The organism is Marinobacterium aestuarii, from assembly GCF_001651805.1.
Taxonomy (GTDB): Bacteria; Pseudomonadota; Gammaproteobacteria; order Pseudomonadales; family Balneatricaceae; genus Marinobacterium_A; species Marinobacterium_A aestuarii.
This window is the reverse complement of sequence record NZ_CP015839.1, coordinates 1,668,006-1,725,676: the sequence shown is the minus strand read 5'-3', so window position 1 is coordinate 1,725,676 and position 57,671 is coordinate 1,668,006. Positions and strand designations below refer to the sequence as shown.

General features: G+C 59.1%; 50 protein-coding genes (1 of these 50 only partly in view). 18 read left to right on the top strand and 32 right to left on the bottom strand.

Annotated elements, in window-relative coordinates; all coding sequences use genetic code 11:
* Positions 1-29: 29 nt before the first annotated feature.
* On the bottom strand, positions 30-815 hold the full coding sequence (locus A8C75_RS07695; protein WP_067380294.1) for a TOBE domain-containing protein: 786 nt from the start codon (positions 813-815) through the stop codon (positions 30-32).
* 227 nt (positions 816-1,042) lie between these two features.
* Here A8C75_RS07695 and modA point away from each other — a divergent pair, with 227 nt between their 5' ends.
* The 3 genes from modA to modC are packed head-to-tail and all read left to right on the top strand — an operon-like array spanning position 1,043 to position 3,591.
* Positions 1,043-1,807: a molybdate ABC transporter substrate-binding protein gene (gene modA, locus A8C75_RS07690; protein WP_067380291.1), complete on the top strand. Its 765-nt coding sequence runs from the start codon at positions 1,043-1,045 to the stop codon at positions 1,805-1,807.
* Positions 1,808-2,500: a molybdate ABC transporter permease subunit gene (gene modB, locus A8C75_RS07685; protein WP_067380289.1), complete on the top strand. Its 693-nt coding sequence runs from the start codon at positions 1,808-1,810 to the stop codon at positions 2,498-2,500. It abuts the gene before it with no gap.
* Positions 2,494-3,591 (top strand): molybdenum ABC transporter ATP-binding protein ModC, encoded by a 1,098-nt coding sequence (gene modC / locus A8C75_RS07680; protein WP_067380286.1) that lies wholly within the window; start codon positions 2,494-2,496, stop codon positions 3,589-3,591. Before modB ends, modC begins: the two co-directional genes overlap by 7 nt.
* A gap of 178 nt (positions 3,592-3,769) precedes the next feature.
* Here modC and gorA read toward each other — a convergent pair whose 3' ends face one another.
* The gene (gene gorA, locus A8C75_RS07675) at positions 3,770-5,125 is read right to left on the bottom strand and encodes a glutathione-disulfide reductase (protein WP_067380284.1); all 1,356 of its coding nucleotides are present in this window, start codon (positions 5,123-5,125) and stop codon (positions 3,770-3,772) included.
* A gap of 178 nt (positions 5,126-5,303) precedes the next feature.
* On the opposite strand from gorA, the gene xthA reads away from it, so the two are divergent.
* Positions 5,304-6,119 (top strand): exodeoxyribonuclease III, encoded by an 816-nt coding sequence (xthA, locus tag A8C75_RS07670; RefSeq protein ID WP_067380281.1) that lies wholly within the window; start codon positions 5,304-5,306, stop codon positions 6,117-6,119.
* Between the two features lie 91 nt (positions 6,120-6,210).
* On the opposite strand, the gene A8C75_RS07665 is transcribed toward xthA, so the two are convergent.
* Positions 6,211-7,137 carry a universal stress protein gene (locus A8C75_RS07665; protein WP_067380278.1) on the bottom strand — a complete coding sequence of 309 codons (927 nt, stop codon included), beginning with the start codon at positions 7,135-7,137 and terminating at the stop codon, positions 6,211-6,213.
* Between the two features lie 250 nt (positions 7,138-7,387).
* On the opposite strand from A8C75_RS07665, the gene A8C75_RS07660 reads away from it, so the two are divergent.
* Both A8C75_RS07660 and A8C75_RS07655 read left to right on the top strand, forming a co-directional pair.
* Positions 7,388-8,689, top strand: a complete 1,302-nt coding sequence (locus A8C75_RS07660; RefSeq protein WP_162272097.1) for a GGDEF domain-containing protein — start codon at positions 7,388-7,390, stop codon at positions 8,687-8,689.
* 74 nt (positions 8,690-8,763) lie between these two features.
* Positions 8,764-9,363: a DUF5610 domain-containing protein gene (locus A8C75_RS07655; RefSeq protein ID WP_067380272.1), complete on the top strand. Its 600-nt coding sequence runs from the start codon at positions 8,764-8,766 to the stop codon at positions 9,361-9,363.
* A gap of 95 nt (positions 9,364-9,458) precedes the next feature.
* Here A8C75_RS07655 and A8C75_RS07650 read toward each other — a convergent pair whose 3' ends face one another.
* Positions 9,459-9,851 carry an MGMT family protein gene (locus tag A8C75_RS07650; RefSeq protein WP_227819857.1) on the bottom strand — a complete coding sequence of 131 codons (393 nt, stop codon included), beginning with the start codon at positions 9,849-9,851 and terminating at the stop codon, positions 9,459-9,461.
* On the bottom strand, positions 9,824-12,559 hold the full coding sequence (locus A8C75_RS07645; RefSeq protein ID WP_067380266.1) for a bifunctional acetate--CoA ligase family protein/GNAT family N-acetyltransferase: 2,736 nt from the start codon (positions 12,557-12,559) through the stop codon (positions 9,824-9,826). The genes A8C75_RS07650 and A8C75_RS07645 overlap by 28 nt, the downstream gene beginning before the upstream one ends.
* 235 nt (positions 12,560-12,794) lie before the next feature.
* Between A8C75_RS07645 and A8C75_RS07640 the strand changes: the two genes are divergently transcribed.
* The 4 genes from A8C75_RS07640 (at position 12,795) to A8C75_RS07625 (ending at position 16,002) form a co-directional block, all read left to right on the top strand.
* Complete coding sequence (locus A8C75_RS07640) at positions 12,795-13,493, top strand: hypothetical protein (protein ID WP_067380264.1); 699 nt, start codon at positions 12,795-12,797, stop codon at positions 13,491-13,493.
* A 236-nt stretch (positions 13,494-13,729) separates the two neighbouring features.
* Complete coding sequence (locus tag A8C75_RS07635; protein ID WP_067380261.1) at positions 13,730-13,924, top strand: PA3496 family putative envelope integrity protein; 195 nt, start codon at positions 13,730-13,732, stop codon at positions 13,922-13,924.
* Between the two features lie 391 nt (positions 13,925-14,315).
* Entirely contained in the window at positions 14,316-14,519 is a 204-nt protein-coding gene (locus A8C75_RS07630) for a PA3496 family putative envelope integrity protein (protein WP_067380258.1), read from the top strand.
* 442 nt (positions 14,520-14,961) lie between these two features.
* On the top strand, positions 14,962-16,002 hold the full coding sequence (locus tag A8C75_RS07625) for a nucleoid-associated protein (protein WP_067380255.1): 1,041 nt from the start codon (positions 14,962-14,964) through the stop codon (positions 16,000-16,002).
* Positions 16,003-16,041: 39 nt separating this feature from the next.
* On the opposite strand, the gene A8C75_RS07620 is transcribed toward A8C75_RS07625, so the two are convergent.
* On the bottom strand, positions 16,042-16,797 hold the full coding sequence (locus A8C75_RS07620) for a GGDEF domain-containing protein (RefSeq protein ID WP_067380252.1): 756 nt from the start codon (positions 16,795-16,797) through the stop codon (positions 16,042-16,044).
* Between the two features lie 262 nt (positions 16,798-17,059).
* Entirely contained in the window at positions 17,060-18,043 is a 984-nt protein-coding gene (gene trhO / locus A8C75_RS07615) for an oxygen-dependent tRNA uridine(34) hydroxylase TrhO (RefSeq protein WP_067380248.1), read from the bottom strand.
* Between the two features lie 445 nt (positions 18,044-18,488).
* Between trhO and hisC the strand changes: the two genes are divergently transcribed.
* A complete protein-coding gene (gene hisC, locus A8C75_RS07610; protein ID WP_067380245.1) occupies positions 18,489-19,565 on the top strand; it encodes a histidinol-phosphate transaminase in 1,077 nt (358 codons plus the stop codon).
* A gap of 71 nt (positions 19,566-19,636) precedes the next feature.
* On the opposite strand, the gene A8C75_RS07605 is transcribed toward hisC, so the two are convergent.
* From A8C75_RS07605 to A8C75_RS07590, 4 genes are all read right to left on the bottom strand, one after another.
* Positions 19,637-20,806 (bottom strand): type III PLP-dependent enzyme, encoded by a 1,170-nt coding sequence (locus A8C75_RS07605; RefSeq protein WP_067387075.1) that lies wholly within the window; start codon positions 20,804-20,806, stop codon positions 19,637-19,639.
* Between the two features lie 207 nt (positions 20,807-21,013).
* Positions 21,014-21,616 (bottom strand): CBS domain-containing protein, encoded by a 603-nt coding sequence (locus A8C75_RS07600; RefSeq protein ID WP_067380242.1) that lies wholly within the window; start codon positions 21,614-21,616, stop codon positions 21,014-21,016.
* A 126-nt stretch (positions 21,617-21,742) separates the two neighbouring features.
* Entirely contained in the window at positions 21,743-22,630 is an 888-nt protein-coding gene (locus tag A8C75_RS07595; RefSeq protein WP_067380239.1) for a PhzF family phenazine biosynthesis protein, read from the bottom strand.
* A 107-nt stretch (positions 22,631-22,737) separates the two neighbouring features.
* The gene (locus A8C75_RS07590; RefSeq protein WP_067380236.1) at positions 22,738-22,908 is read right to left on the bottom strand and encodes a DUF1127 domain-containing protein; all 171 of its coding nucleotides are present in this window, start codon (positions 22,906-22,908) and stop codon (positions 22,738-22,740) included.
* Positions 22,909-23,074: 166 nt separating this feature from the next.
* Between A8C75_RS07590 and A8C75_RS07585 the strand changes: the two genes are divergently transcribed.
* Positions 23,075-24,505, top strand: coding sequence for an aminotransferase-like domain-containing protein (locus A8C75_RS07585; RefSeq protein WP_067380233.1), 1,431 nt, complete (start codon positions 23,075-23,077; stop codon positions 24,503-24,505).
* A 12-nt stretch (positions 24,506-24,517) separates the two neighbouring features.
* Here the strand turns inward: A8C75_RS07585 and A8C75_RS07580 are convergent, their stop codons facing one another.
* From A8C75_RS07580 to A8C75_RS07555, 6 genes are all read right to left on the bottom strand, one after another.
* Positions 24,518-26,257, bottom strand: a complete 1,740-nt coding sequence (locus A8C75_RS07580; RefSeq protein WP_067380230.1) for a hybrid sensor histidine kinase/response regulator — start codon at positions 26,255-26,257, stop codon at positions 24,518-24,520.
* Complete coding sequence (ercA, locus tag A8C75_RS07575; protein ID WP_067380228.1) at positions 26,241-27,404, bottom strand: alcohol dehydrogenase-like regulatory protein ErcA; 1,164 nt, start codon at positions 27,402-27,404, stop codon at positions 26,241-26,243. The genes A8C75_RS07580 and ercA overlap by 17 nt, the downstream gene beginning before the upstream one ends.
* Before the next feature lie 160 nt (positions 27,405-27,564).
* Positions 27,565-27,933, bottom strand: a complete 369-nt coding sequence (locus A8C75_RS07570) for a TraR/DksA family transcriptional regulator (RefSeq protein ID WP_067380224.1) — start codon at positions 27,931-27,933, stop codon at positions 27,565-27,567.
* Positions 27,934-28,414: 481 nt separating this feature from the next.
* Complete coding sequence (gene htpG, locus A8C75_RS07565; RefSeq protein ID WP_067380221.1) at positions 28,415-30,340, bottom strand: molecular chaperone HtpG; 1,926 nt, start codon at positions 30,338-30,340, stop codon at positions 28,415-28,417.
* 130 nt (positions 30,341-30,470) lie between these two features.
* Positions 30,471-31,196, bottom strand: coding sequence for a DUF599 domain-containing protein (locus A8C75_RS07560; RefSeq protein WP_084784225.1), 726 nt, complete (start codon positions 31,194-31,196; stop codon positions 30,471-30,473).
* 307 nt (positions 31,197-31,503) lie between these two features.
* Positions 31,504-32,976 (bottom strand): protein adenylyltransferase SelO, encoded by a 1,473-nt coding sequence (locus A8C75_RS07555; protein ID WP_084783849.1) that lies wholly within the window; start codon positions 32,974-32,976, stop codon positions 31,504-31,506.
* A gap of 191 nt (positions 32,977-33,167) precedes the next feature.
* Between A8C75_RS07555 and A8C75_RS07550 the strand changes: the two genes are divergently transcribed.
* From A8C75_RS07550 to A8C75_RS07540, 3 genes are all read left to right on the top strand, one after another.
* Entirely contained in the window at positions 33,168-33,485 is a 318-nt protein-coding gene (locus tag A8C75_RS07550) for a DUF3301 domain-containing protein (RefSeq protein WP_084783847.1), read from the top strand.
* Positions 33,486-33,581: 96 nt separating this feature from the next.
* Positions 33,582-33,998, top strand: a complete 417-nt coding sequence (locus A8C75_RS07545; protein WP_067380219.1) for a group II truncated hemoglobin — start codon at positions 33,582-33,584, stop codon at positions 33,996-33,998.
* A complete protein-coding gene (locus A8C75_RS07540) occupies positions 33,991-35,391 on the top strand; it encodes a hypothetical protein (protein ID WP_067380216.1) in 1,401 nt (466 codons plus the stop codon). The genes A8C75_RS07545 and A8C75_RS07540 overlap by 8 nt, the downstream gene beginning before the upstream one ends.
* Positions 35,392-35,793: 402 nt before the next feature.
* Here A8C75_RS07540 and A8C75_RS07535 read toward each other — a convergent pair whose 3' ends face one another.
* From A8C75_RS07535 to sdhC, 10 genes are all read right to left on the bottom strand, one after another.
* Positions 35,794-36,372: an LON peptidase substrate-binding domain-containing protein gene (locus tag A8C75_RS07535; protein ID WP_067380213.1), complete on the bottom strand. Its 579-nt coding sequence runs from the start codon at positions 36,370-36,372 to the stop codon at positions 35,794-35,796.
* Between the two features lie 191 nt (positions 36,373-36,563).
* Entirely contained in the window at positions 36,564-37,445 is an 882-nt protein-coding gene (gene sucD / locus A8C75_RS07530) for a succinate--CoA ligase subunit alpha (protein WP_067380209.1), read from the bottom strand.
* Complete coding sequence (gene sucC / locus A8C75_RS07525) at positions 37,445-38,611, bottom strand: ADP-forming succinate--CoA ligase subunit beta (RefSeq protein WP_067292737.1); 1,167 nt, start codon at positions 38,609-38,611, stop codon at positions 37,445-37,447. The genes sucD and sucC overlap by 1 nt, the downstream gene beginning before the upstream one ends.
* A gap of 143 nt (positions 38,612-38,754) precedes the next feature.
* Positions 38,755-40,194: a dihydrolipoyl dehydrogenase gene (gene lpdA, locus A8C75_RS07520; RefSeq protein WP_067380206.1), complete on the bottom strand. Its 1,440-nt coding sequence runs from the start codon at positions 40,192-40,194 to the stop codon at positions 38,755-38,757.
* 41 nt (positions 40,195-40,235) lie between these two features.
* Entirely contained in the window at positions 40,236-41,447 is a 1,212-nt protein-coding gene (gene odhB, locus A8C75_RS07515) for a 2-oxoglutarate dehydrogenase complex dihydrolipoyllysine-residue succinyltransferase (protein WP_067380203.1), read from the bottom strand.
* Positions 41,448-41,498: 51 nt separating this feature from the next.
* Positions 41,499-44,330, bottom strand: coding sequence for a 2-oxoglutarate dehydrogenase E1 component (locus A8C75_RS07510; RefSeq protein ID WP_084784224.1), 2,832 nt, complete (start codon positions 44,328-44,330; stop codon positions 41,499-41,501).
* Between the two features lie 334 nt (positions 44,331-44,664).
* Complete coding sequence (locus A8C75_RS07505; RefSeq protein WP_067292746.1) at positions 44,665-45,369, bottom strand: succinate dehydrogenase iron-sulfur subunit; 705 nt, start codon at positions 45,367-45,369, stop codon at positions 44,665-44,667.
* A 12-nt stretch (positions 45,370-45,381) separates the two neighbouring features.
* A complete protein-coding gene (gene sdhA / locus A8C75_RS07500) occupies positions 45,382-47,154 on the bottom strand; it encodes a succinate dehydrogenase flavoprotein subunit (protein WP_067380197.1) in 1,773 nt (590 codons plus the stop codon).
* 3 nt (positions 47,155-47,157) lie between these two features.
* Positions 47,158-47,505, bottom strand: coding sequence for a succinate dehydrogenase, hydrophobic membrane anchor protein (gene sdhD, locus A8C75_RS07495; RefSeq protein WP_067380194.1), 348 nt, complete (start codon positions 47,503-47,505; stop codon positions 47,158-47,160).
* On the bottom strand, positions 47,499-47,876 hold the full coding sequence (gene sdhC / locus A8C75_RS07490) for a succinate dehydrogenase, cytochrome b556 subunit (protein WP_067380191.1): 378 nt from the start codon (positions 47,874-47,876) through the stop codon (positions 47,499-47,501). The genes sdhD and sdhC overlap by 7 nt, the downstream gene beginning before the upstream one ends.
* Positions 47,877-48,289: 413 nt before the next feature.
* Between sdhC and gltA the strand changes: the two genes are divergently transcribed.
* Positions 48,290-49,567: a citrate synthase gene (gene gltA / locus A8C75_RS07485; RefSeq protein WP_067380188.1), complete on the top strand. Its 1,278-nt coding sequence runs from the start codon at positions 48,290-48,292 to the stop codon at positions 49,565-49,567.
* Between the two features lie 134 nt (positions 49,568-49,701).
* Here the strand turns inward: gltA and A8C75_RS07480 are convergent, their stop codons facing one another.
* The 3 genes from A8C75_RS07480 to rlmKL all read right to left on the bottom strand — a co-directional run bounded on the left by A8C75_RS07480 (position 49,702) and on the right by rlmKL (position 54,469).
* A complete protein-coding gene (locus A8C75_RS07480; protein ID WP_067380185.1) occupies positions 49,702-50,631 on the bottom strand; it encodes a malate dehydrogenase in 930 nt (309 codons plus the stop codon).
* Positions 50,632-50,766: 135 nt separating this feature from the next.
* Positions 50,767-51,975, bottom strand: a complete 1,209-nt coding sequence (locus tag A8C75_RS07475; protein ID WP_067380182.1) for an ammonium transporter — start codon at positions 51,973-51,975, stop codon at positions 50,767-50,769.
* A 358-nt stretch (positions 51,976-52,333) separates the two neighbouring features.
* Positions 52,334-54,469: a bifunctional 23S rRNA (guanine(2069)-N(7))-methyltransferase RlmK/23S rRNA (guanine(2445)-N(2))-methyltransferase RlmL gene (gene rlmKL, locus A8C75_RS07470; protein ID WP_067380179.1), complete on the bottom strand. Its 2,136-nt coding sequence runs from the start codon at positions 54,467-54,469 to the stop codon at positions 52,334-52,336.
* A gap of 247 nt (positions 54,470-54,716) precedes the next feature.
* Here rlmKL and rmf point away from each other — a divergent pair, with 247 nt between their 5' ends.
* Entirely contained in the window at positions 54,717-55,016 is a 300-nt protein-coding gene (rmf, locus tag A8C75_RS22975) for a ribosome modulation factor (protein ID WP_335622902.1), read from the top strand.
* Positions 55,017-55,095: 79 nt separating this feature from the next.
* Here the strand turns inward: rmf and A8C75_RS07465 are convergent, their stop codons facing one another.
* Positions 55,096-56,130 carry a quinone-dependent dihydroorotate dehydrogenase gene (locus tag A8C75_RS07465; protein WP_067380176.1) on the bottom strand — a complete coding sequence of 345 codons (1,035 nt, stop codon included), beginning with the start codon at positions 56,128-56,130 and terminating at the stop codon, positions 55,096-55,098.
* A gap of 87 nt (positions 56,131-56,217) precedes the next feature.
* Entirely contained in the window at positions 56,218-56,442 is a 225-nt protein-coding gene (locus A8C75_RS07460) for a DUF2835 family protein (RefSeq protein ID WP_067380174.1), read from the bottom strand.
* A gap of 457 nt (positions 56,443-56,899) precedes the next feature.
* Between A8C75_RS07460 and A8C75_RS07455 the strand changes: the two genes are divergently transcribed.
* Positions 56,900-57,671 carry the beginning of a BatD family protein gene (locus tag A8C75_RS07455; protein WP_067380170.1) on the top strand. It continues 989 nt past the right edge of the window, so the window shows 772 of its 1,761 coding nt (coding positions 1-772); its start codon is at positions 56,900-56,902; its stop codon lies beyond the right edge, outside the window.

Below are 57,671 nucleotides of genomic sequence, written 5' to 3'. Positions count from 1 at the left end.
ACCACCCACTGAGTACAGTTCAAGGCCGGTCAGGTCAGCGCGGCCACCAGCGCCTGCTCCGGTGCAAAGCGCAAGCGCACAGTGTCCCCGGGCAAGAGCCCCCTGGCCTGATCACGCGACACCAGGGCACAGGCCTCGTCGCCGCCCTTGAGACGCACCTGCAGCTCAATACTCTGGCCACAGTCTTCCAGCCCCAAGAGCCTGCCTTCAAGCCGATTCAACCCAGGATCAGAGAGTTGCGCTGCGTCTGTAATCAGTTCGATGGCCGGGGCCTTGAGCAACAAGAGCACATCCTTGCCTGGCAACAGTGCCAGACGTTCGCGGCTGCGCCGGGTAATACTCGCGCAGAGCAGGGTGCCATCGGCCAGGGCTGTGAAAATACGCTCATCGGGACCCATCGACTCAATACGCTCGACCACACCAAAAAACTGATTGCGGGCGCTGGTTTGCAGCGACATCCGCGCCATGACCCCCAGCAGACTGTGCAGCGGGATGCTGTCGTCTTCCAGCGCCACCAGCGCCTGTCCCTGCACCTGCTCCAGCAACTCATACAGCTGCACAAAACGGGCGCCACGGCGGGTCAGCGCGGCCCCACCGCCACCGCGCCCACCCACGGCGGATTCGACCAGCACCTCGGGACTGCGCTGATTCATCTCCTTAACCGCATCCCAGGCAGCCTTGTAGCTCAGCCCCGCCAGTTTCGCGCCCTGACTGATAGACCCCGTGACCCCGATCTGACGCAACAGGGCGATACGCTTGGGGTTTGCCAGCAGCTTGCTGTCCTGCAGCAGGGTCAATACGACCTCAAGTTCCATACGCCTCCATTTCAGCACATCTTGACCGATACACTGGCTGCCCATTGTGCCCGTCGCAGCCAAAACCTCAAGCCATGGCAACAAGGGCAAACAGCCGCGCGTAAAAAGCACACCGCAGTGCGACGCACTTGCACAGCGCTATATACCTTGATATATATCGATACCCTATGCCCCAACCCCGCGCCTGCCACCAGGTCCTCACACCTTTTTCTGCCGGACAGTCCACCATGCGCCTGAAACCCATCGCTGTACTGCTCAGCCTGCTGCTGAGCCTGGCATCCCTCCCCGCCCGCAGCGCAGAATCCCTCAGCATCTATGCGGCCGCGTCCCTGACCAATGCCTTGAACGCGGTTATTGCCGCCTTCGGTGAGACCCACCCGACCCGAGTCATCGCCAACTATGCGTCTTCATCAACACTGGCCCGCCAGATCGCCCAGGGCGCGCCGGCGGACCTTTATATCTCGGCCAACCTGCAATGGATGGATTATCTGACCGAGACCGGCGTACTGGCCGATGACAGCCGTCGCACTCTGCTCGGCAACCGCCTGGTGCTGGTCACAGGCACTAATAGCGCCCTGGTGCCGGTTGAACTGGATCAGGACTGGAATCTGGCCGGCGCACTGGGCGACAGCCGCCTGGCCTTGGGCGACCCCGATCATGTACCTGCCGGGCGTTATGCCAAAGAAGCACTGCAGTGGCTCGGGCTCTGGCCGGTGGCCGAGCCGCGCCTGGCACGGGCCAACAATGTGCGCGGCGCCCTGGCGCTGGTCGAGCGCGGCGAAGCACCGCTGGGTATCGTCTATGGCAGCGATGCCGCCAGCGCCAGGGTGCGAGTTCTGGCCGAGTTCCCGGCCCGCAGTCACAGCCCCATCGACTATCCAATCGCCATTGTGCGCAGCGCAGACAGACCCGCCGCCCGCGAGCTGCTGGCATTCCTGAGCACACCTCAGGCCACCGACATTTTTCGCCGCTACGGCTTTGAGGTCCGCTAGATGCTGAGCGAATACGAATGGCAGGCACTGATGCTCAGCCTGAAGATATCCAGCGTCGCGGTACTCTGGAGCCTGCCGCCCGGCATTCTGCTGGCCTGGCTGCTGGCCCGCGGGCGTTTTCCGGGCAAGGCCCTGCTGGATAGCCTGATTCACCTGCCACTGGTGCTGCCACCGGTCGTGATCGGCTATCTGCTGCTGATTGGCATGGGCCGCCAGGGCCTCATCGGGGGCTGGCTGTACGAGAGTTTTGGCCTGAGCTTCAGTTTCAGCTGGCGCGGCGCGGCGCTGGCCTCCGCCGTGGTAGCCTTCCCATTGCTGGTACGCGCCATCCGGCTGTCACTCGAGGCGGTTGACCGCCGCCTCGAAGACGCCGCCCACACCCTGGGCGCTGGTCGGCTGCGTGTCTTTGCCACCATTACCCTGCCCCTGACACTGCCCGGTATTCTGGCCGGCACCGTGCTGGCCTTCGCCCGCTGCCTGGGCGAATTTGGCGCGACCATCACCTTCGTCTCCAATATTCCCGGTGAAACCCGCACCCTGCCCTTGGCCATGTTCAGCTTTATCGAGACCCCCGGCGCCGAAACCGAAGCCGCCCGCCTGTGCGTAATCGCCATAGTGGTGGCACTGGCCGCACTGCTGTTTTCCGAATGGCTGGCCCGCCTGACCCGCCGTCGGCTGGAGGGCACATGCTGAGTATCTGTATCGGCAAGCGCCAGGGGGATCTCGACCTGCAGCTGGATATCCAGCTGCCACTGCAGGGTATCAGCGCCATCTTTGGCCGCTCAGGCGCCGGCAAGACCTCCCTGATCAACATGCTCAGCGGCCTTGTTCGCCCGGACCGGGGCCGTATCGCCCTGGGCGACGAAGTACTGTTCGACAGCCGCCGCAATATTCACCTGCGCCCGGAGCAGCGCAGGATCGGCTACGTGTTTCAGGATGCCCGCCTCTTTCCGCATTACAGCGTGGAAGGCAACCTGCGCTATGGATCGCGCAAGCCCGACCCGCAACAGTTTGCCGATGTAATCGAGCTGCTGGGCATAGGCCCGCTGCTGCAGCGAGCGCCGGCGACCCTGTCCGGCGGTGAACGTCAGCGCGTCGCCATAGGTCGCGCCCTGTTGAGCCAGCCACGCCTGCTGCTGATGGACGAGCCGCTGGCCTCCCTCGACCTGCCGCGCAAACGCGAGCTGATGCCCTATCTTGAGCGCCTGGCGGCCGAAATCCGACTCCCAATCCTCTATGTCAGCCACAGTCTGGATGAGGTGCTGCGCCTGGCAGATCACCTGGTCTTGCTGGACAAGGGCCGCGCCCCTCTGCAGGGGCCGCTGGAAGAAGTATGGGGATCGGCGCAGATGCGCCCCTGGTTTGCAGCAGAAGAGGTGAGCAGCGTACTAAACGCCAGGGCGCTGTCCCAGGAGCCAAAGTGGCAGATGACGCAGCTGTCACTGGGGGAAGGTTTGCCGCTCTGGGTGCGCAGCATCGAGGTGCCGGCGGGGCAACAGGTACGACTGCGCATTCGTGCCAATGATATTTCCATTGTGCGCACGCGGGCGCAGCACAGCAGTATTCGCAATGTGCTGCCGGCGTGCATCGAAGCCTTGCAGCCGGATGCCAGCGGTCATCAGATGGCGGTGCAGCTGCGCATTGGCAGCCACCGTCTGTGGGCACATATCACGCTCTGGGCCGCATCTGAGCTGGGGTTGAGTGTCGGTGATCAGGTCTTTGCCCAGATCAAGGGGATTAGCCTGAATCAGACAGACTGGGCCGCCCACGGAGGGCGGCCCTGATCAGGTCAGCAGACTAGCAGCCTGTCGGACTTAACACTGATCTACTGCGGAAAAGCCGACTTTGGTCATTTTTTGTCCTCTTTTTTGTTAAATAGAACCACTATTTGCCTCAAAAGAGCTAAAAAACTGCCTCAAAACGGTCTTTCCCTCGCTACGATCGGCCAAGCCCGACAGGCTGCTAGCGGGTCTTCTGACGCATGGTGACAAACTCTTCTGCCGCCGTCGGGTGAATACCGATGGTGGAGTCGAACACCGCCTTGGTGGCACCGGCCTTCATGGCAATTGCAATGCCCTGAATAATTTCTCCGGCATCACCGCCCACCATGTGTACGCCAACGACCCGATCAGTGGCGGAATCCACGATCATCTTCATCAGCGTGCGCTCGTCGCTGCCACTCAAAGTGTGCTTGAGGGCACGAAAGCTGGAGCTGTAGACGTCGATAGCTCTATAACGCTCGCGGGCCTGCTCTTCACTCAGCCCCACAGTGCCGATATTGGGCTGGCAGAATACGGCCGTGGGAATAAGGTCGTAGTCGACCTTTTCCGCCTTGCCATCGTAAAGGTTGCGCACCAGCGCCATGCCTTCGGCCAGTGCCACCGGTGTCAGCTGGACGCGATCCGTCACATCACCCAGGGCATAAACCGACGCTTCACCGGTCTGGAACTGGTCATCGACGATAATGGCGCCATTGTCGCGCTGGCGTACCGCCACCTTTTCCAGCCCCAGATTGGTCACGTTCGGCACCCGACCCGTGGCATAGAGCACGCAGTCCGCTTCCAGTATTCCACCGTCTTTCAGCTCAACCCGCAGACTGCCATCCGCCGCCTTCTCAATGCGCTTCACATCGGTATTGAACCTCAGATCGACGTCTTTCTTGCGCATTTCCTCGGCCACAAACTCCCGCACTTCCTGATCGAAGCCGCGCAGGAACAGCTCACCGCGATAGATCTGATGGGTTTTGGCGCCCAGGCCTGCGAAGATGCCGGCGAACTCCACCGCGATATAGCCACCGCCCACGACGAGAACACGCTCGGGAAAAGTGTCCAGATCGAAGACTTCATTAGAGGTCGTAATATGCTCGCGACCGTCGATATCAGGCACGAAGGGCCAGCCGCCGGTCGCGACCAGAATGCGCTCAACACTGTAGTGATCATCCCCCACCGCCACTGTATGGGCATCCACAATGCGTGCCCGCCCCTCGATCAGGGTGCAGCCGGAGCTCACCAGCAGATTGCGGTAAATGCCGTTGAGACGTTCGATTTCCTTGCTCTTGTTGTCGCGCAGCGTTTCCCAGCGAAAACGGGGCTTTTCTGTCTGCCAGCCAAAACCCCGCGCCTCGGAGAAATCGTCGCCGTAGTGGGAGGCATAGACATAGAGTTTTTTCGGTACGCAGCCGACGTTCACACAGGTGCCGCCCAGATAACGGTCTTCGGCGATGCCGACCCGCACTCCCATGGCAGCCGCCATGCGACCCGCTCGCACACCGCCGGACCCGGCTCCAATTACAAACAGATCAAAATCATATTCCGCCACTCTGGCCTCCCTCTCGCTGCTCAGTGTCTGTGGCGACCTACTCTATAGATTTCACCTTCCAGAGGCCAATAGCCTGCCGCTAAAGCGGAAATAGCGCCCGGCTATATTTGCAGGGATGAGCCCGCCAAACGGGCATGCTACACTGCTGCGCCGCCCGTCATCAGGAGTACCGTCAGGCATGAAGCTGGTCTCATTCAATACCAATGGAATACGCGCCCGCCTGCACCAGCTGGCCGCGCTGATCGAGTCCCACCAGCCGGATGTTATCGGCATTCAGGAAACCAAGGTTTCAGACCCCGAGTTCCCTATCGAAGCCATCGAAGCCCTGGGTTACCACGTGGAGTTTCATGGTCAGAAAGGCCACTACGGCGTCTGCCTGATCTCGCGCCAGCCCCCGCTCAGCGTGCAAAAAGGCTTCCTGACGGACGATGAAGATGCGCAAAAGCGCCTGATCATCGGCCGCTACGCCAGTGAGAACGGCACCGAGGTCACGGTCATTAACGGCTATTTCCCCCAGGGCGAGAACATTGCCCACGCCACCAAGTTCCCCGCCAAACGCAAGTATTACGCGGATCTGCAGGCCCACCTGGAGCAGCACTGCGACCCGGCCGAGCTGCTGGTAGTGATGGGAGACCTGAACATCTCCCCCGAAGACATTGATATCGGCATTGGCGAAGACAACCGCAAGCGCTGGCTGCGCGATGGCAAAAGCAGCTTTCAGCCCGTCGAGCGCGAGTGGCTGCAACGTCTTCAGGGCTGGGGCCTGCAAGACACCTACCGACTGCACAAGCCCGACGACAACGCACACTTCAGCTGGTTTGATTACCGCAGCCGCGGCTTTGAACGCGAGCCCAGACGCGGCCTGCGCATTGACGCCATCCTGGCGACGGCACCCCTGGCAAGCCTGTGCACAGACGCAGATATCGACTATGTGATTCGTGCCATGGAAAAGCCGTCCGACCATGCACCCATATGGGCCACCTTCGACCTCTGAGATCTCCAAGCAGCCGCTATAGCAAAAGGCCCGCGAATGCGCGGGCCTTTTGCATTCCCCGTAGTTGTCGTCGCGGCGGCGACACTCTCGGTCAGGGCGAACCAAAGCCCGGTGGCTTGACCGCCAGCACGTCACAGTCCAGGTGATCGAAGATCCGCTCAATGGTACTGCCCAGCAGCAACCTGTCCAGAAAGCCTCTGGCAACCGACCCCATCACCATCACATCAATTTTGTGCTGCGCGGCAAACGCAGGCAGGGTGACATGGCTCTCCCCCTGCAACTGATGCACGTTTTCAGCGTCAATATGCACCAGCTCATCCAGCATCTTTTGCAGCGCATCGGCATGCTGCTGCACGACCTTTCGCTGCAGCGCGGCATAATCCGTCACAACATGTTCATCGAATATCACCGCCTGCGGCAGGGTCTGAAAGCTGTGTACCACATGCATACGGCCATCGGCCAGGCGCGCCAGCACACAGGCCTGATTCAGAATGCCGCGGTCCAGTTCCGCCGGCGCATCGCACTCGTGAAACGGATCGACACAGGCAGCCACCTGGGGTATACGGCCCCACTGATGCGCCTTGACCAGCAACATCGGCACCGCACATTGCCGCAGTAACTGCCAGTCATGGTGCGCCATCCAGTAGTGTCCCAGCCGGCTGTGGACACCAATCTGGTGAATCAGCAGATCGGGGTCGTAGCGCTGCGCCTTGCGCAGAACGCCATCGCAATGATGCCGATCCCAGGCGACATCCACTTCCACACTCAGCCCCTGGCTCTGCAGGCTCGAGGCGATTGCCAGCAAGCGCTCTTCCACCTGGCGCAAATAGCCATGCTGCGCGTGCAGACCCGCCTCCTGATCGAACAGGTAGCCGTTGCGTACCGAAAGGTTGAAACAACAGCAAAACAACTCGATAGACGCGCCCGAGCGTTCCGCCAGCCAAACGGCCTTGGCGATCGCCTCGGCGCTATCGTGATGCTCTTCGACATTGACCAGAATCTTGCTAATCGTTTTCATATTGCCTCCTGCAACAGCGAGATCTCTGCTCGAGCCCGGCAGCCTTTTCTGGCAACTGCTCCTGAGAATACGGACTGGCCCGCGAGGACTGATCAGCCCACCCGGAGCAACCAGGGAGACCGATACACAACGGCATTGATGCCTCGCCGCCGCAGGCTTGATTGATAACGCGACAAAGTGAAGTACAGTCTCCCGGAGACCGGCAGAGTCTGCTAGGATCAGCGCACACTATATGAAGGATAGTGCGTTTGTGACGATACAAGTGCTTCGCCTGCTTATCGCACCCTTTGCCCTGATGCTCATGGCGACACTGGTGCTATTCAGCAACCTGAGCCGCCTGTCCCCGGAACTGCAACTGCTGATTGTCACCCTGCCCTATCTGCTCGGTGCTGCCAACCTGCTGCTGGGGTTTATGTTTAACCAGAGCCGGCTGCTGTTCGCCGCATTCAATCTGCTGGGCGTCTACGCACTTATCCAGCTCTGCCTGCAGACCCCGCTGGAACGACCCGACAATTACGTGCTGTTCAGCCTGCTGTCCCTGCTGCTGCCCATCAACCAATTCGTGATTTGCCTCGCGCCCGAGCGCGGCCTGCTCAACCCTGGTGCCTGGCTGCGCCTGCTATTGCCCCTGGCCACCTACCTGATACTCGGGTTCCTATGGCAGCAACAGATTCTGGGCTACTGGCTTGGATACCTGCCCATGCTGCTGCTCGAACTGCTCGTCGCAGGTCACTACCTCAGTGAAGGCGCCGCCTGGCTATTTGGGCTGACCTTTGTACTCAGCGCCCTGGTGTTATCGCTGCGCCGCACCCGCGCCGATGCGGCACTGTTCGTATCTCTGCTCATCATGCCGGCACTGTTTTTCTGGTTTGACCTGACGCACATCTCACCGCTGCTGTTCACCTGTATCCAGCTGATACTGTGTCAGGCATTGGTCTCACACTCTCACCATCTGGCGTTTATTGATGAGCTGACGGGCCTGCCGGCACGCCGGGCGCTGCAGGAGCAGCTCAGCAGCCTGGGCCAGCGCTATACCCTGGCCATGATGGATATCGATCATTTCAAACAGTTCAATGATCGCCACGGCCACGACGCCGGCGACCAAGTGTTACGCATGGTGGCATCTCAACTCAAGCAGGTAGGCGGTGGCGGACGGGTCTTCCGCTACGGCGGCGAGGAGTTCACGGTGCTATTTCGCGGCAAAACCGAGGCCGAGGCTCTGCCCTATCTCGAACAGCTGCGCGAAGCCATCGCCGGCTACCCGCTGCATCTGCGCCAGCCCAACCGCACCGAAAATGCCAAGGCGGGCCGCCAACAGCGTCAGACAGGCACGCCCGCCAAGAGGTCAACCCAAGGCTCGGACAAGGCGCTTCGGGTCACCATCAGCATTGGCCTGTGCGAGCGCGGACCTGCACAGCTGCACAGCGATGAAGTCATGCAGCTGGCCGACAAGGCGCTCTACGCCGCCAAAGGCGCCGGGCGCAACCGCACCCTGGCAAACTCTCAGCAGACGCGGCGCCCCAGGCGCAACAGCCAGGCGGATTTTGCATGAATAGGTTTCACTCAACAGCCGGGGCACGCCGCCGATACTCAGGGCATCCACTAACGCTGGGAGCCTGATCCGCCATGGACATAAAACCCGACAACTTCGGCCGACAGGTCTCCGCCCGCGCCAGAGCCCAAGACCGTCCCGCCGGCGGCCTGGGCACAGCGGTTTCTCAAGCGGCCCGTAGCGACAAGCAGCTCACGCCCGCCGATCATAGCCAGGCGCGCAACGAAGCGATTCTCGAAGCTTCACTCAAGGTCAGTATCACTGTGGGCAGCCAGCCCATGGAGGCGCTGTATCGCAGCGTTATAGGCGCACTCAATGAAGCACTGCAGACGGACCTTGGCGACTCAGCGATTCAGACCGCCTATGCCGCAGAGCTGGATGTCAGCCCCGAAGCCACAGCCGCGCGCATCCTGAGCCGCTCGACGGCCTTTTTCGCGTCCTATCAGAGCCAGCACCCGGAACTGAACGCGGGCGACGCCCGCCTCAGCTTCGCCGACCTGATACAGGGCGGCATCGACCAGGGCTTTGCCCAGGCGCGTGACATTCTAAAGGGTCAGGCCGTACTTGAGGGCAATATTGCCAGCGCCATAGACGCGACCTACAGCCTGGTCGTGCAGGGATTGGAGGCCTTCAGAGCACAGCCTGAGACACCCGTCGAGACTCCCGCAGGCTAACCGTTAAAGGCACAACGGCTGATTGAAACCCTGCACGAACTTTACTGCGCCCAGGTTTAGTCGCCCGCCAAAAAAACCGCCTGCCCCGTAACGGCTCAGCCTTCGCCATCCCAGCGGTAGTGCGCCAGCGAAATGCGTCCACGCAGAAAACAGATACCCTCGGATTCAAGCCGACTGCGTTGCAGCCGCGCACCTTCACTCTGCGCCGGCAACGACAGTTCGCCCCTGGCGTTCACCACCCGGTGCCACGGCAATCGACTGCCCTCCGGCAGCCGGCTGAGAATACGCCCCACCAGGCGCGCCCGACGCACAAGGCCCGCCAGCTCGGCCACCTGACCGTAGCTGCAGACCCGCCCACTGGGGATGCGTGCCACCACCTGCCAGATACGCTCGGCATCCGTGAGAGGTTCTGCGCTGACATCGGCCTCGGCGCCATCGCGCGCCAGGGCGGTCTCCAGACTCATGACTGCAACCGGTACATCTGCCATTCCTCGGTCGCCTCATTCAGCATCATGACCATCTCGACCACATCCTCTTCGGCATTGAAACGCACCTTGAAACCCAGCTTTCGGGCCAGGGTCTGCATGCCCCGGTTAACCGGCAGGGTCGAGCCATACAGCTGCAGCGTCCCCCGACTGCGACAGTAGTCGATCAGCTTGTGCATCAGCACAGCCCCGACACCCTCCCCCTGCAGATCGTCCCGAATAACAATGGAGAACTCGCTGCGCACATTATCCGCATCCGTCACCGCCCGCACCACGGCCAGGGTCTCGTTGCCGGCGCCGTTTTCCCGCGGTGCCGACACCACAAAGGCCATTTCGCGGTCATAATCAATCTGGGTCCAGTTGGCCAGCTCCTGGTGCGTCGGCACACCACGGCTGTAGAAATAGCGCATGCGGATAGATTCAGGGCTGAGATGATTGTAAAACTCCAGATGATCGGGTTCATCTTCACCTCGAATGGCGCGCAGCACAGCCTTGCGGCCAGAGCGACGCAGACGAATCGTCTCGGTCAGATGCTCGGGGTACGGCGATATGGCCAGGCGCACAGGCTCGGCCACCGACACGGCCACATCCACCGCCAGCAGACCGCGCTTGTTGAGCAGCAGCGGGTTAATTTCCAGCCCGGCGATATTAGGCAGATCCACCACCATTTCCGACAACTTGATCAGCAGATCGCACAATTGATCGACATCGCGTTCAACCTGATAGCTGTTTTCACAGATGATGTCGTACACCCGCGAGCGCTGCACCAGGGTACGGGCCAGCGCCTGATTCAGCGGTGGCAGCATCAGCTGTCGATCCGCCAGCACATCCACCGTATAACCCCCTGTGCCAAACAGCAGCAGCGGCCCGAAGATGGGGTCGCGGGTAATGCCCACGTTGATCTGCAGCGACTGAAAGCCACGCTTCATCTGCTGCACGCAAAACCCCATCACCTGATCATCACTGAAGCGCTCACGCACGCGGTACTCAAGCCGAGTCACGGCATGGCGCACCTCACTGACCGAGTACAGATCCAGCGCCAGATCGCGCCAGCGCTGGCGCACCTTGTCGTCATAGCTGAACGGGTAGACATTCTCACAGTGCAGCGCCCGCACGGCCACGGATCCGCCCAGCTGCTTGGCCACCTCCACCACGCCTTCAACCGAATCGGCATAGTACGAATGGGACACCGGCACGCCGTACAGATCCAGTAATTCACAGGCCTGGGCATGGTGCAGAAACCCCCGCCCTGCTTCCAGCGCCTGGGCCACCAGATTACGCGCCTGGATGTGATTCTGGCTGTTCTGCTGCAGAAAAGGCGCCGGCGTCTGGCGCATGACGTCCTGATTGTGCCTGTAGCGCACCATCTGCAGGAAGGCATCAACCGCCTCTTCAGGGGTAATGAAGGTGGCGATGCCGGCGGTATTGAAATGATTGCGGGCGGCAATGGCCGTGGCCCGGCCCATCCAGCAACTGAGCACGTTGCGTGGCGTTCCCCGGGCAACCTCTATCACCGCCCGGGCGGTCTCGGCACCCGGCGCAGGATGGGTCGGCGCATGTATCACCAGCACCGTATCCACTGCGGCGTCGGCGACCAGGATACGCAGCGCTCTGGCAAAGCGCTCGGGCGTGGCGTCGGCATTTAGATCCACAGGATTGCCCCGGTTCCAGCCATCGGGTAGCAATGCCGCTAACGCCTCACAACTGGCCTCTGACAACGGCGCCAACTGGCCACGACCGCGCAGCAAGCGGTCGGTTGCCAGTGCATTGGGCCCCATGCCATTGGACACAATGGCCAGCCGCTCGCCACGCATGGGCTTCATGCGCGAAAGGGTTTCCAGAGCATGGAACAGCTGATCCGAGGTTTCGACCCGCAGCACACCGGCACGGCGCAGCGCAGCGTCATACACAAGGTCTTCATCGCTGACACCGGGCGCCAGGCGAGCGCAGTGCTCGGCATCCTGCACCACATCGGACTTGAGCACCAGCACCAGCTTGTTGCGTGATGCGGCGCGTAACGCCGAGAGAAAGTCCCGTGCAGAACCGGTCATGCGATCCATCTGCAGCAAAATGGCGTGGGTGTGAGGGTCCTTGGCCAGATAATCGATCACTGCGGGAATATCAACATCAACACTTTCACCCAGGGTCAGAAAGTGGGAAAAACCAATCTCCTGCCCGTTTGCCCAGTCAATCATGGCGGTGCCAATCAGCCCCGACTGACCCACGTACGCCACCTTGCCGTGACTGATATTAACGTGGGAATAACTGGCATTCATGCGGGACCCCGGCACCAGCAAACCCATGCAGTCCGGCCCCAGGATGCGGATGCCATAGGGATGCGCGGCGTCCAGCACTTCCTCATGCAAGGTACGCTCGGTCTTGCTGTCTCGAATCGACAGGCCACCGGTAAGAATCAGCGCCGCCTTGACCATATGGGCACCAAGCTTGCGGATAATGTCGGCAACGGTCTGGGGCGGCGAGCAGATAATGGCCAGATCCGGCATCTTCGCCAGCTCACTGACACTCTTGACACAGGGCACACCCCTTACCGTCTCGTAGCCCTGGGCGTTGACGACAATCAGTTCACCCTGGTAACCACCGTCAAGCAGATTCTGCAGCACAACGCCACCCATGCTGTCATCGCGCTCCGAGGCACCAAAGACAGCAATGGAGTCCGGTTTGAAAAATCGCTTTAGGTATTTTGTCGACACGCGACCCTTCCTGTTCAGACGAGACTGCTGAAGCTGCTCATGCAGATCAGCATACTATTTTAGCCTGCAAAGCCGGTTACGGGAGCCAGCAACCCGTATGTCATTATGCATAAGAGCAACGCCCGGGCGTCTTGCACCCTATCCCCGGCCACTCGGGCACGGCCTGCCAGTGGCAAAAAACTCGCATACAATACCCCCTTCAGGATAATTTTCAGCCAAAGGACAGAGACCCCGCATGCACCTGCCCAACTTTCGCCTGTTTTTGCCTGCCCTGCTGCTCGCTGGCTGCAGCAGCACGCCACCACCGTCCGTTGTTACCCCGCCGCCGGAGCCGGCACCGCGTCAGACCGACATTTTCCCCGACAAGGTACGCCCTCAGATCACGGCCTTGCGAGCCGATCCCGGCGAGCTGGCCCGCAGCTTTGTCGATGACTATCAGCGCCAGGTGCTGTACAGCGGCCAGCATGCCGCCACCCTGGCCCGTGAGTACCAGTTCCGTGAGAATCGCTGGTCAACCCAGCAAGACAGGCTGATGATGGTATTTGACAATGACAGTGGCGATAGCGGCTTCGTCGCCTGGAGCCTGAGTCGCAATGCCACGGCCACCTCCCTGCGTGTTCAGGACTCTATGATCGGCCAGCGTTTTGCGCTGATTCTGCGCCCGGCACGCCTGTGCTTTGCCGTCAACGCCGCCCAGGCCCCCAGCTGGAGTACCGGCCGCTGGGCCTATGATCCAATACGCCCAGGCTCTTTCGAATGCAACGGCCTTACCAACAGCTCGGCGTTCAAGCCGGGCACGCGCCTGCCAGCATTGCTGGGCGCCTATTTTTCCGAGGGCGATGCGGTGCTGATGTTTGACAGCCGCGGCCAGCGTGATGCGATCGCAGGGGTACTGGCACAGCTGTTCCCCTACCTGACTTTCAGCCCGCGTTAGCACACCAAATCTGCCTGTAAGCGCCGCAGCCTAAGCGGTTACAGGCAGCTGCTTTTTACCGTTGCAAAATCACTGCACCAAGCTCTAATATCTGTTCCATACTAGTTAGGGAGTTACGCACAGGCTGTGCTGCAAAGCAGGCTCTGGGTGTAAGGCGCTGTCATATACCAGGACAGATACAGCGTCATCCGGATTCTCAGCAAGGTAATGCGCGGACAGATGTCGAGAACAGATCTATGAGCAAAAAACACAACAGCAGCGACATGACAGACGACGATGATGTCGTGGACTGGGACTCCGAACCGGAGATCAAGGAAGACGCCCCCGAAAAACGTAAAACCATCGACCCGGCTGCACGGCGCCGCATCGAGCAACTGCTCGAAGAACGCGCCCTGAGACAGCAGATAGAAGATGCGTTTGACGACGATTAAGCCTCCCTGTACAGCTGCCAGCTAACAGACGTCAGTCCCGGGAACCGACCCGTGCCGGTTCCGTTCCGCTTTGTCCGCATCAAACGAACCAGCAGACTACATCCGCCCGCACCCAAATAAATCGAACCTGCCTGCAGCCCCTGCCAGCGCGACGTCTCGGCGCTGTGGCAACAAAATGCCCTGCCGCCAAAGAATTCACTTTACCCAACGCCAAAAGCTGCTATATATTCGCAAAATGAACCGCGCGGCAGCTTGTCAAGCCCCAAATGGCCGTAATCCGGCAGGCGCTACCCCTGCGAGCAAACCTATTGGCACACCAGCGCCATGATTTTTCAACCGGCGGGGCTCTGTCCCTGTTTGATTTCAACCTGAGATGTGAGAACGAGAGCCGATGGGCACCAAAATTCGTGTCGATCAAGTCCCTGCGGACGATATCGAAGACTGGGATGACGACTTTGAAGACCGGGACACAAGCACCCGGGGCAAGAAGATTAGCTACAACAGCAAGAAACGTCGTCAGATAGAAGAACGCATGGAAGAGCGCCTTCTGGCACGTCAAATAAGCAGCGGCTACGAAGACAGCCTGTACGAGTGAGCCTGCATCCGCTGCCCCGGCAGCGGAGCCTTCACGCGCGGTTACCCCGGTACCCGCTCTTTGCCTGTTGCCGATCAGTGCACCGCCTCGCGGATAGCCCTCTGGATGTTCCGCCGTACTCTTGAAGCAATGCTTCCCCGTGCCACCAAACCGACTCTCCCACCGCCCAGACGTTGTTTCGACTATGATTGTTAGGCACGGGAGTTGTCTGATCTATACAGCCGAGGCCTTTCTCCAGCGAGTCATTCCCCCTCAGCGATCAGTTCTCGTGCACCTTGCGCTGCCCCTTGCAGTCACCTGCATGCCACTCATCCCCTAGTGTACTGCACGCTTGTGCCAGGCGCGTACAGGACACCTATCCTTCGCTATTGCCGAATCAGGCTCGCCCCCAGGGCTCTGTTTGTCGTAAAATTCACCGGTCTGAAGCCCAGCCGGAACTCCCATGGAATTACAGAAAGTCGCTATCCGATCACTGACCCGCGCCGCAGGCGAGCTGACTGCGCTTGATCCGCAGGCTCCGCTGGTACAGCAACTGTTTGAAGCCGTTACCGGCAGTTTTGGCCGCCGTTCGGCCCTGACCCACGGTGCCTTCAGCGACGATACACTGTACGAACACCCCTTCGCGACCGCACTGCTACCCCTGACCGGCGACAGTGCCAGTGATGCAGATCTGGAGGCACTGGCCGATGCCAGTCTGGCGGCGCTACTGCAAAGCGCGCAACCCGACCAGCCAGCCGATGCCTGTGACAGCCAGGTCATCTTCCTGCTGTATCAAAGTGATCGCTATCAGTACCTGCTGCTCGCCCTGGTAGAGCACGAGACCCGTCTGAGCCTGGACGCCAACCTGCAGCCCATCCAGGCCCAGGTGCTGGCGGCTGAGCGGCTGGTGCAGGCACTGCGCATCAACCTCACCCGCCTGGGCCGCAGCCAGGACAGTTACCTGAGTTTTGTGCCCGGCAAACGCAGTGGCAGCATCGGCCAGGACTTCCCCGGCGCCCTGGGCTGCAGTCAGGCTATTCCTGCGAGCCAGAGCACCCGCGAACTGATCCGCGCCACCCGTGATTTCTGCAATCAGAATGCGTTGCACGAACGCAAGGATGAAGTGGTGGAAGACGTCGTCAGCTATCTGGAGCAACAGCGTGGCGAGCAGCGCCATGCGTCGCTGAATGAGGTAGAGCGCTTGTTCGATGCCTATATCCCACCCAGCGAAGATCCGGCACCGGGAACAACCTTCGGCGAGTTTGCCAATACCGAACCCTACCAGGTCAGTCAGGAATTTCAGCCACACCGCGGCACCCTGAAAGCCCTGAGCAAGGTCAAAACCAAATCGGATAACTGGCAACTGGACTTTGCCCGCCGCTCCCTGGGGGCCCAGGGCTCGGATCGGGACATTTTGTTCGACGAACAGGGGCAGACACTGACTTTGCGCCGTTTGCCGACGCGCGTTATTCAGACCATCCGTGAAGCACTGGAGCAGGAATAGACACAGCCCAGAGCAGGTCTGTCGCCAGGCAGACCCCGCTCAGCTATTGTCCGAGCCAGCAAAGCGCGCGGCAAGGCCACTCACACGGTTGCGGCCCTCACGCTTTGACCAATAGAGCCGCTCATCCGCACGCTGCAGCAAGGCACTTGCTGTCTCCTTGCTGCGCAGCTGCGACACACCAAAACTGGCGGTAACCGGACGGCCGATCCCAAAATCCGCCTCGCAGAAGATCTGCCGCAGTCGCTCCGCCACTTCCTGCGCCAGAGCGCCGTCGGTTTCAGTGGCGATCAGCATGAACTCCTCCCCGCCGGTACGGGCCAGGAAATCCACTTCGCGCACCGCCGCCGACATCAACGACGCCACCTGGCGCAGCACCGCATCTCCAACCGGATGACCATGGCTGTCATTCACCTGCTTGAAGTTGTCGATATCAAACAGAATCACCGACAGTGGGCGCTGAAAACGCTGTGCTCGGCTGATTTCCTGTGCCAGTAGCGCCTGTATACGACGGTGGTTGATCAACCCGGTCAGACCGTCGGTCGAGCTTTCGCGCACCAGGATAGTCAGTTCGCCAAAACGGCGCACCGCGAAGATCACTATATAGATAGGCAGAAACAGCCCCAGCGAGAACAGCATCTCATCGAGGTCAATAGCTTCATAGGCACGGCTGAAGGCATACAGTTTTTCACTCAGGTCCAACCGGCTGACAACATAAAAAATTATCAGCAAAATCAGGCAACTGAGTAAAAATTCCCGCAGCCAGCGACGCTTGTTCAGGTACTTGTGATTATCCAACCGCAAAGAGTCCCGTGTGTATGTGGGAACAGCGCGAAGAATCCATTGTAAGGAGTACGCCGATTCGCCACAACACGAATGTCGCTATCTAAAGACAGCAAAGAACGAGTTCTCCTGAGCCTGATACTGCAAGCCAAACCAGCATTGCGGGCCTGGTAACCAGACACCCGTACCGGTCGGAGTCGAACAACCGGCGGGGGAAAGCTGCGCGCAGCGCCTCACTACGCGGCTGTATGGAGATACTGTGAGGCCTTGCTGGGCCTCAGGAAGGCCGCTGCGCCTGGCGCTCGCGCAGCGCCTTTTTCTCATCCTTGCGCTTCTTGATGGCCTTGGCGGCATCAGCGCCCAGGTGGACCTCACCGCGCCGCTCGGCCAGCCTGACTTGCAATTCACGCTGCGCATAGCGCGCACGCTGCTCATCGGACAGTTCATCAAAGCAATGCGGACAGCTGACCCCCGCCATGTATTTCTCGCTGTTCATGTCCGCCTGGGTAATGGGCAGACGGCAGGCATGGCACTGCTCAAAGCTGCCCCGCTCCAGCGCATGATTGACCGTGACACGGTTATCAAACACAAAACACTCGCCCCGCCACAGCGACTCTTCCTGCGGCACGTCCTCCAGGTACTTGAGAATGCCACCCTCCAGGTGATACACCTCCTCAAAGCCCTGCTCCTTCAGGTAGGCAGTCGATTTCTCGCAGCGAATACCGCCGGTACAGAACATCGCAACCTTTGGATGCCTGGCAGGATCCAGATTCTGTTTCACAAAATCCGGGAACTCACGAAACGTCTTGGTCAGGGGGTTCAGCGCGCGCTCAAAGGTGCCGATCTGCACCTCGTAGTCATTGCGGGTGTCGATTACGACCACATCCGGATCCGCGATCAGGCTATTCCAGTCCGCAGCTTTGACATAGGTGCCCACAACCTGGCGCGGGTCTATGCCCTGGACGCCCATGGTGACGATCTCTTTTTTCAGTTTCACCTTGGTACGGTAAAACGGCATCTCGTCGCTGTAGGACTCCTTGTGGGAAAGGTTCGCCAGGCGCGCATCGGCGCGCAACCAGGTCAGCACCGCATCGATCCCCGCACGGGAACCGGCCACGGTGCCATTGACGCCCTCGCGGGCCAGCAGCAGGGTGCCACGCACGCCCTGAGCCTCCATCACATCGTGCAGAGGCTGGCGCATGGACTCAAAGTCCTCCAGGGTCGCAAACTTGTACAGGGCACAAACAACGATCTGAGTCATATCATTTCCGTCTTGCGATCCGGGGCGTAAGCCCGGAGCAGAGTTAAACAGGCGCGCATTATACCAAACTGACGCCAAAGCTCGACACCATGCACAGTGCAACGACGCCCTCGAACAACGCCAAAAAACAAAAAATCTGTGCTGCCCACCCGATACTGAACTTTTATCCATCCTGTGAATCTACTAACACGGATCAGGTCTGCCCTGGATACAGGGCATGCCTGGCCCAATCCTCAGCCGGCGCCCCCGGTGCCTGTGGGACGTCGGCTGACTTTCCTCATATCAATCCGCTGTCTAAACGCCTGTCATTTTCGCTACTGACCTCGACCCAGAACACGCAGCTTTTAACCCGCCTCTAGGAGGCTATCCGAGAATGCTGCTATGCTAGGCGCCATTCTTTGTATCGCCTCGGCGCCCTCTCAACCCATCCTGTGAAAGCACCGCAATGAGTAAATTCTGGAGTGAAGCGATCCAGCACCTGGTTCCCTATGTACCAGGCGAGCAGCCGAAAGAGCAGCAGATCGTCAAACTGAATACCAATGAAAACCCCTATCCGCCCTCGCCGCTTGTCATGCAGACACTGCAGGACTTTGATCTCGAACGTCTTCGGCTCTATCCGGATCCCGATGCGCGGGCGCTAAAACAGGCGCTGGCGGATTACCACGGCGTTACGCGGGACAACGTCTTTGTCGGCAATGGCTCCGATGAAGTACTGGCGCATACCTTTATGGCATTCTTCCGCCAAAAGGCACCGCTGCTGATGCCCAACATCAGCTACAGCTTTTACGATGTCTACTGCAACCTGTACGACATTCAGTACAGGGAAGTCCCGCTGCAGGCCGATTTCAGTATCTGCCTGGATGACTACAGCCAGACCAATGGCGGCATTATTTTCGCCAACCCCAACGCCCCCACCGGCCGCACGCTGGAACTGGATGAAATCGAACGCCTGCTGGCGCGCAATACCGACTCCGTGGTGGTGGTGGATGAAGCCTACGTTGATTTCGGTGCCCAGAGCGCCGTCGCCCTGACGCAGCGCTACGACAACCTGCTCGTGGTGCAGACCTTTTCGAAATCACGCTCCCTCGCGGGCCTGCGCATCGGCTTTGCCATCGGGCATCCGGACCTTATCGACGGGCTGGAGCGGGTCAAGAACAGCTTTAATTCCTACCCACTGGACATGCTGGCCATCAGCGCAGGCGTCGCCGCGATTAAAGATGAAGATTACTTTCGCAGCACCACCGATCGCATCGTCGCCACCCGGGAATGGACCTGCAACGAACTCCAGGCTCTGGGCTTTATCGTACTGCCCTCGTGCACCAACTTCGTTTTCGCCCAGCACCGCTATCTGGAAGGAGCGGAACTGATGGGCTACCTGCGCGCCAACGGCCTGCTGGTGCGGCATTTCAGCCGCCCGCTGATCGACAATCACCTGCGCATCAGCATCGGCACCGATACCGAAATGCAGCAGCTGATCGATACCCTGACCGGGCATCCGGATATCATCCGCCTGGAAGCCTGACCCGGCCAAAACGAAAAAAGGGTGCCTGATAAAGGCACCCTTTTTTTCAGCGGTTGAATTCGAACCCCACGTTAGACGACGTAGTACTTGAGTGGCGGAAAGCCGTTGAACTCGACCGAACTGTAACTGGTGGTGTAGGCCCCGGTGGAGAACCAGTACAGCCGATCCCCCATTTCCAGCGACAGCGGCAACTTGTAGCGGTAGCTTTCGTACATGATATCCACGCTGTCGCAGGTGGGCCCCGCCAGAATCACCTCTTCGAATTCCGCCGCAGGATCATCGTCACGTTCGCTGGCCAGTGGATACTTGATGGCCTCGTCCAGCGTTTCTATCAGGCCGTTGAACTTGCCGACATCGGTAAACACCCAGCGCTCCAGCGCGGTCGCGGACTTGCGCGAAATCAGCACCACCTCAGACACCAGAATACCGGCATCGCCCACCAGCGAGCGCCCAGGCTCCAGAATGATCTCGGGTACATCGTCACCGAAATCCTCTTTCAGAAAACGCGTAATCTCCTGCACATAGACGGCGAACTCGTTGGCCTTATGCAGATAGCTGGCCGGAAAGCCGCCGCCCATGTTGATCATTTTCAAGCCGATGCCATATTCTGCCTGCAGGCGCTCAAAGATCACCTTGACCTTGGCGATGGCACCGTCCCAGACATCAATGTCGCGCTGCTGCGAGCCTACATGGAAGGACAGGCCCCAGGGCACCAGCCCAAGGTCGCGCGCCAGTACCGCCAGCTCCACCGCCATCTCCGGGTTGCAGCCAAACTTGCGTGACAGCGGCCAGTCGGCGCCCTCGGAGCCTTCGGTCAGCACCCGAATATAAACCTTAGATCCCGGCGCCTGTGCCGCGATATTGCGCAGATCAGCCTCGGAATCCGTCGCATAGAGCCGCACACCCTTGTCATGGAAATAACGGATATCGCGCGCTTTCTTGATGGTATTGCCAAAGCTCATGCGTGAGGGATCAACGCCGTGCTTCATGACCTTGTCCAGCTCATAGGTCGAGGCAATGTCGAAGTTCGACCCCAGCTGCGCCAGCAGCGCAATGACTTCATCCGCCGGATTCGCCTTCACCGCATAAAACACCCGGGCGTAGTCGAAACCCTGCTCCAGCTGCGTGTATTTCTGGCGGATATTGTCCAGATCAATCACCAGGCAGGGGGTCTCCCGGCTATCGGCAATCGCCTTCGCACGTAGCCACTGTTCGGGACTGATATGTTCTGGCAGCTTCATCAGGCGCAGCACCTCTCAATATGCGGTGGTTGGGGCCCCAGACATCACCTGCGAGCAGATCGGATGCTGCAGGCTGGGCTGGACCCATAAAAAAGAACCCGCAGTGATGGCATCAGCGCGGGTTCTTTTCTGAATTTTCGCGGAGTATAGAGCAATGACATCAGGGCGCAAACATTTTCGCCCCGGATTGAAAAAGCAGCCCGCCCCTCAGAGCTCTCCACCCTGGGCGACGATTTTTTCGATCTCGGCGAATGTCTTTGCCTCGTACATGACTTCAAAACTGACCTTGAGCAAACGCGAAATATCGCTGGCCGAGATAACCCCCCGCACCCGCTTGACGCCGGCATAGCCCTCATCAATCACCACAACGTGCTGGTCGCCCGACCCCTGCATGGTGAGCATCAGGTCACCGATGGTGGCATTGGCTACCTGCTCGAATGTCAGACCACGAATATGTGCCCTGCCAAGCATAATGTGGCACACCTGCACTTCGGCGCGGGCAATACCGTGCTGTTGGGCATACACCATGGCCCTGGAACCTGCGATATCCCGCGCGGTAATCACACCGGCGAACTGGTTCTTTTCATTGACGACAAACAGCATGCGCACATGCTGACTCTTCATCCAGTCCAGCGCCTCGTCGACACTCATCTGCGCCGATACGGTGACCGGGGCAGTCTCGGCAAAGTCGGTCATGACGTCCAGCGCAGGGCTACGCAGGGTCGATTGCGGGCGGACCTGGGTGGGCGAGAGCAGGTGGTCGACGTCCGACGCCTCCTGCACTCTCAAATGGCGGAATTCCTGAAACATAAGCGCTCCTACTGCAGCTGTTCTTCTTGGCGCACAGACTAGAAGCATAGCGAGTTTCAGAGCGTATTTCATTGCCCAAAGCGAGCGGTGGAAAAACACCGGCACCCAAACCGCCGGCCCCGTGACTTAATCCAGCAGGAAATGCCCCTCGCTGATACGCCGCGCCTGGCCTTCGACAAACACGGCCTCGACCCCCGCCGCCCCCATTTCGACCCGGGTCTGGATCAGACTCGCCCGTCCCATCTCGATACCCTGCTCAATCCGCAGCCGGTGTGTGCCAGGGGTAGCGGCCTGCACGGCAAGATAGCCCGCCAGGGCCGCCGCCGCGGATCCGGTGGCGGGATCTTCCGGAATATTGTTGGCGGGGTCGAACATGCGCGCACGTACCGCCTCGGTGTCCTCTTGCAGGCAAAAGCAGTACAGATTGGAGACAGGCCCATCGCCCAGCAACCGGCGCCAGTGCGCCACATCCAGCGCCGCCTGCCCCAGCGCCGCCAGATCCCGAACCTGCAACAGCTGAAACGGCAAACCGCAGCTGGCAATCACAGGCTGGGCCACCAACTGCTCAGACTGCAAGCCGATCAGCACAGCGGCCTCATCCCGGCTCAGGGTACTGGCCGACATTTCTGGCAGTTTTGCGGTACGCAGGCGCGCGACAAGCCCTAATTCGGTCGCTTCGATCTGCACCGGCACAGGCCCCACGCGCTGTTCAAGCACCAGTGTGTCCGGCTGATCCGGCGCAAGCAGCCCAAGCTGTGACAGCAATAACGCCGTGCCTATGGTCGGATGGCCGGCAAAGGGAATCTCTCCGCCCGGTGTGAAAATGCGCGTTTGAAAGTGATTTCCCGCCATCGCCGGCCCAACGAACACCGTTTCAGACAGATTCAGTTCGCGGGCAATCTGCTGCATCAAGGCTGTCGGCAGCTCGGCGGCATCGGTAAATACCGCCAGCGGGTTGCCGCTAAAGGGCGTGTCGGTAAACACATCCAGGGTATGGAAGCTGAGTTTTTGCATCTTTATCGGCCCTCTTTAATTCACCGGTACTCGTTAATCAGCCGGTATTCGTTGGTTCGTTCAGCGCCAGGGCTCTATCACGGCAGGACAGAGCCCTGGGTCGGCGGTCATTTTTCCCAGAAACGCTTGTGCCCTTCCAGATAGGCATCGGCCCGGCTGATGCCTATATCCTTGAGGCTGCGGTCGTCCAGCCCAAGCAGCTGGCGGCGTGAATGGTAGCGTTGCTGTGCACGGCGCAGGGCTTTCCAGATGCGATGGAACAGTTCAATACTTAACATGGTTTCGTCCTCCCGTTGTTGATGTTGTACAGAGTAACGAAAGCCCAAAAACCATTACAGATTCAATAAAATATTAATTAACCATTACAGATATTGAGAAATTACGACTGTACTGCTAATTTTACTGGCATCTGTACTGATACTTTATAAGCACACAGGATCTGTAATGAAACTCTATGAGCAGGTTGCGACTGAGCTGGGGTCTCGCATCGAACAGGGCTTTTATCGCTGCGGCGACCGGCTGCCCTCCATTCGCGCCCTGAGCAGGGAGCACGGGGTCAGCGTGGCCACCGTGCAGGAAGCCTACCGGCTGCTGGAGGATCAGGGCCTGGCCCAGCCCAAGCCCAAATCCGGCTACTATGTGCGCCTGCGGCCCGCTACCCCACAGCTGCCGGAGATCAGCCGACCGGCACAGCGCCCACTGGAAGTCTCCCACTGGGAACATGTACTGGACCTCCTCTGCTCCGGCGAAACCCCCGGCGTGCTGTCACTCGGCCGCGGCATGCCGGATATCACCGCCACGACACTCAAGCCGCTGCAGCGGGCTCTGTCCGAGGGCAAGCGCGGTGACAGTCTGCGCGGCTTCGCCTACGACAGCCTGCAGGGCTCGCCAGAGTTGCGCCAGCAGGTCGCGCGCCTGAGTATCGACGCCGGCTGCAAGCTGCACCCCGATGACATCGTCATTACCACCGGCTGCCAGGAAGCACTCTCGGCCAGCATTCGCGCCGTCACTCAGCCCGGCGATGTGGTGGCGGTGGACTCGCCCAGTTTCTTTGGCTCCATGCAGGCGATCAAGGCCTTTGGTCTCAAGGCCATGGAAATCCCCACCGACCCCGTCAATGGCATCAGCCTTGAAGCCCTGGAACTGGCTCTGGAACAGTGGCCGATCCGCGCCATCCAGGTAACTCCAACCTGCAACAATCCGCTGGGCTACACCATGCCGGAGACGCGCAAACGCCAGCTGGTGAGCCTGGCCCAGCGCTTTGACGTCGCCATTATTGAGGACGATATCTACGGTGATCTGAGCTTTCAGTTTCCACGCCCGCGCTCCATCAAGTCGTTTGATATCGACGACCGGGTACTGCTGTGCAGCTCCTTTTCCAAGGTACTGGCACCGGGCTTGCGGGTGGGATGGGCGGCCCCCGGACGTTACCGGGATCAGGTCATGCACATGAAATATGTTGGTACCGCCGCCAGCTCCACCCTGCCACAGCTGGCGGTGGCCGAGTTTATCGAGAAGGGTGGCTATGAACGCCACCTGAGACGCATGCGGGCACAATACCTGGATGGGCGCGACCAGATGATTGCCGCGGTGGAGCGCTACTTTCCCGCCGGCACGCGGATCAGCTACCCCCAGGGCGGCTTTCTGCTCTGGGTCGAGCTGCCGGGGGATATCGACACCCTGCAGCTGAATGACCGACTGCAGCCCAACGGTATCCGCATAGGCCCGGGGGTGCTGTTCTCGGCCTCGGGCAAATACCGCAACTGCATGCGACTGAATTTCTCGGACAAGCCCTCGGCCGCGCAGGACCGGGCCCTGCAACAGGTGGGCATTGAAGTGCAGCAGATGCTGCAGGAGATCGACCGGGTTGCCTGAGCAGACCTTGTATTAGCGGGGCCTTTCAGTCTGCTGCAGCAGGTGGGTCAGCAGTGCCCGCAGCTTGCCGGGGCGCACCGGCTTTGGCAGGACCGGCAGGCCCTGCTCACGAAACAGCTGCAGAGTATCGGCCGAACGGTCCGCCGTGATCATGGCGGCCGGAAAACCAGTTCCCAGTTGCTGGCGCAACGCCTGTACCACCTCAAGCCCGGTACGGCCCAGATCCAGATGATAGTCCGCCAGCAGCAGCTGCGGGGCGGCTTCCCTGCCCTCTTCGCCATTCTGCACACAGAGCGCCAGTGCAGCCTCGCAATCGCGCGCCACACTGAGCTCGCAGCCCCACTGTTCCAACAGCGCACACATGCTCAACAGCACGCCCTCATCGTTATCCACCACCAGCACCCGAGTGCCTGCCAGACTGTCCAGCGGCGCACTTAGCTGCTCCGGCGCCGCAGCAGCTACCTGCCCCGGCACCCGCGGCACTTCAATGGCGAACATAGAGCCCTTGCCAAGGCTCGAGCGGACCTCGACGCGATGCTCCAGCACCCGTGCGATACGATCCACAATCGCCAGCCCAAGGCCCACACCGCGACGCTCACCGGCATGATGGTCGGGCAGCTGGTGAAATTCGCAGAAAATATCCTCGAGTTTGGAGTCAGCAATGCCTGCGCCGCTATCCCACACCTGAATGCTGACCCGGTCACCGCGGTTACGTACTCCCAGCAACACAGTGCCGCGCTCGGTATAGCGCAGTGCATTGCTGAGAAAATTGCGCAGAATGCGCGTCAGCAGACGACTGTCGCTGCGAATATTCAGCCGGCTGGGCGCCAGCCGCAGCTGTAGCCCTTCGCTGGCGGCCACCGGCTGTAGCTCAGCGGCCAGCGGCTGCAGGATGGACTGCAGGGAAAATTCGGCCAGATCCGGTCGCACCGCATTCTGGTCAAGCCTGGAGATATCCAGCAGGTCGGTCAGCAGATCCTCGGCCCCCTCCAGCGCCAGATGCACGCGTTCAATCAGGTAACCGTCCTGGCCTTCGAGCGCGCGTTCGCGCAGCGTGGACACCAGCAGGCGCGCCGCATTCATGGGCTGCAGCAAATCATGGCTGGCCGCCGCCAGGTACTTGTCCTTGCTCTTGTTAGCCTCATGGGCGGCATCACGGGCCAGGCGCAGCTGCTCGTTCAGCTCAAGCAGCTCTTCGGTACGTTCGGCGACCCGCTGCTCAAGCTCGGCATTAAGCTGCTGTAGCCGCTCGCGGGCACGCTTGCGCTCTGTATAGTCAGCCACGAAGGCTTCGATAATTTCGCCGCCATCAACCTGCTTGAGCAGGATATTCATGGCCACATCCACGGTGCCGCCATTGCGGCAGCGCAGACGGGTTTCATAGCCGATAAGCCGCTGACTGGCGAGCAGCATCTGGCGTATCGCCGCCAACTCCCCCGGATCAACAAACAGCTCGGTGGCAAGGTCACGCACCTGATCGATCACCTGCGCGGGCGAATCATAGCCACAGAGACGGGCGATGGCCGGGTTCGCCGCCAGCACGCCACCGGTCATATCGGCGCGAAAAATGCCGTGCAGGGCGTTCTCGAACAGCCACTTGTAGCGGTTGCGCTCCTGCTCCAGCTCGTGCATCTTGCGCTCGAGTTCAGGGTAGTAACTCTTGCGCGCCGACTGACTGCCAAGGCCGATCAGGTCTTCGAAGGTCGCCGGATTCTGCTCAGAGGCATTGTCCGAATCAGAGCGCTTCTTCATAGATGACCTCAACATCCCGCCGTGAGGACTTGCGCGGGTTGGTCAGGATGCAGGGATCCTTGATGGCATTTTTCGACAGCGAAGGTATATCGCTCACATTCACCCCAAAGACGCCAAGCGACTCTTTGAGCCCCACCTCCTGCTTGAGCCCGATGACGCGCTGCATCAGACGCTTGCGGATCTCGCTGCTGTTCATGCCGCGCACATCCACCCCCAGGGTGTCGGCGATGACCTTGAACTTGTCCGGCGTTTCGCGGTAATTGAAATCGATCACATGCTCCAGCAGCATGGCGTTGCAGAGGCCGTGGGGCAGATCCAGATAACCGCCCAGGCTGTGGGACATGGCATGCACGGCGCCCAGAATCGCGTTGGAGAATGCCAGCCCCGCCTTCATGCTGCCGAGCATGACCTGCTCGCGCAGGCGCAGATCATCGGGGTGGCGAATCAGATCCGCCAGGTTGCCATTGATCAGGCGAATGGCATCCAGCGCATGCATGTCGGTCATGGGGCCTGAACCGGTAGAGACAAAGGCCTCTATGGCGTGCACCAGTGCATCCACACCGGTACAGGCGGTCAGAAACGGGTCCATGGTCATGGTGGTTTCGGGATCGATCAGCGAGACATCCGGTACCACGGACTTGCTGACGATGGAAATTTTCACCCGTTCGAATTCGTCATTGATGATGGCGAACTGGGACACATCGGCGGAGGTGCCGGAGGTGGTGGGAATCAGGATCAGTGGCGGAATCGGCACCGTCAGGGTATCGACGCCCTCGAACTCCAGGATATGGCGGCCGTGACTGCTGACAATACCAATGCCCTTGGCGCAATCCATCGGGCTGCCACCGCCCACCGCCACTATCAGGTTGCAGCCCTCACTCGCATACAGGGCCGCACCGCGCATCACCTCCTCGGAGCGAGGGTTGGGCGAGACATCGGTAAACACCACGTAGTCGATCAGCGCCTCGCGCAATGTCTGTTCCACATCCGCGACCCAGCCTGCCTTCTGCACGCCGGGATCGGAGACCAACAGTACCTTGCGCGCGCCGAAGGTTCTCGCATAGTTGCCGACCGTCTTGCGGGCACCGGCGCCAAAGAGAATTTCGGGGGCGACAAATTTGCGCAGATTGGAAAGTTCATGGCTCATGCGTGGGTCCCGTTGTATCTAAGCCCCTGGGAGCGGCTCTTGTTTTGTCTGCATTATACCGACTGCGCCAGACAACAACATCGACGGACCTGCACGCCGCTCTCGCTCACACACCATAGCCGGCACCCCACAGGGAGCCAGGCTGTGCGTTGCGCCAGGGCTAGCGCACTTCCTGCTGCTGCTGGCAGCTCATGCATAACGGCGATTCAGGCCGCACGCTCAGGCGGGCAAAGGGAATACTGGCATCACAACTGCGACAGTAGCCAAAGTCCTCATCACCTTCATCGATGCGCCGCAGCGCCGCTTCCACCAGATGCAGACGACGCTCGCTCAGCATTACGTTGGCCTTGGCCATGTTGCGCTGCTGCAGAGCGTCGCTGCGCTCGCTGGTATCGAACTGCTCGCGGTCGCCGCCCACCTCCGCCAGCATCTCGCGCAGGCCGGTAATTTCTTCGCTCAGGTCATGCTGTAATTTATGCAGGCGCTGAATAATCAACTGCATCTGCTCGTCCTGTACGGTGTGTTCCATAATATGGGTCTCTCAATTTGTCGATTTCAGACAGCGCCTAGGGCTCGAAAATGCCTGGCGTGTTACGGGCAAAAAAAAGGCGGACCCGAAGGCCCGCCTGGATACTCCAGCAGTCGCTCAGGGGTCTGATCGCATCGGCGTCAGCTCCGGGATGGCACCCGCCTCCCGACGCCACAAGGGCACCAGGACAGCTCGAGCCTTGCCCAGACAGGGGAAGGTCGAGCTTGCATTTGTGGACTGCTGGAAATTGGACATTGTTAACTGAGTGCTCTTTTACTAAAAAATATGCGTAACTAAACAGCTTGTTGCTGACTTGAGTGTCACCGATCTGATGGCAAAATACCAGCATTCTGCATCCGCGATTAACAGATGCCACAGGCGCCACCCCATAAGCCTCTGGCACTCGCGAGTGCACGAATATAAAGCACAAAAAAAGCGGCCTCCAAAGGCCGCTTTTATACCCTGCGGGTGACTTACCGGCTTACTGACTCAGTTCAAGCAACAACTTGTTGAGACGCGCCACGTAGGCGGCCGGATCATCCAGCTGTCCACCGGCGGCAAGTCCCGCCTGATCAAAGATCACCAGGGACAGCTCCCCAAAGCGATCTTCATCCACTTCCTGGTCCAGCTTCTGAATCAGCGGATGCGCAGGGTTGAGCTCAAACACCGGTTTCACTTCAGGCACGGGCTGGCCGGCGGCTTCCATGATGCGGCGCATCTGCGCGCCCATGTCATAGCTGCCCAGTACCACGCAGGCCGGGGAGTCGGTCAGGCGGTGCGTGATACGCACATCCGATACCCGCTCACCCAGTTGGGTCTTGAGACGCTCAACCAGGCCGGAAAGCTCCTTGGCGGTCGCTTCCTGGGCGGCTTTCTCTTCCTCGTTTTCAACCTCGCCCAGATCCAGCTCACCCTTGCTGACATCCTGGAAAGACTTGCCGTCGAAGTCGAACAGGTGGCTCATCATCCACTCGTCGATACGATCGGTCAGCAGCAGCACTTCAATGCCCTTCTTGCGGAAAATTTCCAGGTGCGGGCTGCTCTTGGCGGCGTTGAAGGAATCGGCCACCACGTAGTAAATCTTGCTCTGACCTTCCTGCATGCGGGCCACGTAGTCATCCAGACCCACGTTCTGATCGCTGGTGCCCGTATGAGTGGAGGCAAAGCGCAGCAGCTTGAGTACTTTTTCGCGGTTGGCGTGATCTTCCGCCGGGCCTTCCTTGAGCACCTGGCCGAACTCTTTCCAGAACGCCTGGTACTTGTCGGCATCGTTCTTGGCCAGCTTGGCCAGCATGTCCAGGGCGCGCTTGCTCAGGGCCGCACGCAGCTTATCGACATGCGGGTCCTTTTGCAGGATCTCGCGGGAAATGTTCAGCGACAGGTTGCTGGAGTCCACCACACCCTTGATAAAGCGCAGGTACAGCGGCAGGAACTGGTCCGCCTGGTCCATGATGAACACACGCTGGATATACAGTTTCAGGCCACGGGGGGCTTCGCGGTTCCAGAGGTCATAGGGGGCTTTTTCCGGTACGTACAGCAGCGAGCTGTATTCCAGGCTGCCTTCGACCTTGCTATGAGACCAGCTCAGCGGATCGTTGAAATCATGGGAGACATGCTTGTAGAACTCGGAGTATTCCTCGTCGGTCACTTCGCTCTTGCTGCGTGTCCAGAGGGCCGTGGCACTGTTGACAGTCTCGTCCTGGGGCGCTGCCACCGGCGTCGGCTCCTGGCCTTCTTCCGGCTCTTCTGGCTCAACGGCATCCTTTTGCATCACGACCGGCAGCGCGATGTGATCGGAGTACTTGCGCACCAACTCGCGCAGGCGCCAGCTGTTGGCGAACTCGGCTTCTTCTTCCTTCAGGTGCAGCACGATGCTGGTGCCGCGGCTCTCTTTTTCCAGCGTGGCGATGCTGAATTCGCCTTCACCACGGGAGGACCAGTGCACGCCTTCGGCTGCCGCCAGGCCCGCACGACGGCTAAACACATCCACCTTGTCGGCAACGATAAAGGCCGAGTAAAAGCCCACACCGAACTGACCGATCAGCTGGCTGTCCTTTTTCTGGTCGCCGGTCAGCTGGGACAGGAATCCGGAAGTGCCGGACTTGGCAATGGTGCCCAGATGATCGATAACATCCTGGCGGCTCATGCCAATGCCGTTATCGTCGATGGTGATGGTCTTGGCGGCTTCGTCGAAGCTGACACGAATCCTGATATCGCCGTCGTTCTCGTACAGATCGGCGTTGGACAGCGCTTCAAAACGCAGCTTTTCCGCCGCATCCGAGGCGTTGGAAATTAGCTCGCGCAGGAAGATCTCCTTGTTGGAATACAGGGAGTGAATCATCAGATGAAGCAGCTGCTTCACTTCCGTCTGGAATCCGAGAGTTTCTTTCTGGGTTTCGGTACTCATGAATATATAGGCCCTTGGTTCTGCAACAATTTCAGGTAACTCGCCTGTGCTCCAGAGATGGGGCCGGCAGAGTCGATTTCAAGGCCTGAATGCAAAGCTCATGTGCATAACCCCTGCAGGGGCCGCCATTTCAGCGCTCGACTTCGGTGCTCATCATCATGGTTTGCAGCGCCAGGGAGACGAATTCACGCCTGTAGAGCACGAATACCACTGTGCCCGACAGCAACATGAACAGCCAGGGGTTGATAAACCAGCCCAGCACAGCAACGCAGAAATAGTAGGTACGCAGGCCAATATTGAAGTTGTTGGCCGCCAGGGATGTCATATCAGCGATACGGGCCGCGTGGGCCTGCAGGCGCTGCTCATTAAGCGACTCGCTCGGCACAGGCGCACCGCCGATCATCACCGATGAAAAACCATACTGGCGCAGGCTCCAGGTGAACTTGAAGAACGAATAGACAAACAGCAGGATCAGCAGCAGCAGCTTGAGCTCCCACTCCCCGGCCGAGAGCGGATAGGCATAGGGAATATCCCGCACTATGTTCATGGCTTCATCGGACACATTGAGCAGTGTCATGAGACCGGCCAGAATCAGGATGGTGGTGGAGGCAAAAAACGCCACCGTGCGCTCCAGATTGGCGATGGCGGTGGTGTCGGGCACGCGATTGTCACGCATCAGCATATGGCGCATCCACTCCAGCCGGTACAGGTGCATCACACTGGCCAGGCAGGGCGTGGTGTGTGCTTTAATGCGCGCATAGGTCATGTAGCCACGAAAACACAGCAGGAACCAGCCCAGCGCCAGCAGGTTAATCCAGTGCAACCTTAGAAAATCCACCACTACATCGCTTGTCATCAATATCCGCCCGATTTCAAAAAGCACGTCATTGTAAATCAAGCCAGTGCGCGCCTCCACCGGGCAACAGCACAGCGCAAGCCGGCCAGAGGCCGGAATGGCTGCAGTATTAAACCGGTGGCATTTTACGTCTGCAGAGCCGGTTTAATACTCTGGCGCAGGGTGCGCCGCCATTGGCCAACGGCCAATGCGAACCCTTGAAAATCCAGGAGTTTCACAAATTCCGCCTGATTTTCAAGGGCGATGATGAAACAGGGCGGGACGGCCTATTTCATCGCCAGGTTAATAGTTTTTCAGGACAAGCGGATCAGGAGGAACAGGTCAGGCAGATAGCGCCGGCCCAGTCCGGCGGCTCGCCGGCAAAGCGCTCAAACTCGGGCTGCTCGGCACAGGGGGTGCGCAACAGGGTCATAAGGTCGTTAACCAGGGTGAAGTCGCCCTGGTGCGCCCCCCGAATCGCCTCTTCAGCCATATAGTTGCGCAGTATGTATTTGGGATTCACCGCCAGCATGCAAGCCTGGCGATCGCTGCTCGTCCCGGCCTCCAGATCCAGCCGGGCCTGGTACTGCAACAGCCAGTCAGTGACCCTGGACGGATCCGGCCAGAGTGCCAGCACCGCGCCCAGCGCCTCATCGGAGCCATCAAACCGGCTCAGGCTGCGGAAAAAGCGGGTCATGTCGATACGCTGCTCCGCCATCAGGGCCTTGAGCGACGACACCAGCGCGGCGTCGCCAACATCCTGCGCCACAAGCCCCAGGCGCTCGCGGTAGCGTGCCAGCTCCGCCGCCTCATAGAGGCCGCCAAAGCGCTCGAGCTGCGCCTCCAGATCCGCCCGCTCCACCAGTGGCAGCAAGGCCTGACCCAGGCAGGCCAGATTCCACAGCACCACACCGGGCTGAGCCTTGAAGGCATAGCGTTTCTGATGATCATTCTGGTTACTGACATAGTCGTTCTGGTAGCCATCCAGGAAACTGTAAGGGCCGTAATCGAAGGTCTCGCTCAGCAGCGACATGTTGTCGGTGTTCAGAACACCGTGCACAAAACCGTAGGCCTGCCAACGCGACACCAGCTCGGCTGTACTTTGCACCACTTCGGCAAACATCGACTGATAGGGGTTCTCATCCGCGGCCAGATGGGGAAAGTAACGCTCGATGCAGTAATCGGCCAGCTGCTTGAGTTCATCGTGCAGGCGGTGGTAGTAAAAGTATTCGAAGTGACCGAAGCGGATATGACAGCGCGACACGCGCAACAGCATGGCGCAGGGCTCCATACCTTCACGCCGCGTATAGTCTTCACTGCCAATCAGGCAGAGCGCCCGGGTGGTAGGAATATTCAGCCCCTGCATGGCCTCCCCCGCCAGATACTCCCGCACGCTGGAACGCAGGACCGCGCGCCCGTCGCCAAAGCGGGAAAAGGCCGTCTTGCCGGCGCCCTTGAGGTGCAGATCCCAGCGCTCACCGGCCTGGTTGAGCACTTCGCCCAGCAGCAGACCGCGACCATCACCCAGATCCGGGTTATAGACGCCAAACTGGTGCCCGGTGTACTTCATGGCCAGGGATTCCGAGCCCGGCAAAGGCGCGTGACCGCCAAAGTAATTCGCCAGCGCCTCGGGCGTGACCTGGCAGGGATCAAGGTCCAGCAGGGTCGCCACTTCGGTATTGAAACTGATCAGGTGCGCGCCCTGAAGCGGCTGCGGCTCGGTGATCTGGTAGAATCGCTCCGGCAGCCGTGCAAAACTGTTGTCAAAATTAAGGTTTTCCAGGGTTCGCAGCACGCTCATGGTGGGTCTCATTGCAGCTTTCAGGGACTGGGAGTAACTCAGCAGTTTCTGTCGGGACGCTCTGTCGCCTTCGGCAGAAGAGTCTGCAGGTCCGCGGTGCCGCCGCGGCCCCTATACCCTAGCATTTCTATCAACTATTATCAGCACCCTGAAGCGCGTACTCGCGTAAACCTGCCAATGGATAATGCCCTATGAATATCGAGCTACAGGACCTGTTCTGGCTCAGCCTCGTCAGCTTTGTCTGCCTGCACTGGTGGCAGGGGCAGAAGGTGCGGGAAACCGCGCTGCGTGCGACCCGCAAGCGCTGTGAAGAGCTGGATGTGCAGCTGCTTGATGACAGCGTGGGCCTGCGGGCCATCTGGCTCAAGCGCGACCTGCGCGGCAGTCTGCGTTTCTGGCGCAGTTATCAGTTCGAATTCACCGCCACGGGCGAGAACCGCTACCGCGGCCGCGTGGTCACCCTGGGACAGCAGATAGAGTCCATCGAGCTGGACGCACACCGGTTTTGATTCGCTGCTGCCCGCCGCCGTACAATACGACAAGCCGCAGGCACGGCCTGTGTCACACGACGCTTTCACTACCCCTGTCAGACGGGCAACCACAGCATGCAGATTTCCGAACCCGGCCGACCACAATACGGTGACGGCGACACCTCCTACCAGGCCGCCGGCGGCATTGACGGCATTCGCCGCCTGGTTGATGCCTTTTACGACCAGATGGATAGCCTGGCAGACGCCGCCGACATCCGCGCCATGCACCGCCAGGACCTGAGCGAATCACGAGACAAGCTGAGCTGCTTTCTCAGCGGCTGGCTCGGCGGCCCCAAGCTCTACCGCGAAAAATACGGGCCTATCAGCATTCCCGCCGCCCATGCCCAGCTGCGCATCGGCAGCCTGAGGCGCGATGCCTGGTTGCTGTGCATGCAAAAAGCGCTGCAACAGCAACCCTGGCCCGAGGGCTTCAAGCAGTACCTGCTGCAGGCGCTGAGCGTACCGGCCGAACGCTGCCGCACCCGTGACTGAACCTGCCACACAGGCCAGCTCCCGGAGCGCGACTGAACCCCATGCCCGCCAACCCAAAACCGGTATTCAGCGCGGTGCATTAACAGGCTGGCTACTGTTCGCCGCCGCACTGAGCTCTATTGCAGGCGCTCTCAGCGGACTTGTACCGCCCCAGGTTCCGGGCGCTCTGGCCTGGGCCGCCGGCCTGTTGCTGTTCCGCCGCCTCGGCGGGCTGCAGCGAATCCAGGTGCTGCTGATGTTAAGCGTCGGCGCTGCCGGTTTGCTGCAGGCGGCCTATCAGGGCGAACTGCTTATCTACGGCGCCCAGGCGCTGGCCAACAGCCAGGTACTGATCGCCATGCTGGTTGCGGTAGGCTTTTTGCGTCTGGTTGCCGTTCCTGCTGCCGCAGGCAATTCAACAGGCAACACCGGTCATACCGACTCAACAAACCCTGTCAGCCTGCCCCGTGGCCGGGCGGCGCTGTGGAAGACGCTACTGGGGACGCACCTGTTCGGTGCAGCGATCAATTTTTCCGCCCTCACCATCATCGGCGACCGGCTACACAGCGCACACCCGCTGCAACCCCTCCAGGCGATAGCACTGTCCCGCGGCTTTAGCCTCGCCGCCCTCTGGTCACCCTTTTTTGTCGCCATGGGCATAGCCCTCACCCTGGCACCGGGGTCCAGCCTGCTGCCCATGAGCCTTGGCGGCCTGAGCGTTGCCCTGCCCGCCCTGCTGCTGGCCGGTTACTGCCTGGCAAGACGCAAGGAGAGCCCCGACTTTGCCGGTTATCCCATTCAGCCCGAGGCGCTGCGCATCCCGCTGGTACTGGTATTGCTGGTGATGGCCGGGCACCAGTTGCTGCCCTGGCTGGGCATTTTAAGCCTGATTACGATCTGCGGCCTGTCCCTGCCGCTGCTGCTCTTGCTGTACCAGAGCCGCCACCAAGGTGCCCGGCGCTATCGCCAGCATATCGAACAGGCAGTGCCCGGCATGCATGGCGAGTTGCTGCTGTTCCTGGCAGCGGGTGTACTCATGGCCGGCATCTCGGCGCTGGTGCATTACAGCGGCATAGAGCTGTCGCTGCAGCACTTCGGGGCGGCAGAGGCCGCAGGCCTGGTCGGCCTCAGCGCGCTGGCAGCCATTTTCGGCATACATCCGGTGATTACCGTCAGCAGTCTCGCGGGCATGCTGATGCCCGTTGTAACAGACCCCAACCTGCTGGGCCTCAGTATCCTGATGAGCTGGTCCCTGGGCGTCGTCGTATCACCCTGCTCCGGTACTCACCTGGCCATGCAGGGTCGCTTTGGCATCAACGCCTTTCGGTTTTTTGGCTGGAACTGGCGCTTTGGGCTGGGGCTTTACGGCCTCTGCTGCCTGGTGCTCTTTGGCTACGAAGCCCTGTTCAGCTAGAGCATTTTCATGAAACACTTAGCTGTCGATCGAGGTTGTTTTGTTTGAGTGCCTCCTTACTTCGAGGCGGCCGGATAAGGTCGAGGTAAGATGAAAGTGCTCTAGATCGCGCTTGCAGGCGGAAGCTCCGCTGATTTTTTCGAGCCCGTATTTCGCCTGTCGGCGACATACTTTCTTTGTTCGTGCAAAGAAAGTAACACGACCAGGAGGTCGTAACAGGGATTATCAAAAAGCTACCGTTGTTGGCTGTATTGCGGATCCCTGCGAAAGACCCCCTTTTATTGTTAACGAGCCAGGTGGTTAGAGCATTTTCACGAAACACTTATCTGTCGATCAAGGTTGTTTTGAGTGTTTCCTTACTTAGAGGCAGCCGGATATGGATCGGGGTAAGATGAAAATGCTCTAACGATCCCAATCGATGGCGTCATGAATCAGCTTAAGCCTGGCCGCCGGGCCATCGCAGGCCAGCAGCTCCTGCTTGTCCTCGGCCGAAAACGGCAGCCAGTCGGCCAGACGATAGCCCAGTGTCACCGCATCCCCGGTGTCGGTGTCCGCGGCCTGGGGTGCAAAGGTCGGATGCTTCAGCATCTGACACAATAACTGCTGCAGGCCTGCATACTCCGGCGGCACCGGCGCGGCGGGCTCAACCGCCAGCCGGTCACATTCTCCCAGCAACAGGTTGTCCGGTTGCGCCTGCACAGGCCCGATGCGCACCCGCCGCAAGCCCTGCACCAGGATACCCAGACGCTCATTGGGCAACTGATCCCAGTCGATGATCTCGCCATAGACCCCCACAGCATGGAATGGCGCCTGGCCCCGTGCGACCGCCTGATCGCTGCGGGTCTGGACAATGACAAACCCGCTCTGACGGCGAAAGGATTCGGAGACCATCGTTAAATAGCGCGGCTCAAAGATCTGCAACGGCAGGCGTGAGCCGGGGTACAACACGACCGGCAGCGGAAACAGCGGCAATATATCCATCAGTCCTCCAGGCACTTTGGTCTGAGTATACGAACTCTGGACCCCAGCCGTTCAATCTTGTTCAGCTGAAGCAACCGAGGCCCGCCTGCCTGGCTCAGTTTTCTTGCCGTCAATTACTCCGTCTTCAGCAAGCAGGCACAAAAAAAGGCAGCCGAAGCTGCCTTTTTTAATCGTCTGAAATCAGGCGATTTTTACTTCATTTCCCAGCCAGTCAGTTCGGCAAGCGCCTTGCCGATATCGGCCAGGGAGCGAACAGTCTTGACGCCAGCGTCTTCCAGGGCGGCGAATTTCTCATCCGCAGTACCCTTGCCACCGGAGATGATCGCACCGGCGTGACCCATGCGCTTGCCAGCCGGAGCTGTAACACCTGCGATGTAGGACACAACCGGCTTGGTCACGTTGGCCTTGATGTAGGCTGCGGCTTCTTCTTCAGCGGAACCGCCGATTTCACCGATCATGACGATGGCTTCAGTCTGCGGATCCTTCTCGAACATCTCCAGGATGTCGATGAAGTTGGAACCCGGGATCGGGTCGCCACCAATGCCGACACAGGTAGACTGGCCAAAGCCCGCATCTGTGGTCTGCTTGACCGCTTCGTAGGTCAGGGTGCCTGAACGCGACACTATACCGACCTTGCCCGGCAGGTGAATGTGACCGGGCATGATGCCGATCTTGCATTCGCCCGGGGTAATAACGCCCGGGCAGTTAGGGCCCACCAGGCGTACGCCCAGCTCGTCACACTTGGCCTTGCACTGCAGCATGTCGATCACCGGGATGTGCTCGGTGATGCAGACGATCAGCTTGATGCCTGAATTGGCGGCTTCAAGGATGGAATCCTTGCAGAATGCAGCCGGCACGTAGATCACGGAGGCATCAGCGCCAGTCGCGTCAACGGCTTCCTGTACGGTGTTGAACACCGGCAGGCCCAGGTGCTCGGTACCGCCCTTGCCCGGTGTAACACCACCGACCATTTGGGTGCCGTATGCAATCGCCTGTTCGGAGTGGAAGGTACCCTGGCCACCGGTGAAACCCTGGCAGATGACCTTGGTGTCCTTGTTGATCAAAATCGACATTATTTACCCTCCGCTGCTTTAACCGCCTGCTGAGCACCGTCGGTCAGGCTGGTTGCTGCAATGATATCCAGTCCGGATTCAGCCAGACGCTGTGCACCGAGTTCCGCATTGTTGCCTTCAAGACGAACAACGACGGGCACGTTCACGCCCACTTCCTTAACCGCACCGATGATACCGTCGGCAATCAGGTCACAACGCACGATGCCGCCAAAGATGTTGACGAATACCGCTTTAACATTGTCGTCGGACAGGATGATCTTGAACGCTTCGGTAACACGTTCCTTGGTGGCACCGCCGCCAACGTCAAGGAAGTTGGCCGGCTTGCCGCCATGCAGCTTGACGATGTCCATGGTGCCCATGGCCAGGCCTGCGCCGTTAACCATGCAGCCGATGTTGCCATCCAGTGCCACGTAGTTCAGGTCCCACTCGGCCGCACGGGCTTCACGGGCATCATCCTGGGACGGATCGTGCATTTCCTGCAGATCCTTGTGACGGTAGAGTGCATTGCCGTCCAGAACGATTTTGGCGTCCAGGCAGTGCAGGTTACCGGCATCGGTGATGACCAGCGGGTTGATTTCCAGCAGCGCCAGGTCCTTTTCTTCAAACATTTTCGCAAGACCCATAAAGATGCTTACGAACTGCTTGATCTGGTCGCCCTTGAGGCCCAGTTTGAATGCCAGGTCGCGGCCCTGGTAGGGCTGCGCACCGGTCATTGGGTCGATGGTTGCCTTGAGAATCTTTTCCGGAGTCTCTTCTGCAACTTTCTCGATCTCGACACCACCTTCGGTGGAGGCCATGAACACGATACGACGTGAAGAACGGTCTACCACCGCACCCAGGTACAGTTCCTGAGCGATATCGGTGCAGGTTTCAACCAGAATCTTGGAAACCGGCTGACCGTTGGCATCTGTCTGGTAGGTCACCAGGTTTTTGCCCAGCCATTTTTCAGCGAATGCGCTAGCTTCTTCCGGAGAAGTGATCAGCTTGACGCCACCGGCCTTGCCTCGGCCACCGGCATGTACCTGCGCCTTGACAACCCACTGGCTGCCGCCAATTTTCTTCGCCGCAGCCGCTGCGTCTTCCGGAGTATCTACCGCGTATCCCTTGGAAACCGGCAGACCATAGGTGGCAAACAGCTGTTTACCTTGGTACTCGTGAAGGTTCATGCTCTTGTCCGTTGTCTGGTCAATTATGAATACTAAGCCCGCCAGGCGAGCATACAGTATTCGTGCTCACTCGTTTATACGACAAGCGTCTAATAGGAATGGCCGGATTTGTATCCGGCCATTCATAAGCCCGTTTTACCGGCTTATCTCTTTTTGCGGTTGGCGATATGGATCGCGTGGTTATCCACCGCCAGCGCTGCTTCATGTACCGCTTCGCTGACAGTCGGATGCGCGAACATGGTCAACTGCAGGTCTTCGGTAGTGGAGCAGAACTCCATCGCGATGACGCCCTGCGCGATCAGCTCGGACGCGATACCGCCGACCATGTGCACACCCAGCACGCGATCGGTGACTTCGTCAGAGATGATCTTGACGAAACCGTCGGTGTCGTTGGATGCCATGGCACGGCCGGACGCCGCGAACGGGAACTTGCCGGTTTTGTATTTCACGCCGGCCGCTTTCAGTTCCTGCTCGGTCTTGCCAACCCAGGCCAGTTCCGGGTGGGTGTAAATGATGTTGGGAACCACATCGTAGTTCACCTGCGCCTTGTGGCCCGCCACGATGTCGGCAACCATGATGCCTTCTTCAGACGCCTTGTGCGCCAGCATCGGGCCGCGTACCGAGTCACCAATGGCGAATACGCCCGGCATCTCGGTACGGCACTGCTCGTCAACCTTGATGAAGCCGCGTTCATCCAGCTCAACGCCGCTGTCACCTGCCAGCAGGTTCTGCGTCAGCGGGCGACGGCCAACCGCCACGATCAGCTTGTCGACGATCATTTCCTTGTCGCCTTCAGCGTCGGTGAATTTCACCTTCACTTCCTTGCCATCCAGAATCTCGGTGCCGGTTACGCGGGCGCCCAGACGGATATCCAGCTTCTGCTTCTTGAGCAGCTTGGCGGCTTCCTTGGCAACGTCCTGATCGGCCAGCGCCAGGAAGCTGTCCATGGCTTCCAGCACTGTGACTTCCGAACCCAGGCGAGCCCATACAGACCCCATTTCCAGACCGATAACACCGGCACCGATAACGCCCAGGCGTTTCGGCGTTTCATCGATGTTAAGCGCGCCTTCGTTGTCCAGGATCAGACCGTCGGTCAGAGGCGCCGGCGGAATGTTCACCGGCACGGAACCGGACGCCAGGATCACGTTTTCAGCTGCATGAACGCTGACAGTACCATCCTTTGCAGTGACTTCAACCTGCTTGCCCGCCAGCAGCTTGCCAGCACCTGCCAGCAGGGTTACGCCGTTGGCCTTGAACAGGCCGGCGATGCCACCGGTGAGGTTTTTAACGATGGTGTCCTTGCGGGCGACCATCTGTTTAACGTCCATCTGCACGTCGCTGACGTTGATACCGTGAACAGCTGCGTTGTCCTTCACTTCGTGGTACTTGTGCGTCGATTCCAGCAGCGCCTTGGACGGGATGCAACCCACGTTCAGGCAGGTGCCGCCAAGAACCGGAGCGCCCTTGCCATCAATCCACTTCTCGACACAAGCTGTTTTCAGACCCAGCTGAGCCGCACGAATCGCCGCCACATAGCCGCCAGGACCCGCACCAATAACAATTACGTCAAATTTATCAGACATTTCTTCCTATCCTTAAATGCTCTAGAAGTACGGTAGGCTGCTTAAACGTCCAGCAGCATGCGGGCCGGGTCTTCCAGCAGATCCTTGAGAGTGACCAGGAACTGGACAGCCTCTTTGCCATCGATCATACGGTGATCATATGACAGCGCCAGATACATCATCGGCAGGATAACAACCTGACCGTTGACCGCCATCGGGCGTTCCTGGATCTTGTGCATGCCGAGGATCGCAGTCTGCGGCGGGTTCAGGATCGGGGTGGACATAAGGGATCCGAAGACACCACCGTTGGTGATGGTGAAGGTGCCGCCCTGCATGTCGTTCAGACCCAGTTTGCCGTCACGGCCGCGCTTGCCGAAATCAGCAATGGTGGACTCGACGTCGGCCAGGCTCATGCTGTCGGTATCACGCAATACAGGCACCATCAGACCACGCTCGGTGGACACGGCGACGCCGATATCCTGGTAACCGTGGTAGACCATGTCATTGCCGTCGATGGAGGCATTGACCGCCGGGAAGCGTTTCAGCGCTTCGGTAGCCGCCTTGACGAAGAAGGACATGAAGCCCAGGCGCGTGCCGCCGTGTACTTTTTCGAACAGATCCTTGTACTGCTTGCGCAGCTCCATCACCGGCTTCATGTTGACTTCGTTGTAGGTCGTCAGCATGGCCGCGCTCTGCTGTGCTTCCACCAGGCGCTTGGCGATGGTGGCACGCAGACGCGTCATGGGTACGCGCTTCTCAACCCGCTCACCGGCAGCAACGCTGACGGCGACAGGTGCAGGTGCAGCCTTGGCCGCCTGAGGCGCTGCAGGAGCCGCCGCCGCGGGCGCCTTGGCACCGGACTTGATGAAGTTCTGTACATCTTCCTTGGTGATGCCGCCGCCTTTGCCCGTTCCGGCAATCTGGCTGGCATTCAGGTTGTTTTCGTCGATCAGCTTGCGTGCAGCCGGGCCAACCTTGTCGGCGTCGCCTGCGGCGGCGTCAGCAGCAGGTGCTGCATCAGCGCTGGTACCGGCAGCGCCGGCTTCAAACTGAGCAATCACTTCATCGCTGAGGACGGTTTCGCCTTCACCCTTGAGGATTGCCTTGATGACACCGTCAGCCGGTGCAACCACTTCCAGTACAACCTTGTCGGTTTCGATATCGACAATCAGCTCATCGGCCGCACAGGCTTCGCCAGGCTGCTTGTGCCAGGTCGTTACTGTGCCGTCTGCGACGGATTCCGGAAAAGTCGGGGCTTTGATTTCGATGGACATGTTGTTTCCTTGTGTGCTCCGCAAGGTCGTATCCCGCGATACGACCTGTCATTAACCGTTGAGTGCTTCGTTGACCAGCGCGTCTTGCTGCTCGATATGCACCGATATATGGCCCACCGCAGGCGCTGCCGCATGCGGACGTCCGACACCACCCAGGTGCAGTGCCGGATTGTGACGCTGCAACACATTGCGCATGTGGTGCTGACTGCAATACCAGGCGCCCTGGTTCATCGGCTCTTCCTGACACCAGACGACAGATTCCAGGTTGGTGTAACCGGCAATTGCCTCGGCCAGCGCAGCCTCCGGGAACGGGTACAGCTGCTCAATGCGCACGATGGCCACATCGGTCAGACCCTGTTCAGCGCGGCGGTTGTACAGGTCGTAGTAGACCTTGCCACCGCAGAGCACCAGGCGCTTCACCTTGGCGGCATCCTGCTGATCCACTTCGCCGATCACCGGCAGGAAGGTGCCTTCGGCCAGATCTTCCAGCGTCGATGTCGCCTGTTTGTGACGCAACAGGCTCTTGGGCGACATGACAATCAGCGGCTTGCGCAGCGGACGTGCCACCTGGCGACGCAGCAGATGGAAAATCTGTGCCGGCGTCGTCGGGGTGCAGACCTGAATGTTGTGCTCGGCACACATTTGCAGGAAGCGCTCCAGACGGGCAGAGGAATGCTCCGGACCCTGGCCTTCGAAGCCGTGGGGCAGCAGCATGGTCAGACCGCAGAGACGGCCCCACTTCTGCTCGCCACTGGTGATGAACTGGTCGATCACCACCTGGGCACCGTTGGCGAAGTCACCAAACTGAGCTTCCCAGATCACCAGCGCGTTGGGGATAGTCGTGGCATAACCATACTCGAACGCCAGCACCGCCTCTTCCGACAGGTAGGAATCCAGAATGGTCATGTTCGGCTGATCTTCCGCCAGATTTTTCAGCGGCACGTAGCAACTGGCATCTTTCTGGTTATGCAGCACGGCATGGCGATGGGAGAAGGTGCCTCGACCCACGTCCTGACCGGTCAGGCGGATCGGGTAGCCTTCCGCCAGCAGCGTGGCATAGGCCATGGTCTCGGCGAAGCCCCAGTTGAGAGCCATTGCGCCCGCCGCCATGCGCTTGCGATCTTCATAGATCTTCTGCACCTGACGCTGTACCACAAAGCCTTCCGGCGTTTCGCAGACCTTGTTGGCCAGCTCCTGCAGCAGCTTCATGTTAACGCTGGTGTCGCACTCGAAGGACCACTCATGGCCCAGGTACGGACGCCAGTCGACAAACAGCTCGGTATTGGGCTCAAGCACCAGCGCCTTGGCAACATGATCACCATTTTCCAGCGCGCGACGGTATTCCTGCTCCATCGCCTTGCTTTCGTCGGCGTCGATGACACCGGCTTCCAGCAGGCGCTGGGCATAGAGTTCGCGGGTGGTTTTCTGGGCCTTGATCTTGGCGTACATCAGCGGCTGGGTGCCAGACGGCTCATCCGCTTCGTTGTGACCGCGGCGGCGGTAGCACACCAGGTCAATAACGACGTCCTTTTTGAACTCGTTGCGGTAGTCCAGGGCAACCTGGGTTACAAAGCTGACGGCTTCGGGATCATCGCCGTTGACGTGGAAAATCGGCGCCTGGACCATTTTCGCCACATCGGTGCAGTACTCGCTCGAACGCGCGTCTTCCTTGCGCGATGTGGTAAAACCGACCTGGTTGTTGATCACGATGTGAATGGTGCCGCCGGTCTTGTAGGCGCGGGTCTGGGACATCTGGAATGTCTCCATGACCACCCCCTGACCGGCAAACGCCGCATCACCGTGGATCGACACCGGCACAACAGTGCTACCGATAGAGTCTTGACGACGATCCTGACGTGCACGCACCGACCCTTCGACCACCGGAGACACGATCTCCAGATGCGACGGGTTGAATGCCATGGCCAGGTGGACTTCGCCGCCCGGGGTCATGACGTTGGAGGAGAAGCCCTGGTGGTATTTGACGTCACCTGAGGTGGTGATCACTTTCTTGCCTTCGAACTCGCCGAACAGTTCGGCGGGGTTCTTGCCAAAAATGTTCACCAGCACGTTCAAACGACCGCGGTGCGCCATTCCGATAATGACTTCCTTGGCGCCTGCACGACCTGCGCGCTGCACCAGCTGGTCCATCAGTGGAATCAGCGCTTCGCCGCCTTCCACGCCAAAGCGCTTGGCGCCGGCGTAGCGGGCACCGAGGTACTTTTCCAGACCCTCGGCCGCCGTCAGGCGCTCAAGAATATGCTTGCGCTCCGGCACTTCCAGCGCCGGATGGCTGCGCACAGGCTCAATGCGCTGCTGCAGCCAGCGTTTTTCCTGGGTATCAACAATGTGCATGTACTCGGCACCAACAGTGGTGCAGTACGTGCGTTTCAGATCCTCGACAATCTGTTTCAGCGGTGCTTCTTCGGTGCCGAAGAAGAGTGAACCCAGCTGAAACACAGTGTCATAGTCCGCTTCGCTCAGCTCGTGGAAACGCAGGTCCAAATCCGGCACCGGCTCACGCTTGTGCAGATCAAGCGGATCTATGTCCGCAGCCTGATGTCCACGCACGCGATAAGCATTGATCATCCGCAGGACACGCACCTGCTTCTTTTCATGCTCGGACGAGACGCTGCTGACTTCAACCGGACGGGACTGACCCTGGTTTTTGGAGAGGTAGAGGAAGTGTTCACGGATCGGTGAGTGAGGCACATCCTGAGAGATGTGCTCGCCGACCTTGGGTAGTCGGTCAAACTCTTCGCGCCATTCCTGGGGAACGGCGTTTGGATCCATAAGGTAGGTTTCGTAAAGTTGTTCGACGTATGAAAGGTTGCCACCATATAGGTGGGCATTCTTCCATAACAGCTCCATTACGCCATCTTGCATTCTTTGATCACCCTGGCTCAAGGAGTACACCAGCACGAAAGGTTGCACCATTTCCTTCCGTAACATCCGCTGGATGCCACCTTTTTGTTACCGTTTTGTGTCGCCTCACGCCTATCAAAAAAGCGCATAAACGCGGGGCAGTATTGTACGCCTTTTGTAACAGGCTTTACACATCAAAGCCGCGTGGCATTCGACAAAAAAACTTAATCAACCGATGCATATTTCTATGCTGTAGCCGACCGACCTTTTTCCGACTGCTCGAACTCACCGCCAGCGACCATTTTTATACACACAAAAAAAAGCGGCACCACCGGTGCCGCTTTCTTTCATCGGATCAGGTCGCCTGTTGTAGCAACATATTCCGGATCTTGCCGATTGCCTTGGTGGGGTTGAGCCCCTTGGGACAAACGCTGACACAGTTCATGATGCCATGGCAGCGGAAGACGCTGAACGGATCATCAAGCTCCGCCAGACGCTCCCGGGTTGCCGTATCACGGCTGTCCGCCAGGAAGCGGTAAGCCTGCAACAGACCGGAAGGTCCGACAAACTTGTCCGGATTCCACCAGAAGGACGGACAGGCAGTGGAGCAGCATGCACAGAGAATACACTCGTACAAACCGTCCAGCTCAGCGCGCTCTTCCGGCGACTGCAGACGTTCGATCGCCGGTGCCGGCGTATCATTGATCAGGAACGGCTTGATCTTCTCGTACTGCTTGTAGAACTGACCCATGTCGACCACCAGGTCACGCACAACCGGCAGACCCGGCAGCGGGCGCAGAACCAGTTTGTCCTTTTCCACCACCGCAGACAGCGGCGTGATGCAGGCCAGACCATTCTTGCCGTTCATGTTCATGCCATCTGAGCCGCACACGCCTTCACGGCAGGAGCGACGGTAGGCCATGGACGGGTCCTTGTCCTTCAGAAGCTGAAGCAGATCCAGCACCATGATGTCCTTGCCACCGGGGATATCGATATGGATATCCTGCATGTAAGGCGCATCGTCAGTCTCAGGATTGTAGCGATATACACTTACCAGCATCGTAACAGCCCCTTAGTACGTTCTGATTTTCGGCGGAAAAGCTTCCATGGTCTTGGGCGCAAAGTTCACCGCACGTTTGGTGATGCGCTTGTCGACCGGATGGAACAGGGAGTGACACAGCCAGTTCTCGTCATCACGCTCAGTGAAGTCGTTACGCGCATGCGCACCGCGGGATTCCTTGCGGACCTCGGCAGCAATGGCAGTCGCTTCAGCCACTTCCATCAGGTTTTCAAGCTCCAGAGCTTCGATACGCGCGGTATTGAAGGCGCCGGACTTGTCTTCCAGATTGAGATTGCCAACGCGTTCGCGCAGACCCTTGAGCAACTCCAGACCTTTCTGCATGCTGCCGCCATCGCGGAACACGCCGAAGTACAGCTGCATGGTGCTCTGCAGGTCCTTGCGAACCTCAGCCACGCTTTCGCCGCCGGTGCTGTTATTGAGGCGATTCAGACGCGACATGGCCGCTTCTATATCAGCATCAGTCGCATCCAGGCATTCATAGCCTTCCTGCAGCTGCTTCTCGATTTGAATACCGGCTGCACGACCGAATACCACCAGATCCAGCAGCGAGTTGCCGCCCAGACGGTTAGCACCGTGTACCGATACGCAGGCCACTTCGCCACAGGCAAAGAGTCCGTCGATGATGCAGTCATTGCCCTCAGCATCCATACCGATCGCCTGACCGCCGATGTTGGTGGGAACGCCACCCATCATGTAATGGCAGGTCGGAACAACCGGGATTGGCTCTTTCACCGGATCCACGGCCGCAAAGGTCTTGGCCAGCTCACAGATACCGGGCAGACGGGAGTGCAGCACTTCCTCACCCAGGTGATCCAGTTTCAGGAAGACGTGATCGCCGTCCGGGCCACAGCCACGACCGTCGAGCAGCTCCAGAATCATGGAACGGGCAACAACATCACGGCCTGCAAGGTCCTTGGCATTGGGCGCATAACGCTCCATGAAGCGCTCGCCGTCCTTGTTGACCAGGTAGCCACCTTCACCGCGGCAACCTTCTGTCACAAGCACACCGGCACCGGCGATGCCGGTTGGATGGAACTGCCACATTTCCATATCCTGGGCCGGCACGCCTGCGCGCAGCGCCATGCCCATACCGTCACCGGTATTGATCAGGGCATTGGTGGTGGACGCATAGATGCGACCCGCACCGCCGGTAGCCAGAACAGTGGCCTTGGCCTTGATGTAAACGGTTTCGCCGGTTTCGATGCAGATGGCGATACAGCCGACTACAGCGCCTTCGGCATTTTTCACCAGATCAACGGCGTACCATTCATTCAGGAACACGGTGCCCGCTTTCAGGTTGCCCTGATACAGCGTGTGCAGCAGCGCGTGACCGGTACGGTCAGCCGCGGCACAGGTACGTGCAGCCTGACCACCTTCACCGAAGTTCTTCGACTGACCGCCGAAAGGACGCTGATAGATACGGCCGATTTCCGTACGGGAGAACGGCAGCCCCATGTGGTCCAGCTCAAACACCGCCTGGGGACCGACAGAACACATGTACTCGATCGCATCCTGGTCACCGATGTAATCGGAGCCCTTGACGGTATCGTACATGTGCCAGCGCCAGTCGTCGTTCGGATCGGCACTGGCGATTGCACAGGTAATGCCGCCCTGGGCGGATACCGTGTGCGAGCGGGTCGGGAACACCTTGGTGACACAGGCCGTATTCAAACCGGACTGGGCCAGCTGCAGTGCTGCACGCATACCCGCACCACCGCCACCGACTACAATTGCGTCGAAAGTTAGCGTACGCAGCTTAGTCATCGCTTAGATACCCCACAGAATCTGAATGCCCCACACGACATATATGAAGGTCAGCAGACCACAGACGGACTGGAACAGAAAACGCGCGCCAGTCGGCTTGATGTAGTCGGTCGACACTGACCAGAGCCCGATCCAGGCATGGGCTGCCATGGAAAACAGAGCCAGCAGGGTAAAAATGCGCATTGCAGTACCGTCGAACAATCCTTTCCACTGCTCAAACGTCAGCTCATCACCAAACGCGAGATAGAAAATCATGAACACGGCATAGGCAACCAGAACGACGGCGGTTACCCGCTGCACCATCCAGTCATACAGGCCGCTGCGGCCAAAACTCGTGATACTGGTTACCATACCCACACCCCCACCAAAAGGATCGACACAGCACCGGCAATCAGAGTTGCCTTCGCTGCCAGCTGACCGCTTTCCAGTTCTTCAAAATAGCCAGCGTCCATCACCAGATGCTTAACGCCCGCCAGGCAGTGGTATACCAGTGCTGACAGCAATCCCCACGCTATCAGTTTTGCAAAGAAGCTGTCTTCAAACATGACAACTGCTTCGTTGAATCCAGCCTCGGATTCCAGTGACAATCCCAATGCATACAACATAAAGATGGCGCCAAAGAACAACGCGACACCCGTAATGCGATGCAAAATTGAAGAGATCGCCGGAAGGGGCTGTTTAATAGTTCGCAGATCTAGGTTTACAGGTCTTTTTTTGGTCACGGCTCTAGTTCACACTTGGCTGTTCTATTGCAGAACAGGGTTGCTAGGAAGTGCTCAGAGAGTAAATACCCCTGTCGTCGAAGCCGCGAAAACCACCGTTGGCGCCGCAACTTCGGTGCGAGAGTATAAGCATTCCCCCCACAGATTACAATGAAACAGCGACCCGCCTAAGCGCGCCAAATGCCCGCCAACACCCATACTGCCTGCATCTACAACTAATGGCCTATAGGCGCAAGCTCTCTCGCTACCGCTTTATCCGATTTTTGCTGCACTGCGAAGATAAGACCCCTTCAGCCAATTGACAATCCTGATTCAATCTCTATATTGGGTGGGTCCAAATCGGGCCTAGACATTGAGATGTGGCATGCCATGAGCGTGCCACGGTAATACTTACGACAAGATAGGAGCCGCAAATGGCTGACAAGAAAGCACGGTTGACAGTCGACGGCCTTGATGAAGCTATCGAATTGCCCGTTTACTCCGGCACAGAAGGCCCAGACGTAATAGACGTCCGCCCGCTCACCGGCAAAGGTCTGTTCACCTACGACCCCGGCTTCGTCTCCACAGCTGCCTGCGAATCCAAAATCACCTATATCGACGGCGACCAGGGCATACTGCTGCACGGCGGCTACCCCATCGAACAGCTGGCAGACAAATCCGACTACCTGGAAGTGTGCTACCTGCTGCTCAATGGCGAGCTGCCCACCGAAGAGCAGAAAAAAGAATTCATCCACATCATCAAGAACCACACCATGGTTCACGAGCAGATGAGCCACTTCTTTAACGGCTTCCGTCGTGATGCCCACCCGATGGCCATCATGGTTGCCTGCGTTGGCGCCCTGTCCGCGTTCTACCACGACTCCCTGGACATCAACGACGCGCACCACCGCGAAGTCTGCGCCTTCCGCCTGATCGCGAAGATGCCGACCCTGGCCGCCATGTCGTACAAATACTCCATCGGCCAGCCGTTCATGTACCCGCGCAACGACCTGGGTTACGCCGAAAATTTCCTGCACATGATGTTCGGCACGCCCTGCGAGGAATACAAACCCAATCCGGTACTGGCCAAGGCCATGGACCGCATCTTTGTATTGCACGCCGACCACGAGCAGAACGCCTCGACCTCCACGGTTCGCCTGGCAGGCTCCTCCGGCGCCAACCCCTTTGCCTGTATATCTTCAGGTATTGCCGCACTCTGGGGGCCGGCTCACGGCGGCGCCAACGAAGCCGTACTGACCATGCTGGAAGAGATTGGCGACGAATCCAACATCGCAGAATATGTTGAGCGTGCCAAGGATCCGGAAGACCCCTTCCGCCTCATGGGCTTCGGTCACCGCGTCTACCGCAACTTCGACCCGCGCGCCAAGGTCATGAAAGCGACCTGCGATCAGGTACTGAAAGAGCTGGGCGTCGAGAACGAACCGCTGCTGAAGATCGCCAAACGCCTGGAACAGATTGCCCTGGAAGATCCCTACTTCGTCGAGCGCAAACTGTACCCCAATGTCGATTTCTACTCCGGCATCATCCTCAAGGCCATTGGCATCCCAACCAGCATGTTCACCGTGATCTTCGCGCTGTCACGCACCATTGGCTGGATCTCCCACTGGAGCGAATTCCACAGCAGCCCGAACCGCATCGGCCGCCCGCGTCAGCTGTACACAGGCCCGAAAAAGCGCAACTACCCGCAGTAACAGCACCGCTGCGGCCGGCCACAGGCCCGCCGCAACCCCATGATCGAGCGCCAGGGGTTGGCGCTCGATCATTTCAGACCGCCCGCCCCCTGCCCCCATCAGCACCACCCACCCCTCAGCAGCACAGATATTGGCTACAGCGCCCGCATCTCCTCGATATCACGCGCAACCTGATCAGCCGAGTGATCAAACATCACCTGCTCCTGCGCATCCAGCGCAAGCTCGACCACCCGCGTCACACCCTCTGCCGCCAACACACAAGGCACACCCATGGCAATATCGGTGCGACCGTACTCACCCTCCAGAATCGCCACCACCGGCAAAATGCGGTTACGCCCATTGACGATGGCATCAACCATCTTCGCGATCGCCACACCCGGCGCATCGCAGGCACTGGCCTGCTTTTTCAAGCCCAGTATTTCACCGCCACCCTGACGCGTGCGCTCAACGATGCGCGCTATCTGCTGCTGCGACAAAAAATGCGACAACGGTACCGAAGCCACCGCACAGTAGCGCATTAACGGCACCATGCTGTCGCCATGCCCTCCCAGCACCAGAGCACTGATATCCCGCACAGAAAATCCGGTTTCTTCGGCGATAAAGCATTTCATGCGCGCCGTATCCAGCACCCCAGCCTGACCGAATACCCTGTTACGACTCAAACCACTGATACCCCAGGCCCTATAGGTCAGCACATCCACCGGATTGGACACCACCAGCACCATCGCCGCCGGCGCGTGCCGATTCACATCCTGCATGATGCCGTCCAGAATCGGCAGATTGGTACTCAGCACCGCCTGGCGCGACTGACCAGGCTTGCGCGGCACGCCTGCGGTAATGACCACAAGCTCGGAGTCCTGCAGCAACTCGGCACTGGCACCACCATAAACCCAGGTATCGGACCCCGCCTCCACCGCCGCCTGCCAAACATCCAGCGCCTTGCCCTGCGCCAGATCACCCTGCACATCGATCAGCATCAACTCACGGCAAAGCTCTTCCCTGGCGATCACCTGAGCTGCCGCTTCACCCACCAGACCCGCCCCCACAATCGATATTTTGTTCATCACCCACCTCCCGGCCGGCACCGCCGCACTCGATGCAGCACGCCACACCTCTACTGAGAAGTATTACCCCTTAAACAAAAACAGCCACCCGAAGGTGGCCGTAATAGCAGACAATAACGCAACAATCGGGCGCACTTACTCCACGGACGTGGACTCGATGCTATGAATACTCAGGTCAGCGCCGTTAAATTCCTGCTCCTGCGACAGACGCAGCCCGACCACCAGCTTGATGCCACCGTACACCAGCGCCCCCCCCACCAACGCCACAGTGACACCGGCCAGGGTTCCGACCAGCTGCGACAGCAGACTCACCCCGCCCAGACCGCCCAGCGCCTCACTGCCGAAGATACCCACGGCAATACCGCCCCAGGCACCACAAACACCGTGCAGCGGCCACACACCCAGCACATCGTCGATCTTCCAGCGATTCTGCATCAGCGTGAACAGCCAGACGAAAATAGCCGCCGCCACACCGCCCACCGCGAGCGCACCAATGGGGTGCAACAGATCGGAACCGGCACAGACCGCCACCAGACCCGCCAGCGGACCATTGTGGATAAAGCCCGGGTCATTGCGCCCCAGCACAAGAGCCACGATGATGCCACCGACCATGGCCATCAGGCTGTTCACCGCGACCAGTCCGGAAATGCCATCCAGCGTCTGCGCCGACATCACATTAAAGCCAAACCAACCGATACAGAGAACCCAGGCACCAAGGGCCAGGAACGGGATACTCGACGGTGGATGCGCCACCAGCCGCTCACCCCGGTAACGACCATGGCGATTCCCCAGCAGCAGCACCGCCACCAGCGCTATCCAGCCACCCACGGCATGCACGACAACGGAGCCTGCAAAATCATGGAACTGCGCCCCAAAACTCGCTCCTAGCCAGGCCTGAAAGCCATAGTTGCCGTTCCAGATAATGCCCTCGAAGAACGGGTACACGAAGCCGACCGTCAGCGCCGACGCCGTCAGCATGGGCCAGAAGCGCGCACGCTCAGCCACACCGCCGGAAATAATGGCCGGAATTGCTGCTGCGAAGGTCATCAGAAAGAAGAACTTGACCAGGATATAGCCGTTATTCTGCGCCAGCGTTGCCGCATCGGCGAAGAAAGTCACATCATAGGCCACCCAATAACCGACAAAAAAATACACCACGGCCGAGAAACCGAAATCGGTCATGATCTTGACCAGGGCATTGACCTGATTCTTGTGCCGAACCGTGCCGACTTCAAGAAAGGCAAAGCCCGCATGCATGGCAAACACCATGATGGCACCCAGCAGAATAAACAGCGTATTCGAACTCTGGATCAGGGTTTCAACCGCACTGTTGACAGTATCCAAGAACAACCTCCTAAGTCTCGAGTCACCCAAGCGACCCATGGCGCACCAATAAGGTGCATATTGTTATTAATTGACCCATCCCGGTGCAAGCCCCGCCATATCAGAACCTGCTTCCCTTCAGCCTTGCCCGAATCTCACAAACCACCACTTCCCGAGCGCTCAACGCACCTGACTGGAGCCCAACGAGCACTCAAATGGCGCATACCGAAACAACTCGCCCTAATTTAAAGCATTATTTGTGCCACCACATAGACCACAGAGGCCCTCCCCCGCGCAGCTCTGAAAAAACCGCTGCCACAACGCAAAACGCCGTATCAATGAGATACGGCGCTACTGCGTTACCTAATTCAACAAGCCGCTAGCCGGCGCGATGACGGATCTCAAAGCAAACATGAATGCTCTTGCTGCGCTTGAAGTCCGGATCCAGCGTCTTGGCGGTTATGTCCTGAATATCAAAATCGGCCAGCACTTCATAATCAAGCACGAAGCGACGGTAGTTGTTCGAGAACAGCAAAACACCGCCCGGTCGCAGCAGCTTCATGGCGGCCTGCACCAGGGATACGTGATCACGCTGGATATCCAGCACCTCCTCCATGCGCTTGGAGTTCGAGAAGGTCGGCGGATCCATGAATATCACATCAAAAGCCGCCGCACGGGGCTGATTCAGCCACTTGATGCAATCGGCCTGAATAAACTGATTGTCACCACCGGAAAAACCGTTCAGCCCCATGTTTTTCATTGCCCAGCCAAGGTAGGTGGCCGACATATCCACACTGGTGGTGGACTCGGCGCCCCCCAGGGCTGCATGCACCGATGCGGTGGCGGTATAGCAGAACAGGTTCAGCACATCCTTGCCCAGCGCCAGTGACTGAATACGGCGCCGCACGGGCCTGTGATCCAGGAAGAGCCCGGTATCGAGATAGTCATGCAGATTGACGCGTAACTTGCAGCCATGTTCCTGCACTTCAATAAAATGATCGGTCTGACCCTGGCGACCATACTGACTTGAACCCTGCTGGCGCCTGCGCTGCTTGAGCACCACACGCTCCTGCTTGACCCCAAGCACCTCGGGGATAACGCTGATCACATCCTGCAGCCGCTCGAAAGCCTTGCGCGGGTCGATGGAGCTCGGTGGCGCATACTCTTGCACATGCACCCAGTCACCGTAGCAATCCACCGCAACGGCATACTCCGGCATATCCGCATCATAGAGGCGATAACATTCGATCTGCTCGCGCTTGACCCACTTGGACAAAGCCTTAAGGTTCTTTTTCAGGCGGTTGGCAAACATCTGCGCCTGCTCGCTGATCGGCGTGCCCGGCTCCAGCGGCAGGGGACGGTCCCGCTCGGCATGCAGCGTAAACAGAAACAGACCACACTCGATGGCGCCGTTATACAGTTTGTACTGACGATCGACCTTGAGACCTATGACCTTGCACTGATCCGCATTGCCGCTGAAGATCGCCACCTTCCAGCCGCCAAACTGGCGCTTGAGGCGCTCCCCCATCTGGCGGTACATATACATCAGCTCGGTTTCATCACCGATACGCTCGGCATAAGGCGGGTTGGTCACCAGTAGACCCGGGCCCGGGGCCGGCGCACCCAGCTCCACCATATCCTGCTCGCGCCAGTCGATAACCCGAGCAAGGCCCGCCTGCTCGGCGTTTTGTGCCGCAAGCTGCAAAACGGAAGCATCGCGATCATAGCCCGTGAAGCGCACCGTTAGCGCCGCCAGCCCCGCATCACGGCGTTTGACAGCCTCTGCCTGCAGCTTTTGCCACTGACTCTTGTCGTGCTGCAGCCAGCGACTGAAACCAAAGCGCTCGCGCAGCAGACCCGGCGCGACATCCGCCGCCATCATGACCGCCTCGATCAGCAGCGTGCCTGAGCCGCACATCGGATCCAGCAACTGCGGATGCGTTGCCGCCAGTTGCGGCCAGCCGGCACGATACAGCACCGCCGCCGCCAGGTTCTCCTTCATCGGCGCGAGACCTGCACGCTTGCGGTAACCGCGCCTGTGCAGGCTGCCACCGGACAGATCCAGCGCAATAGTCGCCTTGCCACTGTACAGATGCACATTGATACCCAGATCCGGCTCCACCCGATCCACGGTTGGACGGCTCCCCGTTGCCGCACGAATCTGATCCACCACCGCATCCTTGACCTTCTGAGCGCCGAAGTGCGTATTGATGATCTGCTCAGTGCGCCCGGAGAAGTCCACCGACAGGGTTCCCAGTGGGCGCAGGTGATCCAGCCACTGCACCTGTTGCACAGCCTCATACAACTCATCCGCCGTATTGACCGGACTCACCTGCAACGGCAGCAGTACACGGTTGGCAAGACGCGACCACAGGCAGACCCGATAGGCATCCCTCAGCTCGCCTGCGAAATAAACCCCTGCCTGCGTTTCCTTCACCGATGCCATACCGAGCATTTTCAGCTCATCCAGCAGCAGTCCTTCGATACCCTTGGGACAGGTTACAAAAAAATTCATCAGCCACGCTCTTCAAGTTGTTTCACACAGCTAGCCCCCGGAAAATGCGGCACGCAGCTGAGTCGAGAAATTCATTCAAACTTAATACTTTAGCAATGAAAATAATTCATTAACTGACTATATCTGGCGACAGTAATTTAACTTACTGATAAATATGTAGTTTCTAGCCATTTCGAGCATAAGCACTATTGCCTTGCCCATCCTCATAGTTTTTTAGGATCGTAACTGCCGCCAAATTCCGTTATCAATGAAAGCTGTGGTACACGAGAGGATCTGCCACATCTGCTGGGAACAGACGGTTAGGCCTGTTCCCGGATTTAGAATTTTAGAGAGGCGTACTATGAAGACACAGAAACGCGATAAAACCTCTACTTTGTTTAACCGCGGCTTTCAGGCGGGCTTAGACGGTAAATCCAAAAGCACCTGCCCAGTCAGCGAGATCGATTCACGCACACATTGGATGAGTGGATGGCGAGAGGGACGGGAGGCCCACTGGAGCGGTCAATCCGGCGTCTCTGCAATACAAGCTAACCCGTCACTTCACTGATATAGCTCGAACAACCTAACTTTCAGGATTTTAAATGGCTCCCGGCGGGGAGCCATTTGCCATCAGACAGATGGTAACGCTAGCGCTGTCGTGCCTGTAAAGCCCTGATCGCTTCAACCGAATCGCTCACCAGCCTTGGGCCCTGATAAATAAAACCGCTGTAAATCTGCACCAAGCTGGCACCCGCTTCCATTTTCTCGGCCGCATCAAAGCCCTCGGTAATACCGCCGACGCCAATAATGGGCAAGGCACCGCCCAGCTCCGCCGCCAGCTGTCGAATGGTACGCGTAGAACTGTTACGTACCGGCGCCCCGCTGAGGCCGCCATCTTCGTTACGCAGCGGAGAATCCTCGACCCCATCGCGCGACAGCGTCGTATTGGTGGCGACAACACCGTCCAGCTCATAGGTTTTCAGCGCCTTGGCCACCATGATGACTTCTTCGTGCGTCATGTCCGGCGCAATCTTCACCGCTATAGGCACATATCGATCATGCAGCCTGGCCTGGCGCGCCTGCTCCAGCTTGAGACGGTTCAGCAGGCTGTTGAGCGACTCGCCAAACTGCAGCGTGCGCAGCCCGGGCGTATTGGGTGATGAGATATTCACCGTAATGTAGCTCGCCCGTGCATAGACCTTGCGCAGGCAATAAATGTAATCCTCGTCCGCCCGCTCGTTCGGCGTATCCTTGTTCTTGCCGATATTAATCCCCAGCACACCATCAAAGCGGCTGCGTTCAATATTTTTCAACAGCTGATCAACACCCAGATTGTTAAATCCCATGCGGTTGATGATCGCCTTGTGCTCCGGAATGCGGAATATGCGGGGGCGCGGATTACCCACTTGGGGGCGCGGCGTTACCGTACCCACCTCAATAAAGCCAAACCCCATGGCGGCCAGGCCATCGATGGCAACACCGTTTTTATCCAGCCCAGCGGCGAGTCCAACCGGATTGGGAAAGCGAATGCCCATGACTTCCACCGGGCAGCTTTCCGTCTTCGCTCCGAGCAGACGATGCATGCCCAGATTCGCCATCAGGTTCATGCCCCCCAGAGCCAGATTATGGGACAGCTCGGGCTCCAGTTTGAACATCGAATAACGCGCAAGCTGATACAACATGGATTATCCAATAGGGTTTACAGAAATAAGGCGGCATTATAGGCGACGCAGTGGTTCCTGAACACCCGCCCACCACAACGGCCGTCATCACCGCAGTCGTGCAATCGAACTGAGCCGCCCCTGCGGATCAAAATGAATCACAAAGCGCCCGCGCACGCCATCGCTCAAGACAAAGCGCTGCAAAATACCGGCAGGAAAACGCACCCGCCGCCCGTCCAGCGCAGTCACCGTGACCTGAAGCCGACCCTGCGCCTGATAGTGCCTCAGGTACTCCTCCCGGCTGATTGCAAGATCAAACTCAACCTGTGCCATTTTTGCCCCGACTGCATAAACCAAAACACTCCGCAACCCTGATAATGCACCATCCCAGGCCCTATTTCGACTCATAGTACCGCGCCGCTTTCGCGGCACAGCAAGACGATAGCGCAGCTGAGGCTGCAGCCCGTGATTAATGGGCTTTAAACAGGCGCCAGCGGCCCCGAAACCGCGCCCTCGCCGTTAAGCTCTGCTATTGTTTTGAGACACCCGTCTCTTTTTAACGACGCCAAGAGTCGGCAGACGTAAAAAATGCTCGCCCCGGCATCTGCCGATGCAAGGCTCCAAGCGGCCGTGATTTCCAACAAGTCATTGATATACGAGGGGGGTTACCTGATAATGACGCAGGACGCGGACCTGAAACTCTGGGCCATTTCGAGCTTGTATTCCGCTTGACGGCATGCCTCAGAGTGGCCCTGACGGGTCTTTCACAGCCAGCTGAATTAAAGGCACTATGCGCAAGCTGCCGTTAGTACTGAACCTCATCTGCCTGCCCGTCTTCGCTGACGTGTCGGCTTACCTTGATCGAAATACGATCACGGCGCAGGACACGGTTCGTCTGACGCTTGAGGCCGACTCTCGCATACAGCAGGAAATCGACTTCTCCCCGCTTTACCGCAATTTCCAGTTTCTGGGCAGTAAACAGCTCACCCTGTCGAGCCATGCCGGCGGTGACAGCCAGTATCGCACCCGCTGGGAAGTTCTGCTGCGCCCAAAATCGACCGGCGAAATCAATATTCCCCCGCTGCAGCTCGGACTTGAATCCAGTAACAGCCTGCAACTCAAAGTTTTAAGCGGCGCCGCCCGCGAAAGCGGCCTGCAGGGAGAGCAGGTATTTATCGAGGCAAGCCTCGACACCAACGAGGTCTATCAGGACAGCCAGTTGATCTACACTGTGCGCCTGTACCATGCCATTGAGCTGCTTCCCGACACTCAGCTGACCGACCCCTATCTGCCCGGCGCGCTAATCAAGCCACTGGGCGAGCAGGCACGCTCCACTCAGCAGGTACGCGGGCGCAACTACAGCGTCATCGAGCAGCGCTATGCACTATTCCCAGGCCAGACTGGAACCCTGACGCTGGACGGCCCCATATTCGAAGGCCGCGCCCGCCAGGACAACAGCCAGATCCAGTTGCAGGCGCGACCGCTGGAAGTCGCCGTTATCCCCCCGGCCTACCAGAGCGCCCGCGGCTACTGGCTGCCGGCAACGGTACTGACGCTGGACG

Coding starts and splice junctions, on each gene's coding strand:
- lpdA (WP_067380206.1), bottom strand. CDS start 40,194: ATGTCTGATAAATTTGACGTAATTGTTATTGGTGCGGGTCCTGGCGGC.
- A8C75_RS07625 (WP_067380255.1), top strand. CDS start 14,962: ATGGAATTACAGAAAGTCGCTATCCGATCACTGACCCGCGCCGCAGGC.
- A8C75_RS07655 (WP_067380272.1), top strand. CDS start 8,764: ATGGACATAAAACCCGACAACTTCGGCCGACAGGTCTCCGCCCGCGCC.
- A8C75_RS07635 (WP_067380261.1), top strand. CDS start 13,730: ATGAGCAAAAAACACAACAGCAGCGACATGACAGACGACGATGATGTC.
- ercA (WP_067380228.1), bottom strand. CDS start 27,404: ATGAGCCATGAACTTTCCAATCTGCGCAAATTTGTCGCCCCCGAAATT.
- sucD (WP_067380209.1), bottom strand. CDS start 37,445: ATGTCGATTTTGATCAACAAGGACACCAAGGTCATCTGCCAGGGTTTC.
- A8C75_RS07650 (WP_227819857.1), bottom strand. CDS start 9,851: ATGGCAGATGTACCGGTTGCAGTCATGAGTCTGGAGACCGCCCTGGCG.
- A8C75_RS07640 (WP_067380264.1), top strand. CDS start 12,795: ATGCACCTGCCCAACTTTCGCCTGTTTTTGCCTGCCCTGCTGCTCGCT.
- A8C75_RS07600 (WP_067380242.1), bottom strand. CDS start 21,616: ATGTTTCAGGAATTCCGCCATTTGAGAGTGCAGGAGGCGTCGGACGTC.
- A8C75_RS07560 (WP_084784225.1), bottom strand. CDS start 31,196: ATGACAAGCGATGTAGTGGTGGATTTTCTAAGGTTGCACTGGATTAAC.
- xthA (WP_067380281.1), top strand. CDS start 5,304: ATGAAGCTGGTCTCATTCAATACCAATGGAATACGCGCCCGCCTGCAC.
- A8C75_RS07695 (WP_067380294.1), bottom strand. CDS start 815: ATGGAACTTGAGGTCGTATTGACCCTGCTGCAGGACAGCAAGCTGCTG.
- A8C75_RS07465 (WP_067380176.1), bottom strand. CDS start 56,130: ATGTTGTATCAGCTTGCGCGTTATTCGATGTTCAAACTGGAGCCCGAG.
- htpG (WP_067380221.1), bottom strand. CDS start 30,340: ATGAGTACCGAAACCCAGAAAGAAACTCTCGGATTCCAGACGGAAGTG.
- A8C75_RS07590 (WP_067380236.1), bottom strand. CDS start 22,908: ATGTTAAGTATTGAACTGTTCCATCGCATCTGGAAAGCCCTGCGCCGT.
- A8C75_RS07545 (WP_067380219.1), top strand. CDS start 33,582: ATGCAGATTTCCGAACCCGGCCGACCACAATACGGTGACGGCGACACC.
- A8C75_RS07585 (WP_067380233.1), top strand. CDS start 23,075: ATGAAACTCTATGAGCAGGTTGCGACTGAGCTGGGGTCTCGCATCGAA.
- modA (WP_067380291.1), top strand. CDS start 1,043: ATGCGCCTGAAACCCATCGCTGTACTGCTCAGCCTGCTGCTGAGCCTG.
- modB (WP_067380289.1), top strand. CDS start 1,808: ATGCTGAGCGAATACGAATGGCAGGCACTGATGCTCAGCCTGAAGATA.
- gltA (WP_067380188.1), top strand. CDS start 48,290: ATGGCTGACAAGAAAGCACGGTTGACAGTCGACGGCCTTGATGAAGCT.
- rlmKL (WP_067380179.1), bottom strand. CDS start 54,469: ATGAATTTTTTTGTAACCTGTCCCAAGGGTATCGAAGGACTGCTGCTG.
- A8C75_RS07460 (WP_067380174.1), bottom strand. CDS start 56,442: ATGGCACAGGTTGAGTTTGATCTTGCAATCAGCCGGGAGGAGTACCTG.
- odhB (WP_067380203.1), bottom strand. CDS start 41,447: ATGTCCATCGAAATCAAAGCCCCGACTTTTCCGGAATCCGTCGCAGAC.
- sucC (WP_067292737.1), bottom strand. CDS start 38,611: ATGAACCTTCACGAGTACCAAGGTAAACAGCTGTTTGCCACCTATGGT.
- A8C75_RS07605 (WP_067387075.1), bottom strand. CDS start 20,806: ATGAAGCTGCCAGAACATATCAGTCCCGAACAGTGGCTACGTGCGAAG.
- A8C75_RS07580 (WP_067380230.1), bottom strand. CDS start 26,257: ATGAAGAAGCGCTCTGATTCGGACAATGCCTCTGAGCAGAATCCGGCG.
- A8C75_RS07510 (WP_084784224.1), bottom strand. CDS start 44,330: ATGCAAGATGGCGTAATGGAGCTGTTATGGAAGAATGCCCACCTATAT.
- modC (WP_067380286.1), top strand. CDS start 2,494: ATGCTGAGTATCTGTATCGGCAAGCGCCAGGGGGATCTCGACCTGCAG.
- A8C75_RS07570 (WP_067380224.1), bottom strand. CDS start 27,933: ATGGAACACACCGTACAGGACGAGCAGATGCAGTTGATTATTCAGCGC.
- A8C75_RS07535 (WP_067380213.1), bottom strand. CDS start 36,372: ATGGATATATTGCCGCTGTTTCCGCTGCCGGTCGTGTTGTACCCCGGC.
- rmf (WP_335622902.1), top strand. CDS start 54,717: ATGAAAGCTGTGGTACACGAGAGGATCTGCCACATCTGCTGGGAACAG.
- A8C75_RS07505 (WP_067292746.1), bottom strand. CDS start 45,369: ATGCTGGTAAGTGTATATCGCTACAATCCTGAGACTGACGATGCGCCT.
- A8C75_RS07555 (WP_084783849.1), bottom strand. CDS start 32,976: ATGAGCGTGCTGCGAACCCTGGAAAACCTTAATTTTGACAACAGTTTT.
- hisC (WP_067380245.1), top strand. CDS start 18,489: ATGAGTAAATTCTGGAGTGAAGCGATCCAGCACCTGGTTCCCTATGTA.
- A8C75_RS07595 (WP_067380239.1), bottom strand. CDS start 22,630: ATGCAAAAACTCAGCTTCCATACCCTGGATGTGTTTACCGACACGCCC.
- sdhA (WP_067380197.1), bottom strand. CDS start 47,154: ATGACTAAGCTGCGTACGCTAACTTTCGACGCAATTGTAGTCGGTGGC.
- trhO (WP_067380248.1), bottom strand. CDS start 18,043: ATGACTCAGATCGTTGTTTGTGCCCTGTACAAGTTTGCGACCCTGGAG.
- A8C75_RS07665 (WP_067380278.1), bottom strand. CDS start 7,137: ATGAAAACGATTAGCAAGATTCTGGTCAATGTCGAAGAGCATCACGAT.
- A8C75_RS07550 (WP_084783847.1), top strand. CDS start 33,168: ATGAATATCGAGCTACAGGACCTGTTCTGGCTCAGCCTCGTCAGCTTT.
- A8C75_RS07480 (WP_067380185.1), bottom strand. CDS start 50,631: ATGAACAAAATATCGATTGTGGGGGCGGGTCTGGTGGGTGAAGCGGCA.
- A8C75_RS07630 (WP_067380258.1), top strand. CDS start 14,316: ATGGGCACCAAAATTCGTGTCGATCAAGTCCCTGCGGACGATATCGAA.
- sdhD (WP_067380194.1), bottom strand. CDS start 47,505: ATGGTAACCAGTATCACGAGTTTTGGCCGCAGCGGCCTGTATGACTGG.